The organism is Arthrobacter sp. ATA002, assembly GCF_026898095.1.
In the GTDB taxonomy this organism is placed as follows: domain Bacteria; phylum Actinomycetota; class Actinomycetes; order Actinomycetales; family Micrococcaceae; genus Arthrobacter_B.
In genome coordinates, this window is record NZ_CP114015.1 from 453,454 (window position 1) to 506,880 (window position 53,427).

The 53,427-nt window shown below is 65.4% G+C and carries 63 protein-coding genes, 1 other RNA gene, 2 pseudogenes and 1 riboswitch (2 of these 67 cut by a window edge); of the genes and pseudogenes, 34 read left to right on the top strand and 32 right to left on the bottom strand.

The features are described from left to right. Positions 1-1,536: the 3' portion of an HNH endonuclease signature motif containing protein gene (locus OL239_RS02370; protein ID WP_268910573.1), read on the top strand. It extends 201 nt beyond the left edge of the window; 1,536 of the gene's 1,737 nt are visible here — the last part of the coding sequence; its start codon lies beyond the left edge, outside the window; its stop codon occupies positions 1,534-1,536. A 158-nt stretch (positions 1,537-1,694) separates the two neighbouring features. On the opposite strand, the gene OL239_RS02375 is transcribed toward OL239_RS02370, so the two are convergent. Next, positions 1,695-1,931, bottom strand: a complete 237-nt coding sequence (locus OL239_RS02375; protein ID WP_268910574.1) for a hypothetical protein — start codon at positions 1,929-1,931, stop codon at positions 1,695-1,697. Positions 1,932-2,211: 280 nt separating this feature from the next. On the opposite strand from OL239_RS02375, the gene OL239_RS02380 reads away from it, so the two are divergent. Next, positions 2,212-2,703, top strand: coding sequence for a hypothetical protein (locus OL239_RS02380; protein ID WP_268910575.1), 492 nt, complete (start codon positions 2,212-2,214; stop codon positions 2,701-2,703). Here OL239_RS02380 and OL239_RS02385 read toward each other — a convergent pair. From OL239_RS02385 to OL239_RS02420, 8 genes are all read right to left on the bottom strand, one after another. Then, the gene (locus OL239_RS02385; RefSeq protein ID WP_268910576.1) at positions 2,684-3,052 is read right to left on the bottom strand and encodes a DUF1622 domain-containing protein; all 369 of its coding nucleotides are present in this window, start codon (positions 3,050-3,052) and stop codon (positions 2,684-2,686) included. The genes OL239_RS02380 and OL239_RS02385 overlap by 20 nt on opposite strands. Before the next feature lie 106 nt (positions 3,053-3,158). After that, the gene (locus OL239_RS02390; RefSeq protein ID WP_268910577.1) at positions 3,159-3,587 is read right to left on the bottom strand and encodes a hypothetical protein; all 429 of its coding nucleotides are present in this window, start codon (positions 3,585-3,587) and stop codon (positions 3,159-3,161) included. A 102-nt stretch (positions 3,588-3,689) separates the two neighbouring features. Continuing rightward, entirely contained in the window at positions 3,690-4,049 is a 360-nt protein-coding gene (locus OL239_RS02395; RefSeq protein ID WP_268910578.1) for a hypothetical protein, read from the bottom strand. Positions 4,050-4,236: 187 nt separating this feature from the next. Beyond that, positions 4,237-5,082, bottom strand: a complete 846-nt coding sequence (locus OL239_RS02400) for a GAP family protein (protein ID WP_268910579.1) — start codon at positions 5,080-5,082, stop codon at positions 4,237-4,239. A gap of 167 nt (positions 5,083-5,249) precedes the next feature. Continuing rightward, positions 5,250-6,704: an amino acid permease gene (locus OL239_RS02405; protein WP_268911643.1), complete on the bottom strand. Its 1,455-nt coding sequence runs from the start codon at positions 6,702-6,704 to the stop codon at positions 5,250-5,252. Between the two features lie 210 nt (positions 6,705-6,914). Further along, positions 6,915-7,325, bottom strand: a complete 411-nt coding sequence (locus tag OL239_RS02410; RefSeq protein WP_268910580.1) for a DMT family transporter — start codon at positions 7,323-7,325, stop codon at positions 6,915-6,917. A 2-nt stretch (positions 7,326-7,327) separates the two neighbouring features. Further along, positions 7,328-7,642: a DMT family transporter gene (locus OL239_RS02415; protein ID WP_268910581.1), complete on the bottom strand. Its 315-nt coding sequence runs from the start codon at positions 7,640-7,642 to the stop codon at positions 7,328-7,330. 10 nt (positions 7,643-7,652) lie between these two features. Beyond that, positions 7,653-7,717, bottom strand: a riboswitch (guanidine-III (ykkC-III) riboswitch). A 3-nt stretch (positions 7,718-7,720) separates the two neighbouring features. Continuing rightward, positions 7,721-9,115 carry an MFS transporter gene (locus OL239_RS02420; RefSeq protein ID WP_442864195.1) on the bottom strand — a complete coding sequence of 465 codons (1,395 nt, stop codon included), beginning with the start codon at positions 9,113-9,115 and terminating at the stop codon, positions 7,721-7,723. A 206-nt stretch (positions 9,116-9,321) separates the two neighbouring features. Here OL239_RS02420 and OL239_RS02425 point away from each other — a divergent pair, with 206 nt between their 5' ends. Next, on the top strand, positions 9,322-10,206 hold the full coding sequence (locus OL239_RS02425) for a LysR family transcriptional regulator (RefSeq protein ID WP_268910582.1): 885 nt from the start codon (positions 9,322-9,324) through the stop codon (positions 10,204-10,206). On the opposite strand, the gene OL239_RS02430 is transcribed toward OL239_RS02425, so the two are convergent. Continuing rightward, complete coding sequence (locus OL239_RS02430) at positions 10,203-11,291, bottom strand: LacI family DNA-binding transcriptional regulator (protein ID WP_268910583.1); 1,089 nt, start codon at positions 11,289-11,291, stop codon at positions 10,203-10,205. The two genes, OL239_RS02425 and OL239_RS02430, sit on opposite strands and share 4 nt — an antisense overlap. A gap of 136 nt (positions 11,292-11,427) precedes the next feature. On the opposite strand from OL239_RS02430, the gene OL239_RS02435 reads away from it, so the two are divergent. Genes OL239_RS02435 through OL239_RS02445 form a run of 3 tightly spaced genes read left to right on the top strand, consistent with a single transcriptional unit; the run spans position 11,428 to position 14,656 of the window. After that, on the top strand, positions 11,428-12,606 hold the full coding sequence (locus OL239_RS02435; protein ID WP_268910584.1) for a Gfo/Idh/MocA family protein: 1,179 nt from the start codon (positions 11,428-11,430) through the stop codon (positions 12,604-12,606). Further along, positions 12,606-13,820, top strand: coding sequence for a dihydrodipicolinate synthase family protein (locus tag OL239_RS02440; protein WP_268910585.1), 1,215 nt, complete (start codon positions 12,606-12,608; stop codon positions 13,818-13,820). The genes OL239_RS02435 and OL239_RS02440 overlap by 1 nt, the downstream gene beginning before the upstream one ends. Continuing rightward, the gene (locus OL239_RS02445) at positions 13,817-14,656 is read left to right on the top strand and encodes a sugar phosphate isomerase/epimerase family protein (RefSeq protein WP_268910586.1); all 840 of its coding nucleotides are present in this window, start codon (positions 13,817-13,819) and stop codon (positions 14,654-14,656) included. The genes OL239_RS02440 and OL239_RS02445 overlap by 4 nt, the downstream gene beginning before the upstream one ends. Here the strand turns inward: OL239_RS02445 and OL239_RS02450 are convergent. Beyond that, positions 14,626-15,591: an SMP-30/gluconolactonase/LRE family protein gene (locus OL239_RS02450; protein WP_268910587.1), complete on the bottom strand. Its 966-nt coding sequence runs from the start codon at positions 15,589-15,591 to the stop codon at positions 14,626-14,628. The genes OL239_RS02445 and OL239_RS02450 overlap by 31 nt on opposite strands. 99 nt (positions 15,592-15,690) lie before the next feature. Between OL239_RS02450 and OL239_RS02455 the strand changes: the two genes are divergently transcribed. After that, positions 15,691-15,990: a hypothetical protein gene (locus OL239_RS02455; RefSeq protein WP_268910588.1), complete on the top strand. Its 300-nt coding sequence runs from the start codon at positions 15,691-15,693 to the stop codon at positions 15,988-15,990. Here OL239_RS02455 and OL239_RS02460 read toward each other — a convergent pair. Then, positions 15,968-16,657 (bottom strand): nucleoside/nucleotide kinase family protein, encoded by a 690-nt coding sequence (locus OL239_RS02460; RefSeq protein ID WP_268910589.1) that lies wholly within the window; start codon positions 16,655-16,657, stop codon positions 15,968-15,970. The genes OL239_RS02455 and OL239_RS02460 overlap by 23 nt on opposite strands. A 120-nt stretch (positions 16,658-16,777) precedes the next feature. Here OL239_RS02460 and ssrA point away from each other — a divergent pair. Further along, positions 16,778-17,147, top strand: a transfer-messenger RNA (tmRNA) gene (gene ssrA, locus OL239_RS02465). 86 nt (positions 17,148-17,233) lie between these two features. Here the strand turns inward: ssrA and OL239_RS02470 are convergent. Continuing rightward, a complete protein-coding gene (locus OL239_RS02470) occupies positions 17,234-17,590 on the bottom strand; it encodes a nuclear transport factor 2 family protein (protein ID WP_268910590.1) in 357 nt (118 codons plus the stop codon). An 84-nt stretch (positions 17,591-17,674) separates the two neighbouring features. Here OL239_RS02470 and OL239_RS02475 point away from each other — a divergent pair, with 84 nt between their 5' ends. After that, entirely contained in the window at positions 17,675-18,166 is a 492-nt protein-coding gene (locus tag OL239_RS02475) for a hypothetical protein (RefSeq protein WP_268910591.1), read from the top strand. A gap of 72 nt (positions 18,167-18,238) precedes the next feature. On the opposite strand, the gene galK is transcribed toward OL239_RS02475, so the two are convergent. From galK to OL239_RS02490, 3 genes are all read right to left on the bottom strand, one after another. Next, the gene (gene galK / locus OL239_RS02480) at positions 18,239-19,393 is read right to left on the bottom strand and encodes a galactokinase (RefSeq protein WP_268910592.1); all 1,155 of its coding nucleotides are present in this window, start codon (positions 19,391-19,393) and stop codon (positions 18,239-18,241) included. After that, the gene (gene galT, locus OL239_RS02485) at positions 19,390-20,529 is read right to left on the bottom strand and encodes a galactose-1-phosphate uridylyltransferase (protein WP_268910593.1); all 1,140 of its coding nucleotides are present in this window, start codon (positions 20,527-20,529) and stop codon (positions 19,390-19,392) included. The genes galK and galT overlap by 4 nt, the downstream gene beginning before the upstream one ends. Before the next feature lie 104 nt (positions 20,530-20,633). Beyond that, positions 20,634-21,473 (bottom strand): SDR family oxidoreductase, encoded by an 840-nt coding sequence (locus tag OL239_RS02490; protein WP_268910594.1) that lies wholly within the window; start codon positions 21,471-21,473, stop codon positions 20,634-20,636. 163 nt (positions 21,474-21,636) lie between these two features. Between OL239_RS02490 and OL239_RS02495 the strand changes: the two genes are divergently transcribed. Next, positions 21,637-21,870: a hypothetical protein gene (locus OL239_RS02495; RefSeq protein WP_268910595.1), complete on the top strand. Its 234-nt coding sequence runs from the start codon at positions 21,637-21,639 to the stop codon at positions 21,868-21,870. A gap of 126 nt (positions 21,871-21,996) precedes the next feature. Here OL239_RS02495 and OL239_RS02500 read toward each other — a convergent pair whose 3' ends face one another. After that, complete coding sequence (locus OL239_RS02500; RefSeq protein ID WP_268910596.1) at positions 21,997-22,752, bottom strand: helix-turn-helix domain-containing protein; 756 nt, start codon at positions 22,750-22,752, stop codon at positions 21,997-21,999. Between the two features lie 276 nt (positions 22,753-23,028). On the opposite strand from OL239_RS02500, the gene OL239_RS02505 reads away from it, so the two are divergent. Beyond that, a complete protein-coding gene (locus OL239_RS02505; protein WP_268910597.1) occupies positions 23,029-23,406 on the top strand; it encodes a hypothetical protein in 378 nt (125 codons plus the stop codon). After that, entirely contained in the window at positions 23,406-24,587 is a 1,182-nt protein-coding gene (locus tag OL239_RS02510) for an alpha/beta fold hydrolase (RefSeq protein ID WP_268910598.1), read from the top strand. Before OL239_RS02505 ends, OL239_RS02510 begins: the two co-directional genes overlap by 1 nt. A gap of 204 nt (positions 24,588-24,791) precedes the next feature. Here the strand turns inward: OL239_RS02510 and OL239_RS02515 are convergent, their stop codons facing one another. Next, positions 24,792-25,205 carry a VOC family protein gene (locus tag OL239_RS02515; protein WP_268910599.1) on the bottom strand — a complete coding sequence of 138 codons (414 nt, stop codon included), beginning with the start codon at positions 25,203-25,205 and terminating at the stop codon, positions 24,792-24,794. Positions 25,206-25,337: 132 nt separating this feature from the next. Continuing rightward, the gene (locus OL239_RS02520) at positions 25,338-26,498 is read right to left on the bottom strand and encodes an epoxide hydrolase family protein (RefSeq protein WP_268910600.1); all 1,161 of its coding nucleotides are present in this window, start codon (positions 26,496-26,498) and stop codon (positions 25,338-25,340) included. 491 nt (positions 26,499-26,989) lie between these two features. On the opposite strand from OL239_RS02520, the gene OL239_RS19940 reads away from it, so the two are divergent. From OL239_RS19940 to OL239_RS02555, 8 genes and pseudogenes are all read left to right on the top strand, one after another. Continuing rightward, a complete protein-coding gene (locus OL239_RS19940) occupies positions 26,990-27,094 on the top strand; it encodes an Atu4866 domain-containing protein (protein WP_442864196.1) in 105 nt (34 codons plus the stop codon). A gap of 327 nt (positions 27,095-27,421) precedes the next feature. Continuing rightward, on the top strand, positions 27,422-28,615 hold the full coding sequence (locus tag OL239_RS02525) for a serine hydrolase domain-containing protein (RefSeq protein WP_268910601.1): 1,194 nt from the start codon (positions 27,422-27,424) through the stop codon (positions 28,613-28,615). A 613-nt stretch (positions 28,616-29,228) separates the two neighbouring features. Beyond that, a complete protein-coding gene (locus OL239_RS02530) occupies positions 29,229-29,630 on the top strand; it encodes a RidA family protein (RefSeq protein WP_268910602.1) in 402 nt (133 codons plus the stop codon). A gap of 205 nt (positions 29,631-29,835) precedes the next feature. Then, positions 29,836-31,065, top strand: a complete 1,230-nt coding sequence (locus OL239_RS02535; RefSeq protein WP_268910603.1) for a CPBP family intramembrane glutamic endopeptidase — start codon at positions 29,836-29,838, stop codon at positions 31,063-31,065. Positions 31,066-31,108: 43 nt separating this feature from the next. Continuing rightward, the gene (locus OL239_RS02540) at positions 31,109-31,846 is read left to right on the top strand and encodes a zinc-binding dehydrogenase (protein WP_268910604.1); all 738 of its coding nucleotides are present in this window, start codon (positions 31,109-31,111) and stop codon (positions 31,844-31,846) included. A gap of 475 nt (positions 31,847-32,321) precedes the next feature. Beyond that, a pseudogene (locus tag OL239_RS19945) lies at positions 32,322-32,747 on the top strand (ATP-binding protein); the annotation flags it as partial. Between the two features lie 311 nt (positions 32,748-33,058). Further along, complete coding sequence (locus OL239_RS02550; protein WP_268910606.1) at positions 33,059-33,697, top strand: hypothetical protein; 639 nt, start codon at positions 33,059-33,061, stop codon at positions 33,695-33,697. A 23-nt stretch (positions 33,698-33,720) separates the two neighbouring features. Next, a complete protein-coding gene (locus OL239_RS02555; protein ID WP_268910607.1) occupies positions 33,721-35,082 on the top strand; it encodes a helix-turn-helix transcriptional regulator in 1,362 nt (453 codons plus the stop codon). Positions 35,083-35,230: 148 nt separating this feature from the next. Here OL239_RS02555 and OL239_RS19950 read toward each other — a convergent pair whose 3' ends face one another. From OL239_RS19950 to OL239_RS02575, 5 genes and pseudogenes are all read right to left on the bottom strand, one after another. Continuing rightward, complete coding sequence (locus OL239_RS19950) at positions 35,231-35,683, bottom strand: zinc-binding dehydrogenase (protein WP_442864273.1); 453 nt, start codon at positions 35,681-35,683, stop codon at positions 35,231-35,233. After that, positions 35,608-36,255, bottom strand: a pseudogene (locus tag OL239_RS02560) (alcohol dehydrogenase catalytic domain-containing protein); the annotation flags it as partial. The pseudogene OL239_RS02560 and the gene OL239_RS19950, both read right to left, overlap by 76 nt. A 46-nt stretch (positions 36,256-36,301) precedes the next feature. After that, positions 36,302-36,946: a hypothetical protein gene (locus OL239_RS02565; RefSeq protein WP_268910609.1), complete on the bottom strand. Its 645-nt coding sequence runs from the start codon at positions 36,944-36,946 to the stop codon at positions 36,302-36,304. Next, positions 36,853-37,680, bottom strand: a complete 828-nt coding sequence (locus tag OL239_RS19955) for an SDR family NAD(P)-dependent oxidoreductase (RefSeq protein ID WP_442864197.1) — start codon at positions 37,678-37,680, stop codon at positions 36,853-36,855. The genes OL239_RS02565 and OL239_RS19955 overlap by 94 nt, the downstream gene beginning before the upstream one ends. A gap of 48 nt (positions 37,681-37,728) precedes the next feature. Then, complete coding sequence (locus OL239_RS02575; protein ID WP_268910611.1) at positions 37,729-38,121, bottom strand: MerR family transcriptional regulator; 393 nt, start codon at positions 38,119-38,121, stop codon at positions 37,729-37,731. Positions 38,122-38,186: 65 nt separating this feature from the next. On the opposite strand from OL239_RS02575, the gene OL239_RS02580 reads away from it, so the two are divergent. Together OL239_RS02580 and OL239_RS02585 are read left to right on the top strand one after the other, a co-directional pair. Further along, a complete protein-coding gene (locus OL239_RS02580) occupies positions 38,187-38,900 on the top strand; it encodes an SDR family oxidoreductase (RefSeq protein ID WP_268910612.1) in 714 nt (237 codons plus the stop codon). Positions 38,901-39,423: 523 nt separating this feature from the next. Next, positions 39,424-39,729, top strand: a complete 306-nt coding sequence (locus OL239_RS02585; protein WP_268910613.1) for a hypothetical protein — start codon at positions 39,424-39,426, stop codon at positions 39,727-39,729. A gap of 530 nt (positions 39,730-40,259) precedes the next feature. Here OL239_RS02585 and OL239_RS02590 read toward each other — a convergent pair. Together OL239_RS02590 and OL239_RS02595 are read right to left on the bottom strand one after the other, a co-directional pair. Then, positions 40,260-41,120 (bottom strand): alpha/beta fold hydrolase, encoded by an 861-nt coding sequence (locus OL239_RS02590; RefSeq protein ID WP_268910614.1) that lies wholly within the window; start codon positions 41,118-41,120, stop codon positions 40,260-40,262. A gap of 219 nt (positions 41,121-41,339) precedes the next feature. Further along, positions 41,340-42,014 carry a small multidrug efflux protein gene (locus OL239_RS02595; protein ID WP_268910615.1) on the bottom strand — a complete coding sequence of 225 codons (675 nt, stop codon included), beginning with the start codon at positions 42,012-42,014 and terminating at the stop codon, positions 41,340-41,342. A gap of 303 nt (positions 42,015-42,317) precedes the next feature. Here OL239_RS02595 and OL239_RS02600 point away from each other — a divergent pair, with 303 nt between their 5' ends. The 3 genes from OL239_RS02600 to OL239_RS02610 all read left to right on the top strand — a co-directional run bounded on the left by OL239_RS02600 (position 42,318) and on the right by OL239_RS02610 (position 43,803). Beyond that, on the top strand, positions 42,318-42,563 hold the full coding sequence (locus OL239_RS02600) for a helix-turn-helix domain-containing protein (RefSeq protein ID WP_268910616.1): 246 nt from the start codon (positions 42,318-42,320) through the stop codon (positions 42,561-42,563). A gap of 143 nt (positions 42,564-42,706) precedes the next feature. Beyond that, positions 42,707-43,084, top strand: a complete 378-nt coding sequence (locus OL239_RS02605) for a hypothetical protein (protein ID WP_268910617.1) — start codon at positions 42,707-42,709, stop codon at positions 43,082-43,084. Beyond that, positions 43,084-43,803: a GOLPH3/VPS74 family protein gene (locus OL239_RS02610; RefSeq protein ID WP_268910618.1), complete on the top strand. Its 720-nt coding sequence runs from the start codon at positions 43,084-43,086 to the stop codon at positions 43,801-43,803. Before OL239_RS02605 ends, OL239_RS02610 begins: the two co-directional genes overlap by 1 nt. 84 nt (positions 43,804-43,887) lie before the next feature. Here the strand turns inward: OL239_RS02610 and OL239_RS02615 are convergent, their stop codons facing one another. Genes OL239_RS02615 through OL239_RS02625 form a run of 3 tightly spaced genes read right to left on the bottom strand, consistent with a single transcriptional unit; the run spans position 43,888 to position 46,137 of the window. Further along, positions 43,888-44,742, bottom strand: coding sequence for a hypothetical protein (locus tag OL239_RS02615; protein WP_268910619.1), 855 nt, complete (start codon positions 44,740-44,742; stop codon positions 43,888-43,890). Positions 44,743-44,789: 47 nt separating this feature from the next. Next, the gene (locus OL239_RS02620; protein ID WP_442864199.1) at positions 44,790-45,509 is read right to left on the bottom strand and encodes an alpha/beta hydrolase family protein; all 720 of its coding nucleotides are present in this window, start codon (positions 45,507-45,509) and stop codon (positions 44,790-44,792) included. 10 nt (positions 45,510-45,519) lie between these two features. Further along, positions 45,520-46,137 (bottom strand): TMEM175 family protein, encoded by a 618-nt coding sequence (locus OL239_RS02625; protein WP_268910620.1) that lies wholly within the window; start codon positions 46,135-46,137, stop codon positions 45,520-45,522. A 230-nt stretch (positions 46,138-46,367) separates the two neighbouring features. Between OL239_RS02625 and OL239_RS02630 the strand changes: the two genes are divergently transcribed. The 6 genes from OL239_RS02630 (at position 46,368) to OL239_RS02655 (ending at position 49,743) form a co-directional block, all read left to right on the top strand. Beyond that, on the top strand, positions 46,368-46,949 hold the full coding sequence (locus OL239_RS02630) for a TIGR03086 family metal-binding protein (protein WP_268910621.1): 582 nt from the start codon (positions 46,368-46,370) through the stop codon (positions 46,947-46,949). A gap of 80 nt (positions 46,950-47,029) precedes the next feature. After that, complete coding sequence (locus OL239_RS02635; protein ID WP_268910622.1) at positions 47,030-47,752, top strand: ABC transporter ATP-binding protein; 723 nt, start codon at positions 47,030-47,032, stop codon at positions 47,750-47,752. Beyond that, on the top strand, positions 47,749-48,093 hold the full coding sequence (locus OL239_RS02640; RefSeq protein WP_268910623.1) for an ABC transporter permease: 345 nt from the start codon (positions 47,749-47,751) through the stop codon (positions 48,091-48,093). Before OL239_RS02635 ends, OL239_RS02640 begins: the two co-directional genes overlap by 4 nt. Next, the gene (locus tag OL239_RS02645; protein WP_268910624.1) at positions 48,042-49,019 is read left to right on the top strand and encodes an ABC transporter permease; all 978 of its coding nucleotides are present in this window, start codon (positions 48,042-48,044) and stop codon (positions 49,017-49,019) included. The genes OL239_RS02640 and OL239_RS02645 overlap by 52 nt, the downstream gene beginning before the upstream one ends. 41 nt (positions 49,020-49,060) lie before the next feature. Continuing rightward, positions 49,061-49,438: a TetR/AcrR family transcriptional regulator gene (locus OL239_RS02650; protein WP_268910625.1), complete on the top strand. Its 378-nt coding sequence runs from the start codon at positions 49,061-49,063 to the stop codon at positions 49,436-49,438. After that, the gene (locus OL239_RS02655; RefSeq protein ID WP_268910626.1) at positions 49,357-49,743 is read left to right on the top strand and encodes an acyl-CoA-like ligand-binding transcription factor; all 387 of its coding nucleotides are present in this window, start codon (positions 49,357-49,359) and stop codon (positions 49,741-49,743) included. Before OL239_RS02650 ends, OL239_RS02655 begins: the two co-directional genes overlap by 82 nt. Before the next feature lie 75 nt (positions 49,744-49,818). Here the strand turns inward: OL239_RS02655 and OL239_RS02660 are convergent, their stop codons facing one another. Beyond that, a complete protein-coding gene (locus tag OL239_RS02660; protein ID WP_268910627.1) occupies positions 49,819-50,139 on the bottom strand; it encodes a hypothetical protein in 321 nt (106 codons plus the stop codon). 247 nt (positions 50,140-50,386) lie between these two features. On the opposite strand from OL239_RS02660, the gene OL239_RS02665 reads away from it, so the two are divergent. Next, the gene (locus OL239_RS02665) at positions 50,387-50,992 is read left to right on the top strand and encodes a dihydrofolate reductase family protein (RefSeq protein ID WP_268911645.1); all 606 of its coding nucleotides are present in this window, start codon (positions 50,387-50,389) and stop codon (positions 50,990-50,992) included. Here OL239_RS02665 and yczE read toward each other — a convergent pair. Then, positions 50,889-51,542, bottom strand: a complete 654-nt coding sequence (gene yczE / locus OL239_RS02670; protein ID WP_268910628.1) for a membrane protein YczE — start codon at positions 51,540-51,542, stop codon at positions 50,889-50,891. The two genes, OL239_RS02665 and yczE, sit on opposite strands and share 104 nt — an antisense overlap. 146 nt (positions 51,543-51,688) lie before the next feature. Here yczE and OL239_RS02675 point away from each other — a divergent pair, with 146 nt between their 5' ends. Further along, positions 51,689-52,159, top strand: coding sequence for a TetR family transcriptional regulator (locus OL239_RS02675; protein ID WP_268910629.1), 471 nt, complete (start codon positions 51,689-51,691; stop codon positions 52,157-52,159). 12 nt (positions 52,160-52,171) lie between these two features. Here the strand turns inward: OL239_RS02675 and OL239_RS02680 are convergent, their stop codons facing one another. After that, the gene (locus tag OL239_RS02680) at positions 52,172-52,810 is read right to left on the bottom strand and encodes a GyrI-like domain-containing protein (RefSeq protein ID WP_268910630.1); all 639 of its coding nucleotides are present in this window, start codon (positions 52,808-52,810) and stop codon (positions 52,172-52,174) included. A gap of 133 nt (positions 52,811-52,943) precedes the next feature. Between OL239_RS02680 and OL239_RS02685 the strand changes: the two genes are divergently transcribed. Beyond that, positions 52,944-53,427, top strand: partial view of an NUDIX hydrolase gene (locus tag OL239_RS02685; protein WP_268910631.1) — the 5' portion only. The gene runs 239 nt beyond the window's last position; 484 of the gene's 723 nt are visible here — the first part of the coding sequence; it begins with the start codon at positions 52,944-52,946; its stop codon lies off the right edge, out of view.

Consider the following 53,427-nt stretch of genomic DNA (forward strand, 5'->3'; position numbering starts at 1 on the left):
GCCTCCAGTGCCGGAACCGCCACCGGCTCCCGGGGCAGGCTTGCCGGGGTCCTGACCCTGGAGAGCGTCGAAACCCTGAACCAGGACGAGGCCGGTATTGTCCTGGCCAAGCTGGATCATTTGGTCCGCTGGGCTCAGGCACAACAGGCGAAGGTGCTTGACCGAATGGAACGAATCTTTCGAGAGGAATTTCTCGAGGTGTCGGCGCAGGGAAATCCGGGGCTGGCATTCAGCCTCGCTGCCGAGGAAGCTGCCGCGATCCTGAGCCTGCCTGCGGGGACCGCGAAAATGCTCATGAGCCGGGCAGGGGACCTCTGCAACACCCATGCCGCTACCCTGCAGGCCCTGGAATCGGGAACGATCGGGTATGGGCATGTGCAGGCCGTGCTGGATCAATCCCAGAACATTCCAGCCGCTGAGGTAGCCCGATTTGAGGGCGAGTTGCTCACTGTGGCCGGAGAACAGACACAGGCCCAACTCCGGGTGAAGGCACGCCGCCTGCGGGAGAAACGGTATCCGGAGACTGTGGTTGTCCGGCATAAGTCAGCTTTTGAATCCCGCCGGGTTTGTCTGCAGCCGGATGAGGACGGGATGTCCTGGCTGTCGGCGTTCCTGCCCGCTCCGAAAGCGCAGGCGATTTTTACCCAGCTCAGCACGGCCGCGCGGGGTGAGCAGCAGGCCGGCGATCCGCGCCTGGTGGACCAACTGCGGGCGGACATTCTCACGGATTTGCTCGGCGGCCCGGATCCGGACGGAGAGGGGGTATGGGTTCAGGGGACCGAAGCCCGCGCTGACACCGGCACAGGGGTCAACCGGGTCGGCGGGAATGAGGATGGAAGGCACTCCACCGGTTCCGGTGGTGACATCGACGGTGCAGGGTCGTCTGGTGATCTCAGCAGCGCCGGGTCCGATCGTTTTTCCGGTCCGATCAAGAAGGATGTGAAGGCACGCAAGGCCCGTACAGAGATTCTGGTGCTGATCAGCGCTGAAACCCTGTGCGGGGCCGATGAACAACCTGCTGAACTGCACGGTTATGGCCCGATTAGCCCTGAAACGGCGCGCAAACTGGCCCGGCAGGCGGCGCGGTGGACGCCGGTGGAACGCGATCCCGATACCGAAGAGATCCTACGGGTGGGGCGTAGGCGAAAAGTTCCGGAAGGACTTCAACGCTGGCTGCGGTTCCGGGACGCCACCTGCCGGTTTCCCGGATGCCGGACCAATGCGCTGATGTCCGAGATCGACCACACCACCCCCTGGGCCCGCGGCGGCGCCACGGACCATGACAATCTGGAGCACTTGTGCCGCCGGCATCACATGTTCAAAACCAAAGGATTCTGGAAAGCGCGGCAAACCAGGGCCGGGATTATCGAGTGGACCTCGCCGGGCGGGCGCACCTACCGCACGGAACCCCAGCTCAGCCTGGTATCGGGCGGGGCAGGATCCGGTTCTGTCCGCAGCGCCTCAACCGGAACCGGACCCGGTGCTGAACCGGAACCGGACCCGGTGCTCCGGCCGGAAGGGGACCCGGTGCATTAACCGGAACCGGACCCGGTGCATTAACCGGAACCGGACCGTACACATCAACCCGAAAACCGTGGCCACCATTTTGGCTTGCGGCTTCGGACCCGGCATCCACCGACTATGGCGATAATCCGCCACCGTTCTAAACCGTCTGGGACTGGATGTTCATTTCCTTATGCTGGACGGTCGTCGTCGGCCGGGATGGCAGCGGTCCGCCGATGGGATGCCGCCAGCCAGAGGACGGCACCGGCTACCGGGAGCAGGACGACAGCCAGCATCCACAACCTGCGCGCCGGCATGGCGACCCAGGCCGAACCGGCAAGGCTATAGAGCGCAGCAACAGCCAGTGTGATGTAGAGGACCACCGACAGTGCGATCAAAGGAGCCCACATCAGGTATTCGACAGGCATAACGAAAACCCTGCTCTTTCATCATGAACGGAGCGGAAACAGACAATGAATGGGGGGACACCATCAGCCGGTAAGGGGAAGGGCGCAAGTCCAGAATAGGGTTCCCGGCAGGAACTGCACCTCATCCCCTGTGATGACATTTTCAGGTGTCGTGTCCAACCCGCGTAGTGCCTCACATCTGGGGCCATCGTCGTCGTAAGCCCATAGCGCCAGACCAAACGGCTCAGCCAAAAACACCCGGCCATACGGTCCCAACCTCTAACTGCCCTAGCCTTAATCCATGAGCACGACATCTCCTCCACAGTCCGCGGTCCGCCCCGCGGCACTCTTCGGTGCCGCTGCGGCAGCGCTCAGTATTCCGATGGCGCTGCTGGTGCCCCTGTGGATCACAGCGGGACGCGTACTTTTTGGCATCAACGGAAATCTCGTTGCAATTTTCGCGGCCACTCTGGGTCCCCTGCTGGTGGGACTGATGCTGCTGGCAGCTGTTCGGATTACCGTCGCTGCCCGGCGGCGAACGCCGTTCGGGGCTCCGACAGGTACATCGTTCCTGCTGCTGGCCACGTGGGTGGCGGGCGCGGCCTTCGGGTTCCTGGTGCCCGACGTCGGTGGCGGGCACGGAAAGGACGGTTCAGTGATGTCGGTGCTGCTGGGAACCGGGGCGGGCGGCTTTTCGGCGGCGCTGGCCAACCCGGTGGGGATGATCATGCTGGGTTTGACGGTGTCCCTGGTTGTTGTGTCGCGGCCGCGTACTAATCCCGCGGAGGTATAACTTCCGCACCGCGGGTCTGCTGCCAGGGCAGCCGCCCGGTAACCTCCAGCTGCAGCGTGTAGCTGAGGAACGTCCTAATCAGCACGATGAGGGCCAGCACGCCCAGCGACTCGAACGTGGGGGTCACCGCCACAGTCCGAATAATGTCTGCCGCGACCAACAGTTCCAGACCCAACAGGATGCATCGGCCGAGCTGCTGCCGATAAGCCTCATACACGGGACGGCCGGTGCGGCGCAGCAGGGTTCGCACCGCCGACAGCGTTGCCAGGATGGCTCCAACAATGATGACGGCAACTCCGGCCAGATCAACCGCTTCGCCGGCAGCCTCGATGATGCCCTTGAATTCCATCTGAGTGCTCCGCTCCGGGCTGCTGTGACCAATCCAGCCGGGCGAACTGCCCGTACCTCCATAAGCGGGCCAGCCCCGTGCGGTGTCAAGCGAATGAGCGCAGAACTCAGGCCGCTGCGGCGAGCCGGGCCGGAGAGGAGTCCGGGTAGTAGAAGGACCAGTCGTCATACGGGTCCTGCCAGGTCGAATCATCCCGTGCGATACGGTGTACGGCTCCGGCCGGAACCCAGCGGTTGTGGGCGCGTCCGGCGTCGTCTATCCAGTGCAGGAGCACGGAAGTGCGCGTCCAGGCAGCCGCCTTCCCGTCAATGATTGACGACGACGGCGTCCGGCACCGGACGTACGGCTCGCGGCGGTACGGGGCGTGAGTGACGGCGGCTTCGGGACTGCCAGGGCCGCCGGGACTGCCGGGGCCGGGGCCGCCGGGACTGCCGGGCACCGGGCCCGGGGTACGGGAATCCCCGAAGGCATGTGGCGGAGCGGAGGATGCGGGAGAACCTGGCATGGACCGGGAGGACGACGCATTGGAAGGCATGGGACCACCATGCCGTGCGGCACTGACATTCCGGTGTGGGAAGGGCCCCAAGGGCCGGCGGGACCCCGCGCCGGGCAGCGGACCTGCCGGAAGAAGCGGCTGCTAGGAAGCCAGATCCCGCCATTTTGCTGCGGCTTTATTGGTTAGCGCGGCACCGTGATCGGCAACCCGGCGGGGAACCAGACGGATAACAGGTGCCAGATCGGAAAAGCCGGGCCGGACGGAGTCACGTGTGGGAACGGCAGCCTTCATAGTTTTGGGGCGGTTGGCAACGAGATAGAAAACGGCCGCCGCGGCTACTGCCAGGGATATGAGGGTTACGACTCCGAGGCCGTACAGTGCCAGCAGGGCGTAGAAAGGCGATTCGAAGAGGCCGGCAATGAAATCGGCGCTGCCCAGCAACAGCCACAACCAGAACACCGCGACGAGCACCAGCATGGTGCGCCCGCGGCGAAAGAGCATAGCGGATTTTTTCCGCGCAAAAGGCACTTCTTGAGACTCCCCACCCATTTCTACTCCCCAGCTAACGGACCAGCCCAGCAGGTCCTCAAGCAGATGATAGCCCGTTAATCACCGAACAATGATTAACGGTGCGCCGAAACACGCTGTGTCGCCGCGGAGGGGACGTCGGCGGAAGAATTGTGCGTGATTATCCGCCAAGGGCGGGCCCGGCGGTATTGACGATCAGGATAACGCCCAGAATGCCCGTCACCCAGGACAGGGTGTTGGTGGATGTGCGGGTCAGGAACGCGTCCAGCCGCTTCAGGAGGGGCTCCATCCGACCGGCAGCGGTAATGCGTGCGGCCAGGAGTATGAGGGCCGGGGCCACCATGAGCGTGCAGTAGACGGCGAGGACAACTCCTGGCAGCGGCCACGTCATAGCAGAGGCACTGATCAGACCTATGGCACCCAGATACGGAAGCATGGTCGCGAGTTCGAGGGTGGCGGCTGCCAGAGCCAAACCGACCAGGGCTGCGGTACCGCCGCGCCCGGGACCGGTTCCCACGGCTTTGAGCCGCCACCGCGACAAGCGGCCGGGGCCGGCAGGGCCGGTGGTACTGGTGGAGCTGGAAGCAGCGGACGCGCTGGACGCAGCAGGCCCGGGTGCCCCCGGCCGGCCGGAACCAGCCGCATCCGGCCGGTCAGGCGCGGCAGGCACCTGGACCTGGGCCCGGGCGGCCTTTTCCTGTTTCGCTTTGGCTTCCAGCTGGAAACTCCAGGCCACCAGTGCGGCGCCGGCAATCAGTAGGAACACCGAGAATCCGCGGGATTCAAAAACCCCGCCGAAATTTTCAACAACCAGTTCCGCGCCGAACAGGATGGCCAGTCCGGCAGCAAAATAGAAGACTGCCACCGTCGCCAGGAACAGCAATATCCGTCCGGGCCGCAGCCTGCCGGGTGCCAGCAGGAGCCAAACCGGAATGAGCAGCGTTCCGAAACTCGTCGAGTCCACCAGCGCGAGCACGGCCAAAGCACCAAAATGAGCGGGATCCATGATGCCAACGGTAGAAGGCGGGGCCACCGTCGTCGTCACCCAAAAGGAGGACCTGCCCGCAAACCCCGGTCCTCCCATCGGACGGTTCGGACGGCTCGGATGACGGGTCGGATGACGGGTCGGACGGCCGGGATGACGGCTCGGACGGCCGGGACGACCCCTGGCGGCTAGGCAGTTTCCGGTGACGGAGGTGCCAGCCGGGGGCTGCCGGGATTCAGCAGCGAGTGCTTCCGCCCGTAGAACCAGTAGATGAGGAGGCCGATCACGAGCCAGATACCGAAGCGCAGCCAGGTTTCCCAGTGCAGCTGCAGCATGAGGAATCCGGAGGCGAGGACACCAAATGCCGGAACCCACGGCATCAGCGGCAGGCGGAACTCCCGCGGGGCGTCCGGCTGGCTGCGGCGCAGCACAATGACTGCCAGGCAGACCACCACAAACGCCGCGAGGATGCCGATGTTGGTCAGATCGGCCACCGCACGGATCGGGAAGACTCCGGCCAGAAGCGCCGAGGCGATCCCGGCGATCCAGGTTACGCGCTGCGGAGTGCCGTGCCGGTCAGTTCCGGAGAACCAGCCCGGCAGCAGTCCGTCGCGGCTCATCGAGAACCAGACCCTGGTGACCCCGAGCAGGAAGGTGAGCATGACGGTCAGGATCGAGAGCACGGCGAAAGCGGAGATTACGGTGGCGATAACCGGCAGCCCGGCGGACTGGAAGGCTGAGGCGAATCCGGCGGTGGGACTGATTTCCGTGTAGTTCTGCATGCCGGTCAGTACCAGCGTTGCCAGGATATAGAGCACCATGGCCACGCCCAGGGAGAGCAGGATGGCCTTAGGCATATGCTTTTTGCCGTCAGTGGCTTCTTCCGCAGCAGTGCTCATGGCGTCATAACCGAACACCGCGAAAAATACCGTGGCGGCACCCGTAAAGACAGCACCGAAACCGTTGGGCAGGAATGGTGTGTAGTTCTCCATGTTCACGAAGAAGAAGCCCAGCCCCACGATGAAGAGAATGAGCAGCACCTTTAAACCCACGGCCACGAGTTCGAACCGGCCGAAGGTTTTGGTGCCGCGGCTCAGGATCCAGGTGATGAACAGGCAGACCACCAGGGCTGGCAGGTTGACGACCCCGCCCTCGATGGTGTCTCCCGTCCCTTGCATCCAGGCCGGCACATCGATGCCGATACCGGACATGAACTCGGTGAAGTAACCTGAAATGCCGATTGCCACCACCGCGACAATGGCCGTGTATTCCAACAGCAAATCCCAGCCGATGAACCAGCCGATAATCTCGCCCAGCGCGACATATCCGTAGGTGTAGGCGGAGCCGGCGCGGGGAATCATGCCGGCGAACTCGGCGTAGGACAGTGCCGCCGCAGCGCTGGCCAGGCCCGCAATGAGGAAAGAGATCAGCACGCCGGGCCCGACGCCGGGGGCATCGGCACCGCCGTTGGCCACCAGACCCGCGAGGGTGAAGATGCCGATGCCGATAATGCCGCCGACGCCGATGGCCGTCAGCTGCCACAGGCCGAGGCTTTTAAAGAGCTTGTTACCGGTTTTTTCGTCTTCCACGTTTTCGATGGGCTTGCGCCGGAAGAGGGATGTGGAGGACGGGGTTTCTGCCATGGCCATGGAAGACTCCGATCATCGCTGCCGGTTACCGGGGAGCCGGGAGTACCTGGACGGACTGTACGGACTTCGGCTCCCAGAGCAGTATCGTCCCGCCGGAAGCCCTTGAAAAGGCTCCGGGCCAAAAGATCGGACACAACAGCCCGGGCTCAACAGGACCCGCCCGCGAACGGCCCGCGGGAAGATACCCCGCCTCCGGAGGCGGCGCTACTTTCTGTTGTCCGGGGCAGCAGCAGATGCTTCGCCCCCGGAACTTTCCCGTCCCTGCCCCGGCCTCTGTTGCTGTTTCAGTTCGCGGGGCGGGGAGTCCACGAACTTCAAACCGACCACGCAGCCGATGATTCCGGCCAGGAAGAGGATCTTCAGCAGCCCGGGCTGCTCATCGCCGAAAAGCATGGCATAGGCCACGGTCAGCACCGCGCCCAAACCAGTCCACACCGCATAAGCGGTGGAAATGGGGATGAAGTTCATCGCATAGGAGAGTCCCACCATGGATAGAGCGCAGGCGGCAAAGAAAATGAGGGACGGCAGGAGAATGGTAAAGCCTGCCGAAGCGTCAAGGGCGGTGGCCCAGACAGCCTCCAGAACGGCGCTGAGGAGCAGAATGATCCACGGCATGGTCAGCCCACCAGCTTCAGGCCGATAACGCAGCCCACGACACCGAGCAGCAGCAGGACCTTGATAACCGTGGCCCGTTCTCCACCGAACAGCATCGCGTATGCCGCGGTCAGGACCGCTCCGATACCGACCCACACGGCATAAGCGGTGCCCACCGGGATGGACTGCATAGCGACGGCGAGGCCGGCCATGCTGAGGGTGAGACCGCCCGCGAACGTGACCGTCGGCCAGAGGCGGCGGAAGTTCTCCGATTTGCCGAGCGCTGTGGCCCAGACAGCTTCCAGCGTGCCGGAGAGGACAAGAATGACCCATGCCATGACAGATTCCTTTGGCCAGTCTTGTCGCTGTCCGGGTACTGAACCGTCGTCCGGAGACCGGGATCCGGTCTTGACCCCCTACGGTAGCAAATTGGCAGCGGGATTGCCGTGACGGCCGTCGCTCACCCGGAGCCGTCCCCGCAGCCGCCCCCGTCCCCGCAGCCGCAAGCGGGCCTGCCGTGCCAGGACCAAGCCGATGCAGCCGGCGGCTACCGCCGGAACGGCACCGGCGGTAAAGATAGCTGCCTGCGGTCCGAGGGCTTCGGCCAGCCAGCCGGTCAGCGGTCCGCCCACTGCCTGTCCGCCAATAAGCACCATGATGTACAGGCTCATGACCCGGCCCCGGATCGGCACTGCCGTGGTGGACTGCACGAGCTGGTTCGCGCTGGTGATGAACTGCATGGAGCAGAAGCCGGCCACGATCATGACTGCTCCGAAGACCGGAAGGGACGGCGAAAAGGCCGAGACAGCCAGCGCACAGCCGTACGCGGCAGCACTGACGATGACTGTCCGGAGCCGCAGCATCCGACGCCGGGTGGAAGCCACCGCACCGGCCAGCGCTCCGGTGGCAACCAGGGTGTTCAGGAGTCCGAATCCGTCGGCTCCGCTGCGGAACACCTGGTCGGCAAAGGCTGCCATTAGGACCGGTGTGCTGAGGGCAAACACCGACACGAAGGCACACATGGCCATAGGCCAGAACACGGTGGCAGTGGTGCGCGCGTACCGTGCTCCTTCGCGCAGCATTCCTTTGCTGCGGGGTGCGGGCTCTGTGTGGAAAAGCTGGTCGGTGCGCAGCCGGCCCAACATGAATACCGTCAACGTGCAGGCAGCCGCATTGATGGCGAAAGCCCAGCCTCCGCCGACGGCACCGATCAGCATCCCGGCAACCGCGGGGCCCACCATGGCGCCGAGCTGGAAGACTGACGAACTCACGCTCAGGGCATTGCGCAGCTGGTCCGGGCCCACCATTTCGTGAACGAAAACCTGCCGTGCGGGCTGGTCGATGACGGTCACCATGCCCAGCGCCAGTGCCACGAGGTAGACATGCCACACCTGCACTGCGCCGGTCAGGGCCAGAAGCGCAAGGGCCACGGCCAGCACTGCGGCGGCGGATTGGCTTGCCATGAGCAGGATCCGCTTGGAGTACCGGTCGGCGATTATTCCGCCCAGCGGCCCGAGCAGCAGGGTTGGCAGGAACTGGAAAGCGGTGGTGATACCGACGGCGGTGACGCTTCCGGACAGCTCCAGGACCAGCCAGTCCTGGGCGATGCGCTGCATCCAGACCGCTACTACGGCTACGACGTGCGCGGCAGTGAAGAGCCGAAAGTTCAGGATCCGCAGGGAGGAAAAAGTGTCGCGCCACGGCACCCGCTCCGAGCGGGTTGGGCGAAGGGCGGCGTCCGTCTGAGGCGGAGTGGCAGGGTCGGCGGAAGTGGGCCCGGGGGAAGGTATCTGCGGTGACGGGTGTACCAAGGAACATCCTGTGTGCGAAGCGGCGGGTGCAGCGCCTGGCTGTGGAGCCGGGGATGCGGTGCCTGGTGCGGTGATGGCGGCTTCAGCCTAATTCGGGACAGCGGGAAAATGAGGGGGTAGGCTCCCTATCAACCCCATTGCAGTTCGTTATAAGAGCGGGCGTTTTAGCTGCGGCGGGATATAAACCACCTGTTTACGGAGGAACGATGTACGAGCCTGCCCAACTGCTGAGCTTTCTGACTGTGGCGGAAACGCTGAGTTTTACCCGCGCGGCAGCGCGGCTGAACCTGGCCCAGCCCACCGTAAGCCAGCACGTGCGCAAGCTGGAGGCCGCGTGCGGCCGGATCCTGCTGGAACGTGACACCCAGTCGGTCCGCCTGACCGACAACGGTGATGCCATGGCCGGGTTTGCCCGGAGCATCCTGGCAGCACACCAGAGTGCTGAATCGTATTTCTCCGGTTCCGCAATGCGGGGCCGGATCCGCTTCGGCAGCGCCGACGATCTGTCGCTGACCCGTTTGCCGGACATCCTGCGCCGCTTCCGTCGGTTGTATCCGCAGATCAACCTCGAATTGACGGTAAGCCAGAGCGACCGTCTCCACCGCCGGCTGCAGGCCGGACAGCTGGATCTGGTGTTCATCAAGACGGCCGCGGATACCGAACAGGGAACGGACGTCCGGCGTGACCGGTTTGTCTGGGTGGGACTGAAGGAGACGGTCCTGGAGCAGGGCGCTCCGGTTCCGCTCGTCGCCTATCCGCATCCAAGTTTGAGCCGCCGTTTTGCGATTCGGGCGCTGGAAGCCGCCGGCCGAACCTGGCGGGTCACCTGCAATACCCGGGAGGTTAACGGAATCCTGGCGGCGACCCGTGCCGGGATCGGCCTGTCGGTGCTGCCTTCCTCCCTGGTCCCTGCGGACCTGGAGAAAGTGGGCAGGCGCCTGGGGCTGCCCACGCTGGGCGAAGTGGATTTCACCCTGATGAGCAATCCGCTGGCGAACCGCGACGTCGTGGACGTGCTTGCTGCGGCCATCGCCGACAACGTGGTGGCTGCCGGGCAGGAAGCACCCTCCCCGGGGCGGGCGGGCTTTTAGGAAAGCTCCGTGCTGCGCCGCAGAATGACATGCCCCGCCGCTGCGCAGGCCTCAGCCGCCCCATCCTCGGCGAGTACCTGGGCTACGGCCTCGCTGCCCAGCCCGGACAGCGGCAGCTGCGCCGTCGTTAACGCCGGAGTGAAATCACGGAGCGTTTCAATGTCATCGAAGCCGGCCACTGCAACATCCTCGGGAATCCGCAGCGAGTGCTCACGCAGGCCGGCGATGGCTCCAATGGCCATGACATCGCTCGCGGCGAATATACAGACGGCGGGGCCGTCCCCCCGGGGGCCGCTTCCGTTAGGCCGGGCTTCCCCGGCCGGCTTTCCGCTAAGCTCGGCGGCCAGTGCGGCGGCAGCATCATATCCGCCGTCGCGGTTGAAGCCGGTCCGGCGCACCTCCGCCGGTTCACAGCCGGCCTGCCGCAGACCCTCTTGGAAGCCGGCCAGCCGGTCGTCGGAGGTGGCCAGGCCCTCGGGTCCGGCCAGGATCAGGAACCGGCGGTGCCCGGCGCGGGCCAAGTCCGCGGCAAGGTGAACGCTGAGTTCGCGGTTCGGTACCGGAATGGTGCGGAAGCCGTCGCCGGGCACTGATCCCACCAGAGGCTGGCCGATCACCGCTACTCTGCCGCCGTTCGCCTGATAGCGCCGCAGCTCCGAGAGCAGAAGCTCATTCTCCCCGGCGGCCGCAGCAGTATCCGTGCGGGTGCCGGCAAGAACGATTGCGTCGGCCCGCCGTGCGGCAAAGGCTGCAACGGCGCGGTGCTCACCGGCGGGACCGCCGCCCGTGCTCGCCAGCAGGACCACCTTTTGCCGGCCCTGGGCGCACTCCTGCACGCCGCGGGCGATGGTGGAAAAGTACGGGTCGGCAATGTCGTGGAGGATCAGTCCCAGCATCCCGCTGTTTTTCTTCGCCAGGGACTGGGCCTGTGCGTTGGCGATGTAGCCGAGCGCAGCTGCCGACGCCTTCACCCGTTCGGAAATCTCATCGCCGGGGCGGCGGCTGGAGCCGTTCAGTACCCGTGAAGCGGTGGCCAGGGAAACCCCCGCATGACGGGCTACTTCATACAAAGTGCTGGCGGGCACGGTTCCTCCACTGTAGTCAGGGGGCAATTATGGCATCCCGGAAAGTGCTTGCCAGAAGCGCGGTGCCGGGGCAGGATGATCCTGATCCGGAATGCGCTTTCCTGCATTTCCCCACCAGTCAACGGAGACCGACCCAATGGACAACACCCCCGCCCCGCCCCGCACCCTTCGAATTGCCATGAACGGCATCACGGGACGGATGGGGTACCGCCAGCACCTGCTGCGGTCCATCCTGCCCATCGTCGAAGCGGGAGGCGTCCTGCTGGACGACGGCACCCGCGTCCAGGTGGAGCCAATCCTGGTGGGCCGCAACGAAGCCAAGCTCCGCGAACTGGCGGAAAAGCACAAGGTTGCCGAGTGGACCACGGACCTGGACGCCGTCATCGCGGACCCCACCGTCGACATCGTTTTCGATGCCTCCATGACCAACCTCCGTGCGGCCACCCTGAAGAAGGCCATGCGGGCGGGCAAGCACATCTTCACCGAAAAACCCACGGCCGAAACTCTCGAAGAGGCCATTGAACTGGCCCGGATCGGGCGGGAAACCGGCGTCACGGCCGGCGTGGTCCACGACAAGCTGTACCTGCCGGGCCTGGTCAAACTCCGCCGCCTGGTCGATGAGGGGTTCTTCGGGCGGATCCTGTCCATCCGCGGAGAGTTCGGCTACTGGGTCTTCGAAGGCGACCACCAGGCGGCCCAGCGCCCGTCCTGGAACTACCGCCAGGAAGACGGCGGCGGCATGACCACTGACATGTTCTGCCACTGGAGCTACGTGCTCGAGGGCATCATCGGCAAGGTCCGCACCGTCAACGCCAAGACCGTCACCCACATCCCCACCCGCTGGGACGAGGACAGCAGGGAATATCGGGCCACGGCCGATGACGCCGCCTACGGCATCTTCGAACTGGAAACTCCGGCCGGGGAGCCGGTCATCGGCCAAATCAACTCCTCCTGGGCGGTCCGCGTCTACCGTGACGAGCTGGTCGAATTCCAGGTGGACGGCACCCACGGCTCCGCCGTCGCCGGGCTGACCAAGTGCGTGTCCCAGCACCGGGTGAATACGCCCAAGCCGGTGTGGAACCCGGACCTCCCCGTGACCGAATCGTTCCGCAGCCAGTGGCAGGACGTACCCGCCAACGCGGACCTGGACAACGGCTTCAAGCTGCAGTGGGAAGAGTTCCTGCGCGACGTCGTCGCCGGCCGTGAACACCGCTTTGGCCTGCTCTCGGCGGCCCGCGGTGTGCAGCTGGCCGAGCTTGGCCTGAAGTCCTCGGCGGAGCGGCGCACGCTGGACATCGAAGAGATCAACCTCTGATGGCCGAGCTGATGCTTCCCGCCGGTGACGGCGGCACCCGCACCTACACCACTGCACCGGCAGCAGTGTGGCACCGGCCCGCGGCCCCGCTGCGCGCCCGCCGCGCCTACGCCGCGGCCCACGTCATTCCGCGCTCCGCGGGCAACAATGTCCCCGGCGCTCCCGCGGACCTGGACTGGGATTCCACGCTGGGGTACCGGCATGAGCTGTGGTCCTACGGGCTCGGTGTCGCCGATGCCATGGACACGGCCCAGCGCGGCATGGGCCTGGACTGGGCCGCCACGCAGGAACTGATCAAGCGCTCGGCAGCGGAGGCCGCCGCCGTCGCGGCCTCCGGGGCGCCGGCCGCCGCGGGTAAGACCGTCCGCGACCTGATTGCCGCCGGGGCCGGCACGGACCACCTCGACCCGGCCGCCCTGCCGTCCGGCCGGGCCGGCGTGGACGCGGTCCTGGACGCCTACCGCGAGCAGATTTCCGTGGTGGAGGGGTCAGGGGCGAAGGTCATCCTGATGGCCTCGCGCGCCCTGGCGCGGGCGGCGTCCGGCCCGGAGGACTACCTGCGGGTGTACTCAACCCTGCTGGCGGAAGTCAGCGAGCCGGTCATCCTGCACTGGCTCGGGGACATGTTCGACCCGGCGCTCACCGGATACTGGGGCGGCGCCGACGTCGAAGCCGCGACCGCCACCTTCCGCGAACTGATTGGCGGTGCCGCCGCCAAAGTCGACGGCGTGAAGGTGTCGCTGCTCGATGCGGACCACGAAAAGGCCCTCCGCGCGGCCCTGCTGGAGGGGGTCCGCCTGTATACCGGGGACGATTTCAACTATCCGGAACTGATCGACGGCGACGGAGCGCACCATTCCGACGCGCTGCTGGGCATTTTTGCGGCCATTTATCCCGCGGCTTCCGCAGCACTGCAAAACTACGACGCCGGTGAACCGGACAAGGCGCGGGCCATCCTGGATTCCACCCGGGACCTGGGCCTGCACATTTTCAGTGCCCCCACGTTCTACTACAAAACGGGCATTGCATTCCTGTCCTGGCTGAACGGCCGGCAGCCGGCGTTCTCCATGGTGGGCGGCCTGCAGAACGGCCGCGACGTGCCGCATCTGGTGCGCACCTTCGAGCTGGCGGACCGGGCCGGACTGCTCGCGGATCCGGATTTCAGCGCCGCGCGGATGAGGGCGTGGCTTACCGTGAACGGAGTGGCCCAGTGATCGACTTTTCCAGGCTCTCCCTGAACAGCGCCACCACCAAGTACTGGACGTTGGAGCAGGTCATCGAGGGCTGCGTCCGCACGGGCATTCCCTCGATCGGCCCGTGGCGGGACCGCGTCGCGGAGGTGGGTACCGAGCGGGCGGCCAAGCTCATCAGCAACGCCGGGCTGCGGGTGTCCTCCCTGTGCCGCGGCGGGTTCCTGACCGCTTCCGGCCCGGCAGGCCGCGGGGCTGCGGTCCGGGACAACCGGGCAGCCATCCTGGAGGCCGAAACGCTGGGGGCCGGCGAACTGTTCCTCGTGGTCGGCGGACTGCCGGACGGGGACCGCGACATCATTGCCGCGCGCCGTCGCGTGGCCGAGCGGCTCGAGGAACTGGTCCCCTTTGCCGCGGACCACGGGGTGCGGCTGGTGCTGGAACCGCTGCATCCCATGTATGCCGCGGACCGGGCGCTGCTTTCGACGCTGGGGCAGGCACTGGACCTGGCCGCCCCCTATCCGCCCGCCGTCGTCGGCGTGGCCGTGGACACCTTCCACGTGTGGTGGGATCCGCAGCTGCGGGAGCAAATCGTCCGGGCCGGCCGCGAGAACCGGATCGCGTCCTACCAGATCTGCGATTTCAACCTGCCCATCGCGTCCGATGCCCTGCTCTCGCGCGGAATAATGGGCGACGGCGTCATCGACTTCGCGACCATCACCGGCTGGGTGGCGGCGGCCGGCTACACCGGTGACATCGAGGTGGAAATCTTCAACCAGGAGATCTGGAACAACCCCGGCGACGAGCTTCTGGAGACCATCAAGGACCGTTACGCCTCGCTGGTGCTTCCCTTCTCCTGAGCACCGGTCCGGAGCGCGGCTGCTGCATCAGTAACCGCGGTCCGAATCCGGTACAGGCTGGTGGACGCGGTCATGTACAGAGTGGCACCGTCGTCGCCCCCGAAACAGACGTTGCTGACGGTCTCCGGCACCGGGATCCGCAGCACGTGCTCACCGGCCGGCGAATAGACCTGCACTGCCTCCTGTGAGGAGGACCAGACGTTTCCGTACACATCCACGCGGAAGCCGTCCGGAACGCCCGGGGCCACCTCGGCAAAAACCCGGCCGTTCCGGGCGTACCGGCCGCCAACGACGTCGTAGGCATGAATCGCATGGCCGTGCAGGCGCTCGCCGCCGTCCATGGCGGGGGTGCCCCGCGAGGTATCCGAGACGTAGAGGATGGATTCATCCGGGGAGAACGCCAGCCCGTTGGGCACCTCCACGTCAATGACCGCCGGAGTCAGCTCCCCGCTGGCCGGATCGAAGCGAAAGACCCAGCGGTCGCCGTATTCCTCCCGGCCGGGGTGGCCTTCCGTGTCCTTCTGGATTCCGTAGGAGGGGTCGGAAAACCAGATCGTTCCGTCGGACTTCACCACCACGTCGTTCGGCGAATTCAGCCGGCGCCCGTTGTAGGAGTCCACCAGCGTCGTGACGGAGGGGGCGGCGTCGTCCGCGGTGCCGGTGTCCCGCTCAATGGCCCGCCGGCCGTGCGAGCACTGGATTACCGCTCCGGCTTGGTCCAGCGCTCGGCCGTTAGTGAACTCAGCCTCTGCCGCGTAAACCTCCAGATCGCCGGTGGCCTCGCGGTATTCCAGGATTCGGTTGCCCGGAATGTCGCTGAAGCGCACGGCGGAGCGTGCCGGTATCCAAAGCGGACCTTCGGCCCATTCGGCGCCGGTGGCCACCTTTTCCAGTACGGCGTCGTCAGCTAGCAGATTTCCGGGCGTCGTGGTCATGCGCAGTCCTTCAACGGGAGGGGACGGGGGTCCGCCCCAGCTTAGACGCTGCGGCCGCGCTAGGCTGGAACCTGTTCCCAGCCTTTAGGAGAAATTGCAGTGAGCGCACTTCTGACGTCCCTCGTTTCCAGCGCCGGCCTGATCGGCGGCTACAAGACTGCCCGGGATACCGGCAACCGGCAGCTCGGCGGAGCGGTCCTTGCAGCCGCCGGTGCGGCCGCCTTTACTCTGTGGAAGCGCGACGCCGGCACCGGCAGGGCCGCGGCCCTGACAGCCGGCTACGTTGCAGCTTTCGGCCTGTCCCATCCGCTGGCGAAGAAACTGGGTGCGTGGCCGTCCGTCTTCACGGTCACCGCCGCAACGGCTGCGGCGTCGCTCATTTTCGGCCGCCGCCGCTAAGCCGGAAAACGGCGTCCGCCCGCCCGGCGTGCGCCGCGATGAGCCGTGCATTGGCCTCGTCGCTGCCCAGGGTCCACTCGCGGGCCTCTTCCGCGGTCTTGCCAAACTGTGCGTGGCGGCGGATGAGCCGCTGGCGGCGGACGTCGTCGTCGGCCTCGAGGTACCACACCTCGTCCATGGCAGCGCGGGCCCGCGGCCACTGGCCCCGGGGGAGGAGCAGGTAATTGCCCTCGGTGACAACGAGCGGAACAGAGAGCCGGACCGGCAGCGCCGATCCAACCGGCTCCTCCAGCTCCCGCCGGAAGTCCGGGGCGTAGATCACCGGCTCCTGCGCCGTCTGGCTGCGGAGGCGCTCCAGCAGCGCAGCGTAGCCGCCGTCGTCGAACGTGTCCGGAGCACCCTTGCGCCTGCGCCGGTCCAGCGACTCCAGGACAGTGTTCGCCAGATGAAAACCGTCCATCGGCACCAGCACGGCGGTCTTCGGACCCAGCGCCTCCACGAGCCGGGCGGCAACTGTGGACTTGCCGGCTCCCGGAGCTCCGGTGATGCCCAGGATCCGGCGCGTGCCTCCGGACGCCAGCAACCGGGCCCGGCCGGCGAGTTCGGCGGCGGTGGCGGGTTGCTGCGGGGCACGGCCGGTGCGGTCTCCGGGAGGGAAGATGTCCATCCCACCATTCTCGGGCACATTTTCGCCGCGCACGGGGAATCATCCCGGAGAGGGACGCGTTATTATTTGTGGACGCCGGGAACGGGCCGGCGGGAGTGCAGCAGCTTGATAACTGAACATGGGGATGATCGGTTTCGACGGTGTTTGCCGCGAAAGGGGAAGCGGGCCGAGGATGCAGAGTTATCTCGCTAACGCTCTCTGCAAAAAATAAGTGCCAAACCTATGCGCACTGACTTCGCCCTTGCTGCCTAAGCAGTAAGGCACAGTCCGTCAGCCCGGAGTTGCTCTCGCTCCGGCAGCTGGCGTCGTTTAGAGGGCCACTGCTGAACACCTCCGCCGTTGGGGTGTTCAGGACACTTTAACGGCTGGGCCCGGATCAGCCGCACGTCTGCAGGACGGCTGGGGCCAAGAAAATCCGACGCAGACTGCGCCCGGAGAAGCCCTTTCAACTCAACATCGGACGGGGGTTCGATTCCCCCCATCTCCACACCACCCGGCACCTGCCGGAGTTCGAAGGCCTGCCCGGCACCCGGGCAGGCCTTCCGTGTTTCCGGGTCGACTGGACTGCTTCCGGGCCTACTGGAATTGCGGCGGTATGACCGTTCCCTGGTGATACCGCAGGCGTGCTGCCGCTGCCGAGGTGTCCCACACCGAGGCGTGCCGGCTCCGGCGGACGCCTGAGCGGATCCGGTAGGTCACGAGAACGAGGTGCTCAGCCAGTTCCACGAAATCCCATTCGTCCGCTTCCGGGGCCGCACGCATGGGTTCGACGGCCAGGGCTTCAATGACTTCGGCGCGTGTCCAGTGCCGTCCGGAACGGCCGATCTCGACGAATGCCGGGTGCAGCAGTTCCTCCATCCGTGCCGGCTTACTCCGGGTGGAGGACTCGAGAAGTTCCAATTCAGCGGCTTGCACCACGGCATGTTTACTCATGGGATCAGTGTGCCTGATCCGGCCCGGTCTCCTAGGCTGGGTTCCACAGGAAATCCAGTACTGACCCAGGCATGGAGGCCAAACATGACAGGACGCGGACGCACACTCCTTAAGGCGGCAGGTACGGGAGCGGTGGCGGGGCTGGTGGGCGTGGCAGCGATGACCGCCGGGGAGAAGGTCGAGCAGCTCCTCACCTCCCGGCCCAATTCCTACGTGCCGGCGCGAACGCTGCTGTCGCTGCTGGGTCAGAAGCCCGACGACGGCGCCCGCCCGCCGGTCTGGAACCATGCGATGCACTGGGGGACCGGTGCCGTGCTCGGTGCGCTGCGCGGAGTCTGGGCGGTTACCGGTATCCGGGGTCCGGTAGCCAACGGCACCCATACCGTGGTGCGGCTGGCCACGGACCAGACGCTGGAGAACGCCACCGGCGTTGGAGCTCCTCCGACCTCCTGGCCGGCCGGTGAAACAGTGGTCGATGTGTGGCATAAGACGGTGTATTCGTGGGCGACCGGAGTGGTCTGCGATGCCTGGATAGCACCGGTGCTGGAGTCCAGGCGCGGGACCACCAGCCACTGAGCGGTCCTGGTCGTTCATTCGGCCGGCTCCGTACGGCAATCCTTCGGGCGGGGCCGGCCCGGTCCTGGTGCCTTAGCCTTCCGTCCGGCCGGCCCCGGCGGCGGGCAGCACCGTGAAAACGGCGGGAGAGGTGTAGCCCGCCGCGGCGAAGGCGCGGGTTACTGCATCGGTGACAGCCCCGGCGTCGTCGTTGTTCACCAGCGCAATCGCCGAACCGCCGAATCCACCGCCGGTCATCCGGGCGCCAAGCGCACCGGCGCCAAGAGCAGTCTCCACCGCCAGATCCAGCTCGGGGCAGGAGATTTCAAAGTCGTCGCGCATGGAAGCGTGGCTTTCCACGAGGAGGGAACCGAGCTTGGCCGGACCCTCTTTGCGCAGGACGTCGACGGCGGCCAGCACCCGGGCGTTCTCCGTGACGACGTGCCGCACGCGGCGGAAGGTTTCCTCGTCCAGGATGCCGGCGGCCTCGGCCAGGTCATCCGTTCCGAGGTCGCGGAGGGCGGCGACGCCCATGGCTTTGGCGCCCTGCTCGCAGGAGGCCCGCCGGGAGGCATAACCGCCGGTGGAATGTTCGTGGCTGACCCGGGTGTCGATCACCAGCAGGGTGAGGCCGCTGCCGGCGAGATCCAGCGGCACCAGCTGCGCTTCCTGCTGCGGCAGTCCAAAGACGGCATGGCCCTCTTCGCCGAGCAGGGACGCGGACTGGTCCATGATTCCGGTGGGTGCACCCACCATGAGGTTCTCGGCGCGCTGCCCCAGGGCCGCCAGTTCGGGGCCGGCCAGTCCGGCCCCGGAGAGGTCGTTGGCCATGACAGCCACGGCGCACTCGAGGGCAGCCGAGGAAGAGAGTCCGGCGCCCACTGGCACGTCCGAATCCAGATACACGTCGACGCCGGGAACTCTGATGCCATGGTCTTCGAAGGCCCACAGCACACCCAGCGGATAGGCCGACCAGCCATCGATGCTGCCGGGCCGCAAGTCGTCCAGATGGGTGCTGGCCGTGCTTCCTCCGCCGAAGGCTGAATGGATGTTCGCGGCGCGGTCGTTGCGCGGTGCCGCGGCCACCGACGTCGAGCGGTTGATGGCAAAGGGGAGGACAAAACCGTCGTTGTAGTCGGTGTGCTCGCCGATCAGGTTGACCCTGCCGGGAGCGGACCAAACTCCTGCCGGTTCCCGGCCGAAACGGTCGGTGAAGGCGGCTGCCAATTCGGGGGCGGAGAGAGTCATGACCGGGCCTTTCCTGCGGGCTGCACTTTAACGGCGGAGGAGGAGGCGGCCCGCAGGTTTGCTGCCACCTGTTCGGGGAGGGTGTCGTTGATGAAGGCTCCCATCGCTGCTTCGGAGCCGGCCAGGAATTTCAGCTTGTCTTCCGCCCGGCGCGGGGAGGTCAGCTGTAGGTGCAGGCGGCTCGCCCGGCGGAACCGGTCATCCAGCGGCGCCTGGTGCCAGGCCGCAATGTAGGGAGTGGGAGTGGAGTACAGGCCGTCAACGCGGGCCAGCAGATCAAGGTAAACGGCTGTCAGGTCATCGCGTTCGGCGTCGCTGAGTTCGGCGAGGTCCGCCACCTGGCGGTGCGGCACCAGATGGACTTCCAGGGGCCACCGGGCCGCGAAGGGCACATAGGCGCTGAAGTGCCGGCCTTCGAGGATCATCCGTTCCCCGGAGGTTCGTTCCGCCTCCAGGGCTGATCCCACCAGGGTTTGCCGTCCGCCGGAGGCCTCATGGAAGGCTGCCGCCTGCTGCGCCATGACGGCCGAGCGGGGAGGAATGAACGGGTAGGCATAAATCTGGCCGTGCGGGTGCAGCAGGGTTACACCAATATCCGCCCCGCGGTTCTCGAAACAGAACACCTGCGCGATGCCTTCCATGGCGGAGAGCGCCTCCGTGCGCTGTGCCCAGGCATCGACGACGGTGCGGGCGCGCTCCGGGGAGAGCGAGCCGAAGGACCCCTCATGAGCGGAGTCGAAGGCCACCACTTCGCAGCGGCCGTAGGCCGGAGCCGTCGTGCCCCAGGACGGGTTCTCCGGGAGAGCGCCAAGGCCGGGGCCGAAGGAGGGGAAACGGTTTTCGAACACCACCACTTCGTAGTCTTCGGCGGGGATCTCGGAGCTGCGCGACGGCGAGGACGGACACAGCGGGCACTGGTCGGCGGGCGGCAGGTGCGTGCGGGACTGGCGGTGGGCGGCGACGGCGATCCACTCGCCGGTCAGGGCGTCGTACCGGGTGGTGCCGTTCCCGGGGCGGGCCGGCAGTCCCCGGCGGTCAGCCGGGGCTGCCGCCCGCCGACGCGCAGTCTCCACAGAGGCATCAAAATAAATGAGTTCCCGGCCGTCGGAAAGGCGCGTGCTGGTGGAGACTGTCATGAAATCCTTTGTCGGCCGGTCGCTGGAAGTCACAGACTATCCCACGCGTTGACACCCCCGGCGGGGTGTGACGCCGCCCCGCCGGGCCGCTGCCGCCGAGAGTATTACAGGATCGGCCGGCCTCCCGTTACGGCCACGCGCGCACCCGAGATGTAGCTGCCGTCGTCGGAGGCCAGGAGGACGTATACCGGCGCCAGCTCGGCGGGCTGGCCCGGCCGGCCCAGCGGCACGTCGGAGCCGAAAGAGGCCACCTTTTCCGGCGGCATGGTGGCTGGAATCAGCGGCGTCCAGATGGGCCCCGGGGCGACGCTGTTGACCCGGATGCCCTTCTCGCCCAGCAGCTGTGCCAGGCTGGCGGAGAAGTTGGCGATGGCCGACTTCGTGGCCGCGTACGGAGCCAGCGTGGGGCTGGGCATGTCCGAGTTCACCGAGGAGCTGCCGATAATCGCGGAGCCCGGCGCCATGTGCGGAAGCGCGGCCTTGACCAGGTAAAACATGGCGTTGATGTTGACCTTGAAGGTGTACTCCCACTCCTCGTCGGAAATCTCCTCCAGAGTCTCGTGGTTCATTTGGTACGCGGCGTTGTTCACGAGGATGTCAACCTTGCCGAATTCGCGCACCGCCGTGTCGATGACTTTGCGGCACTGCTCGGCCGTGTCCAGGTCTCCGGGAACCAGGACGGCACGCCGTCCGGCTTCCTCCACCCAGCGCGCGGTCTCCTTCGCGTCGTCGTCCTCGTTCAGGTAGGAGATGACGACGTCGGCACCTTCGCGGGCGTAGGCGATGGCCACTGCCCGTCCGATACCGCTGTCGCCGCCGGTGATCACTGCGGTCTTGCCCGTGAGCTTGCCCATTCCCCGGTAGGTTTTCTCGCCGCAGTCGGGTGTGGGGGTCATCTGATCCTGCGTGCCTGGGGTGTCCTGCTGCTGTTCCGGCTGGTTCATGATGGTCCTTTCGCTGGCAAAGTGGTAAGCAGGCTTATAATCTAATGGTGCCGGCGCAACTTGGGAAGCCCTGTTATAGGGCGGCCTCGACCGCAGCCGGCGTAACCCCGACAGTTGCCGGCTGCCGGTTTCCGGCACCGGCCAGGAGCAAAGGAGGAGGACGATGTCCACCACGGATGAGGGTTCCACCATGCCAACCCAGAATGAAGCCGATGCCCTGGAACAGCAGGCGCCGGCGATTCCGGAAGCCCGGGAGGACAGCGGAAGCCGGGACCCGGTGCAGGCGCACGGGGACCCACTGCGCCCGGACGGTTCGGAAGCGGACCGGCTTGAGCAGGACGCCGATGAGGGGCTGCCTGCCGATGAGGACGATTACCCGCGCGGCAGCGCCGGTTAGAGCCGGCGGAGCCCCGATCATCCATCCCGTCGGCGTTCCCGCGCGCATGACCACGTCGCCCGTGGAGTTGTTCCTCATCATGTCAACCAGCAGGGTCTAATCCGCTGATCCCGTGTCTGCACGGCCTTAGGAGGGGGTGAGCGCCCCAAGCCGGGCCGGCTTCAGCGCGGCGTAGCGAAAACCTGACGCTCGCGTGAGGACATCTTGCTGGGCGTCGCTGTAAAACTCGAGAAAAACCTCACGAATGATGTGCCGTGCCTCATGGGGGTTGCGTGCCGAGCGGCGTCCACTGATGAGTGCGGTGAGGCCGTCGACCGATCGCCAGCCGTCGGATTCACCGGTGAGTCGCGCAGCCATTCGCTCACGCGTCGGCTGGCTCGCGTCGGGTTGGAGCGCCGCGAACTCCGCGGAGAGAAGAACTGAACTACTCGCGATCCGCTCCCGAAGGTTGCTCATCGCCTCGTCGGCGACCAGACGCGAGACGATGAGCAGCACGGCACGGTCCGCGAAGGACAGTCGTGAAGCGATCGGTTCGAACCCCGGCGGGGTGTCTGCCGGTGCGTTGTAGCGGAGGAGCGCCGCGATGTCGGCCCGGGACCGGGCCAGCCGGGCGAGTTCGGCCTCAATCTTCGTGTCGATGTCGAGCAGTTCTTCGTGCGCCTCCGGACCGGAGGTCCCAACCCTGTCGATGCTCGACAGGGGAACACCCAACTCCGTAAGCCGCCGAATCCTGACGAGGCACAGAAGATGTTTGGCCGTGTACCGCTTGTACCCGTTCAGGTCACGGTTGGGTAGATCGAGCAAGCCGATCGCGTGGTAGTGACGCACAGTATTGACGGTCACGTTAGCCATGTAGGCGATCTCGCTCGTACTCCAAGGCATCGTCTTCCTTCGGGTGGTGGTCTGGATCCTAGCCTCGCTGGATTAGTCGGTCCTTCGCGTCGGTGTCTTTCACCTAAACGGTGCAGTCGAGCGGGCGAGATCACCGTCCTTTTTGCCCCTCTGGTGGGAAAGCATGCCGAGATACCATCTCGGCATGCTTTTTGTGTTGACCTTGTTGGGGGAACATGGTGTCCCGTTCAGCCTATGAATCGATCGAAGAAAAAATTTCCATCAGGGGTCCGCAAGTGGAGGTCCCGCTCACGTTGGCAGTGGCGGGTGACGAGGACCACCGCGGTCGCTGTGACCTTCGCGGCCGTGCTGGCAGGATGTACGGCGCCCGACGGCGTACCGGCGGACGACCCGCGCAGCACCCCGATCCTCGCGCTCGACGAGTTCGAGACCCAGGAGCTCAAGTGGGGAGCATGCGACGACTACGCCATCACCGATCAGGAAAAGGAGAACTTCCCCCTCGCCCCGGAAGCGGAATGCGCACGGATGTTGGTCCCGGCGTCCTACGCCGACCCCGCGGGTGACACGGCGTCCGTCGCCGTGGTGCGTGTTCCCGCGCGCGGCGAGTCGACGGGCTCGCTGTTCTTCAACCCCGGGGTCCGGGCGGTGCTGGTCTGCTCGGAACGATCGGTGCGTCCGTCCTGATGTCAAAGAGCGCGATCACGGAGCAGTTCGACCTGGTGGGCTTCGACCCCCGTGGCGTTGGGGCGACCGAACCGGCCGTCGACTGCAACCTGACCGACGGTTCCGCCGCCGGCACGGCTCTGCTCGCGAAGATCGGTACTCCGTTCCCCACGCTGACCGAGAACGACACCCAGGAACTGGCCGATCGATGCGCCAACGGTTCGGGCGGTATGGAGGTCCTCGAGCACATGGGCACCCGCACCACCGCGAAGGACATGGACGTCCTGCGAGAGGTCCTCGGCGAAGAGAAGCTGAACTTCCTCGGGCAGAGCTACGGCTCCCGCCTCGGCACGGTCTACGCCGAGGAGTTCCCGGAGAACGTGCGGGCGATGGTGCTCGACGGCGCCTTCGACCCGAACCTCGGACCGCAGGAACGGCTGCTCGCCTCGTACGGCGGCTTCCAGCAACAGTTCGACACTCTGGCCGCCTTCTGCGCCGAGCAGGCGGATTGCCCCCTCGGGACGGATCCGGCTGCCGCGACCACAGCGTTGCAAGACATCATCCGTCCCCTTGCGGACAACCCCGTACCGGCGGGTGACTCGGAATTGAACTTCGATGGGGCGCTCGGAGGCGTGATGGGCGGCCTCTACAGCCCGGACAACTGGCCCCTGGTGATCGAGGGTCTCCGCGAGGTGCAGCAGGGTCGCGGCGATCAGCTGTTCCAGATGGCGAACGCCATCGGCGGGGTGTCGGCCGAGGGAGAGAGCTCGAACCTGCTCGACTCGTCGATCGTCATCAACTGTGTCGACGAGGATCAACTCGTCGGCGAGGATCGCGCGCAGTTACAAGCCGACACCTACGAGGTGGCACCGATGATGGATCCGGGGGGAGCCATGGGAGAAGGTGCTCGGGACAAGTGCGCGGATTTCCCGACCACGGGCGAGCTGAACATCCCATATGCGCAGGACATCCCCGGCCTCCCGTCCACGCTCGTCGTCTCGCTCACGGGAGACGCGACCACCCCGCACACGGGTGCCGTCGCGCTTGCTGAGACGCTCGGCAGCACCCTCCTGACGGTGGAGGACGACGGGCACACAGTGATCGCGAACGGCGTGAACGCGTGCGCCGACGCGATCGCCGCGGCCTATCTCATCGACCTCGAGATCCCGGAGGAGGATCAGACCTGCGCAGCAGATACATAATCCTCTCGCAGCCGGGCTGCGGTTCCTGCTGCGCCGCGGCGAGCACGCGGACAGCGAGAAAAGCCGGTAGCGAAAAAAGGCAAGCTTGCATCATTCGTTCGTGTGGTTGGGCCCCTGCTAGCAGCCCAGCGTCTCTACGGTAGCTAAGAGGCTGAACTCCTACACGGGGACCCAACCACATCAGCCGTCCCTCAAAGAAATCGTCTACCGATCTGGAGCGCAATCAGCCGCTTCCGGGTCCATCCAGACAAAATCCCAGTGGTGGCCGTCGAGGTCGTCAAAGCTCTTGGAATACATAAATCCGTGATCCTGCGTGCCGGCAGGCGTCGCGCCGGCTTGCAGAGCTTTCTCGGAGACGGTGTCGACTTCTGCTTTGCTTTCTGCGCTGAGCGCGAGTTGGTCCCCGGTCGAGGTCATGACATCGATGATCGACTTACTGATGAACTCGGCGAAAAAGTCCCGCGTCAGCAACATGGCTGTGATCGGGTCGCTGATCACCACGCTGACGGCGTTCTGATCGCCGAAACCCTCATTGATCGAATATTCGAGAGACTCGAAGAATGCCCGCGACCGGGCCGAATCATCAACGGCGAGATCGATGAAAATGGTTGTGGGCATTGTGGTGTTTCTAAATTGTGTTGTTTCTAATGGGTCAGTGGGCGAGGTGCTGCGTAAAATGGGGGGCTGCGAGGTGGGGCCCGACGTGGTTCTATGCGTGCAGCGGTAAGGCGTACGTAGCACGCAAATCTTTCATTCACCTCTTAGGTGACGGGATGCATTCCGGAGTTCCACAACGAGCACCGTAGGTTGTTCCCAGCCTGGGTAGTGCCCGCCGTATTCCATCTCGTTCCAGGAAACGATGTCCAAGTAACGTCGTTCGGCCCATCGGTGGGCGTTGGGATACGGTTCGCCTGGGAAGAGGGTGAAAGAGGTTGGCACGGTGACGGGCCGGGCGTTTTCTTCTTCTGGTCCTCGCGCGACCGTACGAATAGTTTCCCAGTACCAGCGAGCTGTGGAGGCACCGGTAGCAGTTAGCCAGTAGAGAGCGATGTTGTCGATTCGGTCGTTCAGACTGACGCCACCACCGGCTTCGGGTCTTGTATCCGAAAATGCGACGAGAGCCTGATCAAGCCAGGCGGCTAGGCCAACGGGCGAATCGATGAATGAGTAGCCGAGCGTTTGAGGAAGTGCGCCCTGGGCCATCACGTGCGTGGGGCCAGTTGCCATGAAGTTGTCCCGTTGAGCCAGCTTGCGGGTTTCGGCTTCGTCGGCGGTGGCGCGGTCCGAGGGTAGCGGTGAGGCGATTGGCATGGTCAGATGCAGGTGTGAGACTCGTTCAGGCTCGATAACCGCAAGTTCCGTGCTGATGAATGCGCCCCAATCCCCTCCATGAGCCATGAACTGGTCGTAGCCAAGTCTGGTCATCAGCTCTGCCCACGCTCGTGCAGTCCGCGCAACGTCCCAGCCGAGCTCGCGGGGGCGTTCGCTGAAGCCGAATCCCGGCAATGCCGGCACGATGATATCGAAAGCATCTTCGGCTGACCCGCCGTGCGAAACAGGATCGGTGAGCGGCACGATGATCTTCTGAAATTCCAGGACCGACCCCGGCCAGCCATGGGTCATGAGGAGAGGTACCGCGTGAGGCTCAGCAGAGCGGACATGCCAGAACGCGATATCCAAACCGTCAATGCGAGTGCGGAAATGTGGAATCGCGTTCCAGCGACTTTCCAGCGATCTCCAGTCATGCGTCCTCCAGGCGCCCAGGAGCTCGTGCATACGTTCTAGGCTCACGCCTTGCGAGTCGTCAAGGACCGTCTCCGGTTCTGGTAGACGAGAATCCTCGATCCGTCTCTTCAGGTTGGCGAGTTCATTGTCAGTGATGTAAATAGTAAACGGTTTAATTTCAGACATTTTCATAATCCTTCGCGTCTTTTTCGGAGCGTGTTTTGTCGAATAAGCCGTATTGACTACTTATTAGCAAGGGCGAGACCGCGGTGTAGTGGTCGACCGTAGGGTTGGCGCTGCCTTAGCCGCGATGGCGGCGGTACGCGGCATGTCACCCTGCTCGGCTGCCTCGTTCAGCACACAGTCGATCCCGCTCCATCGATGATCCTGGCCGCACGCTTCTCTTCTCAACGCATCGACCATTCGCAGTACTCATGTACCCGGTGCCGGGATGCCGGGTACACACAGCAGTAGAGACCGTGTCCTCAGCACTGGGTCAAACCCGGCGGGCGTAGTGCCATGCAGCTTCGTCTAAAGCGAGCCCAACGACCGACGTCATCCACTCCCGTGACGACATCAACGCCCGGGTCGCCGCACTGTGAAAGGCTGCACCGGACCCCACCCTTTCGTCGGACTGTGGGTGACCGAGGACGGCGCCACCACACTACAGATAAGTGATGATCTATTACCGCGACGACACCGGGTTTACCGCCTTCGGAAAGTTCCGCGCCGACATGCTGCCTCATGCGGGAATGGTGATGTGCCGCACGACCGAGCTATAACGCAGAAGGTGCAAGCCAGCTGGGAGTGGGCAGCGTGGATGTCGTCCACAAACTGCAACAGACGGAACTACTATTCGTGCCCGGAATCGGGTGGCTCTTGACCTTGTGGTAGGAACACGGGGTCTGATCAATCAGGTGATATGCGATGCGACTATGGGGTCGGTTTGCCTCTCTTGGTCTCTCCGCTAAGGGTATGACCGAAAAACCCATGAGAGGGATGCAACTGAGACAGGATCTCGGGTCGCAGCGGCCGCCAGCGATCATCTGACGCCATGGTCGTGCCGATTGCTCAGGTGCGCCGCCTTATTCAACGTGGAAGGATACTTAATGAGTAAGATCTCAGATCTCGGAAGGGCGAACCTCACCCAAATTCTGAGTGAAAGCGTCGAAGGGCAATCCCGGGTACCTGGCGTCGTAGCCGGCATCACAGACCGCGACGGCGTACACTTCCTCGAGGCAGCAGGAGAGCGCAGCCTCGGCAGCGGCGTTGACATGACCACCGACTCCGTTCTCGCGATCTTTTCTTCCACTAAGGCAATCACGGGTACGACCGCGCTGCAGCTCGTCGAGTCGGGCGAACTCGACCTCGACGCGCCTGCCAAGCAGTACGCCCCTGCCCTTGGGCGCGCGCTGGTGCTTGAGGGTTTTGGTGTCGACGGAACCCCGCGTCTGCGTGCGCCGAAGCGGGACATCACCGCGCGCCACCTGCTGCTACATACGGCCGGGTTTGGGTATGACTTCTTCAACGAGAGCTACAACCGGCTCTCCACCAATCTGGGCCAGCCGGGCGTGATGACCTCAACGCGCGCCTCAATCGAGACGCCGATCCTTTTCGACCCGGGGGAGCAGTGGGAGTACGGGTCAAGCATCGATTGGGTCGGGCAGGTGGTCGAAGGTATCACCCGCAAGCGACTCGGCGACATCATGCAGGAGCGAGTATTCGCACCGCTCGGGATGCGTGATACCGCATTCATTCTGAACGACGACACCGCAGCCCGCCGCGCGTCAATCCACCAGCGTGCCGCTGACGGGACGCTCACCCCGATCGATGAGCTGATCCTCCCGCAGGACCCAGAAGTCCAAATGGGCGGTCACGCCCTGTACTCAACAGTGGAGGACTACCTTGCCTTCCAGCGCATGTGGCTGAATGACGGACGCTCCGACTCTGGCGAGAAGGTACTCCGAACCGACACCGTGGAATGGGCGGTCAAAAACGACCTCGGCGACCTCACAGTGAAGATGCTTCCTGGGGTTACCCCATCGGTATCCCATGATGCTGAATTCTTCCCCCACCAATCGAAGTCGTGGGCGTACACGTTCATGGTCAACGACCAGCAGGCACCCACCGGCAGGCCAGCGGGGTCGATCGGATGGGCGGGCCTTGCCAACCTCTACTACTGGATCGATCGGCGAAATGGTATCGCCGGCTACTGGGGGACGCAGGTTCTTCCCTTCTTTGACGCTGTGTCACTTCCCAGCTACCTCGACTTTGAGACCGCCACTTACCGTTCCCTGATTTAGCCGCCCAACGGAATGATCAGATCGGTCATACAGGTCGATACCCTGTTGCCGACAGCTGCGCCTACACAGTGAGCTCTACGACTTCGGATCCCGGGGCCTGTACCACCGTTGATGTGCAACTGCTCTCGCACCAGTCAGTGCTGCGAAACCGATATCGGCTCTAGGCCATGTTGTTACTCATCAATGCGTCTAGTGGCGCGCTGCCGGCGGGCTGGTGCCGGACGTGCGGCCCGTCGACGCGGAAAGTTGCGAACGAACGGTAGAACCTCATTTTCCTTGCACCTAGCAGACGCAACTGCCGCCCAGGTGCTACCGAAAACTTTTTTGTATTGGCAAATGGGGCGGCAGATGCTGCTCTATCGCGATCTGATGGATGGGCTTCTTGCCGCCCAAGCGGCCGGGGAGAGGGTTCCGCGATTACCCGTCCCATCATCAGAGGGTCTGTATCAATAGCAGCAACTGACAGTAGACCGGACCGGTAGGCCACGGCTCGGACGTTGGCAGGTGTGTTCCCGCTCGAGCGAAGCCACGCCTCGATCGACCTTGAGTATGTTGCAGGAACAGGGTCTTTACTGCAGCTACAGGTACCTAATGAAAGGACGCTCTAATGACCGTGAAACTCAGTCACCCCGAGGGTTTGCTGGACCAGCAGGATTACGCTCCCGTCGCTCTGACAACTGGATCACGACTCGTGCTGCTTGCCGGGCAAGCATCGGTCCGAGCATCCGGCGAGGTGACCGCCCCCGACCTTGCTGGGCAAGTACACACCTCGTTGGGAAATATTGTCACTGGCGTCGAGGGCGCAGGCGGAACCGTCGATGACATCGCGCGGCTCACGATCTACGTCGTGGGCTGGACACAGGAGATGGCAGGGGACCTCTTCGACGGACTCGCACGCGCCCAGGCATCCGACGGGTACGCGTCTCCGTTGCCGCCGATCACCGTGATCGGTGTGCAGGCACTGTGGACGCCGGAACTACTCGTCGAAATCGAGGCCACGGCCGTTCTGGTCTGACCACATACCGGCGCGCCCGCGCGGCTGGCTGAGGACCCGGCGTTCGTGCGGAACCTCAAAGCCAGCCGCGCAAGCGTGCCGCGGCATCCTGATGCGCTACCTTTTTCGTCAGATACGAGTACTGCCGCTGATCGTGCGCGGCAAGTGAGGTGAGCATCAAGCCTTCGGGCAGGCGTCGGCTTGACAGTGTTCGGACAACATCAAGTTGACTGGCTCAACCCGCATCGGTGCGATCTTCCGCAACGCCGCGAGCGGTATCGACATGGCACTCGGGCCGATATGCGTCGTACAGCTCGGTCTGGTGTCTGGGAGCCTCGTGTCGCATGTTTGGTTGCAGAATCTTGCGGCTTTGCTTCTTTTTGGTTTGAACCGGGCCCTCGTCACTCATGAGGTCATAACTCTTCAACGCCTACCGCCGATTAACCCTTTTTCGAACAAGGAGCACCCTTCGATGAATACTTTCACCGGCGATCATGATGATCCGTCCCCTTTGACCGATCCGCGCAGTGCCAGAGGGGCAAAAGTCAGTCCCGCTATGTCTTCCCTTGACGGGAGTCGTCCGTTCGGTGTGCACATGCGAATGGCGTGGTGGAAGGGCATTGTTGTCATCCTCGCCTTGCCGCTGGTACTCGCAGTGTCGCAACTCGGCCTATACCTGGTGGCCGGGTTAATCGAGGGTAATCCGTTCGCGTCAGAGCTCACCCCGCTCAAACTCCTAGCCGCCAATTTGAGCACCGGCATCACGGCGTTGCTGGCTTTACTCCTGATCGGGCGGTTCGCAAAGGTGCCGTGGCGCACCGTGCTCAGCGCACCGCGCCGGTTCGACCGGCGCCGTCTGGTGATCTACTTCCTCGGCTCACTCGTCATCGTAGGGGTCGTCATGGCGATCGTCGGAGTCACGGCCTCCCAGGCCATCGGATGGACGAACTTCGCGGTTACTGGCACCACGGTCGGCATCCTCCTCGTGGTCGTTCTCACCACACCGATCCAGGCGACCGGGGAAGAGATCATCCTCCGTGGAGCGATTTTCCCCGCTGCGGGCACGTGGTTCCGGGCGGTCCGCCCCGCATTCATCACCGGCCTGGTGGTTTCAAGCTTGATCTTTGCATTACTACACGGCTCGACCGATCCGGTCCTTTTCGGCTACTACCTCTTCTTCTCGGTATGCGTCGCCGTGATGGGATTGATCACGCGCGGACTCGAGGCTGCCATCGCCTTCCACACGGCCAACAACCTGGTGGTGACGACCCTCAACAGCCTGTTCGCCGAGGGTGGCGCTGTCGCGGTCGAACGGTCAGCGGGCGAGGCGGGGGTGTCGCACTGCTGCTTCCCGCCGCGGCGAGCCTCGGTGCTCTCGTCATGGTTTGGCTGCGTGAGAGCTCGAGCCGTGCGGCAGAGCGGGCCAAAGTTCACGCATGAGATCACTTGTCGTTGATCGGGACGCTCCAGGTGGTATCCGTCTCGCCACGACTACGCCTGTGACCCTGGCCTCCGAGGCGCTCGTCCGGATAGTAGCTGCGCCAGTGAATCCGACGGACCTGCATTTTGCGGCTCAGGCCCCCGATGGAGCCGTTATCGGCTACGAATTAGCTGGCATCATCGAGGTGCCCGCGTCTGACGGTTCCGGCCCAGCAGCCGGCACGCGGGTGACCGGAATAACCATGAGCGGTTCGTGGGCAGAGTATGCCGCCGTTCCCAGTACCCAGCTTGCCGCCGTACCCGATCATGTGGACATCAACGGTGCCGCAACGCTCCCGCTCGCCGGGACATCAGCATTACGGGCGCTTCGGGCGCTCGGCCCGACGCTCGGACGTCGGATCCTGATTACCGGCGCAACAGGCGCGGTGGGAATGATCGCTGTGCAGTTGGCGGCGATCTCAGGCGCTGCGGTAATCACAGCAGCTGCCCGTGACGTACAGGCCTTCTCGCGCCTTCGTGGACTCGGCGCCACATCAACCTGCGCAACGATCGATTCCGGTCTGGGCATATTTGATGGCGTCATCGACAACGTGGGCGGATCGGCCCTCAAGGAAGCCTTCGCCCTCCTGGCCTCCAACGGAACCCTCGTCTCGGTCGGACGGGCCAGCGGCGAGGACACCATTCTGAGCTCTGTGGATCTCCAAGCTGACTGGGGAGGATCCGGTCGAACCATCCGCACCTTCTTCATGCCGGAAGAGGGGAGCCGAGCTCCGTTCGGATGTTCAGTTCCTGGTTGACCTCGCCGAAGCAGGCCGTTTGCACACGGACATCGGAGAATCTGTCTCCTTCAGCCGTGGTCTCGATATTCTTCGCACCGCGGCATGGAAGGGCAAACTTGTCCTGCAGCCCCAGATCTAGCCCGACGGCCGGGGAGCCACAGCCGGCCTGACCTACTCGCAGGCGTCATCGCGGGTCAGGTGGTCGCACTACTACTACGTCTGGTCCGTCTCATTTATGTCGACTTCCTTTCGAATCGGCGATCGACAGGTCACACACGAGAGGGATCCAGGGGAAGTCAGGTGAAGATCACGAACAGGCGGCCAGGAGCAGGCGTTTGTCGCCGCCGATGTTTGTCGCCGCCAATGTAGCGCAGCGGGTTGACTCGAACATCCACCGGGTCGGCCGGTGGAATCGTCGCTGACCGGGCAACGTCAAGCGGGTTAGGGAGTAGCCTGTGGTGCGGAAAGGGTTCACCCACAATAGGTCGGAGCGATGTTGACGAACCTCCTGGGGCGTAACAAGGAAATCGCTGTCATCGAAGACCTCCTCACCGGGGCGAAGGCCGGGCGAAGCGGAATGCTCGTTGTGCGCGGGCAAGCCGGCATCGGTAAGAGTGCACTGCTTGACCATGCTCGTGAATTTGCGAAGAACGCAGGTTTTCGCGTGGAGCTGCAGTGTGGTGCCGAATCCGAGTCGCAGTTGGCGTTTGCGGGCCTGCACCAGTTATGTGCGTCGCTGCTCGACCGGGCCGTCGTGCTCCCCGAGCCCCAGCAGGCTGCGCTCGGGGTGGCGCTGGGGCTCCGCGGAGGGGCGGCACCGGATCGTTTTCTCGTCGGGCTGGCGACGCTCAATCTGCTGGCCAATGTCGCAGAGGAAGGGCCGCTGCTGTGCGTACTCGATGATGCTCACTGGCTCGACCAAGCATCCGCGGAGGTGATGGCCTTCGTCGCCCGACGCATCACGGTTGATCGGGTCGTCCTGATGTTCGGGACGCGTGACGCGGGCGAGGGCTTCGTTGACGTGTTCGCGGACCTCAAACCGGAGGTCCGGTTGAGTGGTCTCTGCGAAAGTGACGCGCGGACCCTTCTCGCCGAGGGGTTTCATGCGCCTCTCGATAAAGACGTGCGAGACCGTATCCTCGCCGAGTCGTCGGGGAACCCACTCGCGCTGCTGGAGCTCCTCGGAGCGTCCGGCCGACCGAGATGGCTGGTGGATTCGAGCTGCCCGACGTGGTCAACATCCCCCGCCGGATCGAAGAAACCTTCCAACTCCGCTCGGCCGGTCTGTCCGAAGACGCTCAGATGCTACTCCTCGTGGCCGCAGCCGACGCCACCGGCGACGCGGCGCTCCTGTGGCGGGTGCTCCAGCAGGTGGGCACCGATCCCGCTGCTGCCACGTCAGCCGAGGCGTCCGGGCTTCTCGAGATCGGTGCCGTCGTGCGCTTTCGACACCCGCTCGTCCGTTCGGCGATCTATCAGGCGGCGACCCCGTCGATGAGGCGCCGTGCGCACGAGGCTCTCGCCGGGGCGACGGATTCGTCCGTCGCCCCGGACCGCCGCGCATGGCACCGCGCGCAGGCGGTGGTGGGCACCGATGAGGGAGCCGCGATGGAGTTGGAGCGCTCCGCGGTGCGGACGCGAGCCCGCGGGGGTGTCGCGGCCGCGGCCGCGTTCTTACAGCAGGCCGCAGAGATCAGTCCCGAGCCTCGAGCGCGCGCTCGGCGTGCGCTCGAGGCCGCGCACGCCAAGCACGACGCGGGCGCACACGTGGCGGCTCTGCAGCTGACAGAGGTCGCCTCAGGGGGCCCTTGGATGCCCTCCAGCGCGCCCGGCTCGACCTTCTCCGGGCGCGGCTCGCCTTCCATCTGACCCAAGGGCGAAAGGCACCAGGGATGCTTCTGGAAGCTGCGAAGGCGCTTGCACCACTGGACCCGCCACTCGCCCGGGAGACATACCTGCACGCGTTGGACGCGGCGATGATCATCGGGGTGTTCGGCGAGCAGGGGAGCATCGCGGACGTAGCCGAGGTGGCACGTGCGGCGCCGCCGCCGCCTGAGCCACCCCGGCCGGCGGATCAACTGCTCGATGGTCTGGTGACTGCGTTCACGTCCGGATATGAGACGGCATTACCCGCTTTGCGCCAGGCCATTGATGCGTTCCGAGATCGAGGTTTCGACGGCGAGGCAATCGGCCAGATGGGGAGCCGTCGTTGGCTGTGGCTTGCGACGCGCACCGCGGCGGGGATTTTCGATGACGAAGGCACGCGTGTGTTGGCGCTTCGCAACGTCCGACTCGCGCGGGAAGCGGGTGCGTTGACGACCCTCCCCGGAGCACTCGCCGCCCTGTCCGGCATGCTTGTGCTCTACGGAGACCTCTCGCAAGCCGCCGAACTGGCTGCGGAGGGTGCCGCCATCACGCAGGCAACGGGCGCAGTTCCACAGCTCTACGCTCAGCTCAGCCTCGCGGCGTGGTGCGGTCAGACCGAAGAGGCGCTGCGACTGTACTCGCTCACTGCAGAGCACGCGGGAGTGCCGGGGGCGGGCACCGAGTATGCCATGGCCCAGTACGCGCTCGCCGTTCTGCACAACGGACAGGGGAACTATCCGGCCGCAGTAACCGCCGGCATTCAGGCATGTCAGACAGGTGAGCTGTTGAACAGCAGCATCGCTCTTCCCGAGGTCGTTGAAGCGGCCGTCCGCGCGGACCAGCTGGCGATCGCCGCGTCGGCCCTTGAAGAGCTCTGCTCGCGGGCCGATGCGAGCGGCACCGCGTGGGCTCTCGGATTGGCTGAGCGCTCTCAAGCCCTCGTCAGTACCGATGCGGCCGCGGCGGGCCATTATCGTCAGTCGATCGAGTGGTTGACAGCATCGGGAGTGAATGGCCATCTCGCACGGACGCACCTCGTTTACGGGGAGTGGTTGCGTCGGCAGGGGCACCGTCAGGAAGCGCGCGAACAGCTTCAGATCGCGTTCGACGCGCTCTCGACCATGGGCGCTCGGGCCTTCGCCGACCGTGCCGCGCGCGAGCTGCGAGCCACTGGGGAGCATCCTCGCAGGAGGTCGGGCCGGCCCGCCACGACCCTCACGGCACACGAGCTGCAGATCGCACGTCTTGTGGCCTCCGGGGCGACGTCCCGCGAGGTCGGCGCCCACCTCTTCCTCAGCCCGCGCACCATCGAGGCGCACCTGCGCAGCATCTTCCGCAAGTTGGAGATCACCTCCCGCCGACAGCTCAAGAACCTCGAGTTGCCCTGACGACGTTATTGGTGTCGATTACCTTTTCGAACGGGACGTACTCGTCGAAGTTGAGGCGGCAGCCGTTCTCGACTGACGCCTGCCGGACGACTATCCCGCGGAAACTAGTGCGTCTTCCGACCGATGCCCGTGCCCGAAGGACGATCAGCTACGAGATGCGTTGAGGAAGCATGACGGTATCGCCCGCCACATCTATGGCGACCTTGCCGTGCAGCGCATAGGACCGCCTATTCTCTAAGAGCTCGTGAGCCTCGCCCATCCGGGCCAAAGGAAGCACCGCGCCGATGACCGGCTTCACAAGGCCGCGCTCGACCAGGCCGGTGAGAGCGTCCAGTTTGCCGCGGTTCTGACGTGTGAAGACGAAATGGTAGGCAGCGTTCTTGCCCCACGCCTCGATAAGGTTCTGCGGCTGCGCAATGTCGACGATGCTGACGACGCGTCCGGAATCGGCGAGTACCAGCGGACTTTTCGCGAGGGTGTCACCGCCGATTGTGTCGAAGACGACGTCGACTCCTTTCCCTGCGCGATCTTGGCCACGGCGTCCACGTAGTCCGTCGACGTGTAATCGATGACTGCGTCCGCTCCAAGAGAGCGCAGGAATGCATGGTCGCTTGCTTTGGCGGTGGTGATCACCCGTGCGCCAATTGCTTTGGCGACCTGGATCGCGATCGTACCGACACCGCCTGTGCCGCCGTGGATGAGGATTACCTCGCCCACAGTCAGTTGAGCCCGCGTCACGAGGGCCTCCCACACCGTCCCGCCGACGAGTGTCAGGCTGGCCGCTTCCAGATGGTTCAGGTTCTCCGGCTTCCGGCCGACAAGCTCGACGTCGGCGACGTGCTGCTCGGCGTAGGATCCGTGGCTGCCAAAGATTTGGGGCGTGTAGTAGACCTCGTCGCCGACACGGAACTCGGTCACGTGGGAGCCGGCTTCCTCGATCACGCCGGATATATCGTGTCCGGTGATTGCCGGGAGAGGGACGTAATCGGCGTAGTCTCCGCGTCGCACCTGGTAATCGAGGGGATTGAGAGCGGTCGCATGGACTCGCACACGCACTTGACGTGGTTCAACTTTCGGAACGGGGACCTCGCGCAACTCGAAGGCATCGGGGCCTCCGAATCGGGCGAGCACAACGGCCTTCATCCGATCAGTCATATGGGTATTCCTCATCATGGTTCTGGGTTTGTAATGCGCCGGGATGGGCGGCTCTCTTCCAATCTCACGCGCGCAGTCCGCGCCCTGGGCTGCGCTTGTTCTGTTCGAGGCTCCCCTCCAGGACGCGTCGTGTGAGTGATTGGGCCGCCGCCGCGACCTCGGGTGTCAGGAACGTCAGGAGGTCCTGCGAGGGCTCGCCGTCGGGGCCGAGGACCAACCCCGACCGCCCGGCGAACGAGGGATTGACGGCCGCGGCAACGATGGCCTCCACGGCGTCGGCTGGGTGGCGCATCCCGTTCTGGATCGGCTCCCACAGATGGCGGAGCGCGGGCGGGAGGATCTCCGGCGTCATCTCCATCGCGTTCGGCGTCGAGGCCGCCGCCGGCCCGAGGGGGTCGACCGCGAGCACGGTGATCTCCGTCGAGTCCAGCGTACGAGCGAGCTGTTGATTGTGGGCCAGATGCGCCAGTTTCGCGCGGCCCGTCACGGCCATGCCGGCATAGACGCCGTCCTGGTCGATGGCGTCGTAGGTCGGTGCGCCGTCGATCACCGCGGTGGTGATGGCGGATGAGGAGACGTCGACGATGCGGCTGGGGGCGCCTGATCGGAGTGCGCTCAGCAGGCGCGCGGTGAGCACGGCGGGGGATAAGTGGTTGAGCGCGAAGCTCGCCTCGAAACCATCGGTCGTCTCCCGCCGGGTCGACCACATTCCCCGACGTTGTTGATCAGCAGGTGCAGCGGGCCGTCGTTCGCAATGCGCTCGCCGACCTTTTGAACCTCGCGGAGCGAGGTGAGATCGGCCTGCATGAACCGGGCTCGTTCACCGATCGCGCCGGCCGCCTGAACGCCGCGCCCGGCATCGCGGCCGACGACGATCACGTCGAACCCCTCGTCGTGCAGGCGACGGGCGACGTGGAATCCGATGCCGCCGGTCCCTCCTGTGACAACTGCTGTGCGCATGTTCCTGCTCTCTTTTGCGTGGGTTGATGTCATCGGTTTCACTCCGTGTGGTCGAGGGTGGTGGTCCAGAACAGCTCCGGCTCCTTGCGTTCCTCGGTGAGCGCCCAGTACTGATCGGCGAATTGGTCGGGGTTTGAGTCCGGGCCGCCTCTCCCAATCCAAACCGCCAGGGCGATGTGTGCAACGTAGACGCCGTCCGGGCGCAGGGCATGATGAAGATTGAGGATCCAGCGGCGGAGCGACGGACGCGATGGTCAGCTCGGCCGCGGCCACGGGGGCCAGCGCCTCCGAACCGGCACCCGTCGGAGCGGGCGAGTACTCGAGGATGTCGACGAGGCCGAGGTTGTTCTCGACCGCGCCGACGGCGTCGGTGAGCGCGTCCGGATCGGTGACGTCAGCGACGTAGCCGCGTGCGGCGATCCCGTCACGCGCGAGGGAGAGCCCGAGGCCCGGTCCGGCTCCGACGATAGCAATGAGTGGCATGGCCACTATTCGATGCCATGTGGCAGGAACCGGGTCAAGTCCGACGGATCAGGGGGCCTCGGATGCGGAGGACGCGGCGCGGGACCCGTCGCGTCGCGCCGCGTCGTCGATGACCTCGAGTAGGCGGGTACGCACGGTTGTAAGCTCGGCGATCTGCTCGTCGATCCGGCGCCGCTCACCGTCGAGCATGGCGCGCTGCTCTGGTGTCGTCGTGCCGGACCGCATGCAGGGCATCATTTCCAAGATTTTTCGGGTGGGGAGCCCCGAGGCGAGGAACAGGCGGATGAGGTGGACATAGTCGACGGCGTCGTCGCTGTACGTTCGCTGTCCACTGGGAGTGCGCTCTGATCGAAGGAGCCCCTGCACCTCGTAGTAGCGCAGCGACCGCACACTCGCCCCCGTCCGTTCCGACAACTCACCGATGCGCATTCTTCTCCCCACTTGACCCTGACACTGATGTCAGCTCTTACGGTACTGGAGTCAGTCTTCGAAAGGACAACAACCTCATGGACATCTCTACCTCCGTCGCCCTCGTCACGGGAGCCAACCGCGGAATCGGCCGCGAGTTCGCGCGCATCCTCGTCGAGCGCGGTGCAACGGTCTACGCGACAGCCCGTCACCCCGAATCAATCGACCTCGAAGGCGTTCGCGCCCTGCAACTCGACATCACCGACCCTGAGAGCGTCGCGGCCGTGGCTGCCGCAGCACCCAACGTCTCGCTTCTCATCAACAACGCCGGCATCACAACGGGAGCCGACCTGGTCTCGGGAAACCTCGAAAAAATCCGCCTCGAGCTTGACACGCATTTCTGGGGCACGCTCTCGATGACCCGCGCGTTCGCTCCCGTCCTGGCTGCGAACGGAGGTGGGGCAATCGTGAACGTGCTGTCGGCCCTCTCCTGGTTCACGATCCCGGGTACCGGGTCCTACCACGTAGCGAAGGCCGCCGAGTGGGCGCTCACGAACAGCGCGCGCAGTGAGCTCGCCGCGCAAGGCACGACCGTCACGGGGGTCCACCTCGGCGCAGCAAACACCGACATGATGCGCGGTTATGACGGACCGAAGGTGTCGCCGACCGCGGTCGTGGAAGCGGCGCTCGCAGGAGTGGAAGCGAAAGCCGCTGAGGTGCTCGTCGACGACTGGTCGCGCTTCATCAAGGCCGGTGTGGCGGGAGAGCCGGAGCCGTTTTACGAGGGCGTCCGAGCCGCGCTCGCTGGCTGACGTGTAGCCAGGCGGCCTCATTCGGGTGTCCTTTCCGCACGAGGCCGTTCCGATCGGGGCACCGACGGTCGCCGCCCCTGGCCCCGACGGAGGGATTCCCGATGCACATCGGCTAGTCCCATATGCAATCGACATCAGACGTGAATATGTTGGACGGAAATGCAGCCCGCTTCTACCCACGAACGGCGGGCTTCACGGGATCGGTCTTGCTTGGGGCGTCGTCGCGGAGGAGGGAACTCAGTGGACAGCCTTGCCGCAGCTCCTGCTGATCGTCGTCCAACCACCTCGGACATCCGTGTTCCAACCACTCGGTCAAACACCGCCGATGACTTGACCCTGTGGTCGGAACACGGAGTGAGCTTGACTTGGCTTCATCGGGCCACCGTACGGAAAACGGCCTTTCGGCCGCCATTGTCGTGACGCACAACGCGACGACGGGGGAGGGGAGGCACGCCTCCGCGCCTTCCTCGACACGGCAATCTGCTCGCAGTGAGCCCTCGAACCACAGAAAGAATGTATCCCAATGATCCTTTACGAGACGACGGCGCAGATTGTGCCGGTTCTCATGATCGCCCTCTTCCTCGACACCCGCACAGCCACGGCGACGACGGGTCGGTCGCCGCGGTCGAAGCGACTGCAAAACCGAGTTTTCATCGTCCTGTGTGTGGGCGCCTTCTCGGCCTCGCTGCTCATCATCGCTGGTGTTCTGCTAGACGGTGTGATCACACAGGCCCTCGTGATCGCCGCCCTCATCGGCTGTATCGCGCTGATGGCCGAGCCGGCCTGGCGGCGCTCCCGCAGCTCGCAGGAGCGCCCGGACGCAATCTGACCGCGACCCGATCGCGGCGCGGCACCGCAGCCCGAGGTCGGTGCGGTGTCAGCGGCGGACCGGTACACGCGGGATTGTCCAGCCATCCGCTGCCGATCCGACTTGCGGAGAGGCGCGACGGGCGAAGCGCCCGCCGATGATCCCATGGGTCGGGCCGTCGGGGTGCAAGCCGTCGGGGAGCGGATGGTCCGCCCCGTCGGCCTCGGCGTAAAGCCCTCGACCATCGAGATAGCGCAGGTTCGGGTCCCGCTCGCGGCGCTCCTTGAGAATGCGCGAGAGTTCCGCGCGGATCGTGTCGAGGAAGCCGTGGACGGCCGGCCGAACGCTTGCATGCGCATCACATCGGCGTTGACGAGGTTGATGCCAAATGCGACGCTGATGGCGTCCGCCGCTGGAGCGCCGATCGCACGCGCGATGAAGGGATCAAGGAGGGCTGCCGCTGAAGCCTGGATTAATCAGCTCGGTGTCTGTCGATGGTCATACAGGTCTCCGATGGTGGGAAGGTGCGAAGCGTGGGATGTGCGTCGTGATCAGAACCCTGCACGCCAGTCGCGGATGATGTCGACGACGTCGTCGAGGTTCGACTCGAGGAGGAAATGGCCGGCGTCGAGGAGCTCGATGCGTGCGAGGGGGACGTCGCGCGAGAACGCTTCGGCTCCGGCGGCCGCGAATATCTCGTCGTTCCGGCCCCACACGGCGAGCACAGGCACTTGCGACGCTCGCAACCACTGGTGGAGCCGGGGGTAGAGGCCTCGGTTCGTGACGTAGTCACCGAAGAGGTTGAGCTGCGCGCGATCGACGCCGGGCCGTGCGAGGAGTGCAAGGTCGTGTTCCCACGCGTCCGGGTCGATTGTCGTGGGGTCGGGCACCCCGTGTGTGTACTGCCATTCCACGGCTTCGCGGTCGAGCGCTGGGCGTAGCGCCCCTTCGTTCGCCGCGGACTTCTCCGCGCCGTAGGCCCAGATGGGAGCCCAGAAGCTCTCGACGAAGCCGTCCTCGTAGGCGTTGCCGTTCTGCGAGATGACGCCCTCGACCGCCTCCGGGTCGCGGAGTGCGAGCCGCCAGGCGATTGGCGCGCCGTAGTCCTGTACGTACACCGTGTAGCGCGAGATACCCATCTCGTTGAGGAAGCGGGCGGTCACGTCCGTGAGTGCATCGAAGGTGTAAGGGAATTCGTCGACGGACGGGGCCGAGGAACGTCCAAAACCGATGTGGTCCGGGGCGATAACCCGGTAGCGGTCCGCGAGGGCGGGGATCAGGTGCCGGAACATGTGCGAGCTCGTGGGATAGCCGTGCAGGAGGAGTAGCACGGGTGCGTCGAGTGGTCCCGCCTCGCGGTAGAACACGTTGAGGCCGTCGAGCACGACGGTGCGGTGGTGGACGCTGGGCATGTGATTCTCCAATGATTGATTGTGCGGAAATCAGGGTGAGTCGGTCCGGCTTACCCGTTGAGGTTATTGCCGATCGGCCATCTGCGCCCATACCGGTCGAGCGGTTTCCTCGACCGGAGTGGCGCCGGGGATGACGGCGGTGCCAGCACCCGACGGGGCCCCCGAGACGTGCACGCGCGACGCGTCGGCCCCATAGGTCGCCACGACTTCTCGCGGCCATCACCAGCCGAGGACCGCGAGGGCACCCGTCGCGGCGACGGCAAAGAGGCTCGTCCACACAATGATCGCAATGACCTGCCAGAGGATGACCCATTCCTTGCGCACACCGGAACTGACGAAGAACGCCGCGGTCAGCATCGTCGGCAAGGCGAGCGGCGCGATAAGGCTCGCACCGGGGACACCGAACTTCACAAGCCAGCGCCGGAGCTTTTCGCGCCCCTTCGAGCCTCGGGTCGGCTTGCCGTCGGCCCGCGTGTCCGTCTCGGTCGCCGGTTCTTCGAGCGTGTTCTCCCGCGTGCCGCGCGCGGCCGGGACGGCGGTCATGGTTGTCGAGACGACACCAAATTCGGTGAGCGGCGACGCAACGACGGGGCGTGCCTCAGACATCGCGGTCGACCTGATTGCGGACGCCTTCCGCGCCTTCTCGGCGCGGCGGGAGACGGCGCCCGCCCGAACGCGCGAGCCGAGCAGCACGACGAGTACCACGCATAGGATATTACCCGCCATCGCCGCGATCGCTGCGACGACCGGATTGATACCCGCGAGAATGCCGATGCCCGCGGCGCCTTCACCCTCGATGTAAGGAATGGCGGCCGCGAGGGCGACAATCAGCGGCTGGAGCAGCTCCGGCATCTGGTTGACGGCGTCCTGCAGCCAGGGGTAAGGGTTGTCCATGTTCTTCTCCTCCGAATAGAATGCGCCGAGCCGTCGACAGCGGTCCACGCAAGTGAGTAAAAGCAGTAAAAACCGTATTCCCGGAACCAGGTCAAGCGGTGGTCGGAGATCACCGGCGCGCTCCTCGCGCACCGCCCCGTCAGCGCCTCGGAGCGGTGCCGAGGTGCGAAGACGAGGACCCCGGGGAGGGAGATAGGCGGGGCGACAATTGCCCCCGCGGTTGACCTGGTCCTAGGAACACGGTCTTGAATGGTCCGTAGCGCGCGTTGCATGTCCTCACGAGTCGCGCGGATTGGAGTAACGATGCCCTGGAGCACAAGTGAGCTAGCGGAGCTGGCCGGAACGACCGTGAACACAGTGCGCCACTACCACCGCTCGGGACTGCTTGAAGAACCGGATCGGATGTCGAACGGTTATAAGCAGTACGGAGCGCGGCACCTGGCGAGGCTGCTGCAAATCCGGCGGCTCCGAGACCTCGGCGTTCCACTGGCGCAGATCGAGGCGGTGGGTTTCAGCGGAAACTCCCTGCCGGACCGCTGCTGTCCATAGACGCAGACCTCGCCGCGAACATCAAGCGGTTGCAGCAAGCTCGTGCCGAGATCCGCGCGATCCTCGAGGGGTCCACGGCGACGGACGTCCCGCCGGGCTTCGAGAACATCGCTGGTCGATTGTCGACGTCTGAGCGCTCCCTCATGCTCATCTACGAGAAGCTTTACGGCGAGGAGGCCATGTCGGATCTCCGGACAATGGTGGAGGGAGGATCCGACGATGGCGGCGCCGAATTCGAAGCACTCCCCGCCGATGCGGATGAGTCGACACGGCAGCGCCTCGCGGAGACGTTCGCGCCGGAAATGGCCCGGCACATCACCGACTACCCCTGGTTAACCAACCCGAACGCACACCTAGCGAAGGGACCGCATGTTACGTCGGAGACCTTCGTCGAAACGTTCACCGAGCTGTACAACCGCGCACAGCTCGATGTCCTCGCCCGGGCTGGCGCACTCGCCCAGAAGCAGGCGGCACCGATCGAGTCGCCTCCAAAAGACGATCACGAAGACGGAGAGCAATAATGATGAACCCACCCGACCACACCTCCTCGGACGGCCCGATCGTTTCGGCGTTCGGCGAGCCTCTCCTCGTCGAAGACGTCCTGCTCCTGCTTTTCCAGCCCGACTCGGGCTCCATCGCAGGAGAAAACACCCTGTTCTACGTGCTGGGCGGTGCGGTGCTCGGCGACCTCGCGCTCGCAGAACGCGTGGAGGTCAGGCGGGCGGGACCGCTCACACGCCATGTTCACGCGCTGAGCGGTGAACCCGTCGCGGACGATCTGCTCGCCTCGGCGTGGGCGTACATCTTAGAGAAACCGCGCGGAATACAGACGGTACTCGCCGCGATCGGTCCGGCTCTCCGCAACCCGGTAATCGATCGGCTCGTCGAGCGCGGTGATCTCACGAGGGAAAAGGGAAAGGCCTTCGGTCTCTTTCCGACCGAGAAACTCGCGCTCGGAAGCGATCGCCGCGCCTCTCTGGTGGCGCAGATACGATCGGCGCTTATCGACGGCGACACGCCCGCTCCGCGCATTGCCGCGGCCATCGCTCTCATCTCTGCGAGCAAAACGCTTCCACAGTTCCACGGCGAGATTCCCTGGAGCAGCGATGTGTATACGCGCAGCAAGGCGATCGAGCGCGGCGACTGGGGTGCGGCCGCGGCGGCGGACGCGGTGACCCGCACAATGATCGCGGTCACAGGGAATGCCGCAATCGCAGCAACGGTGCTCCCGCGGGTCTAAGGCCGCCCGAAGTGACCCGGAACCAGCAGGGGTCAGAGGTTTCCCCGGCAACCACCGGGGGAGGCTGGCCGGGCGCTGCCGCGCTCAGGCCGCCCGGTCTGCCGCGGCCGGCCGGCGCTGGTGGGCGCCGTGCGGATGCACGCCCAGGCTTTGCCGGGTATGTTCTTCCAGGCCAGCGACTGCCTGGTCGGGCAGGTCGATGATTCCGCGCAGGGATCCCCGCAGGCTGCGGTAGGCGGCATCGACTTCGGAGGGTGTGGCCGCGCCGTCCAGGATGATGTTCAAGGCCTGCCGGGCGGTGGCAAGCTTGCTGCGCTCGGCATCGCTGAGTTTTGACTGTCCGCAGCGCCGAGCATATTTTTCCGCGGTGACGAAGGCGACTTCGAAGCGGTCCACGGCGCGGCCGAGCCTGGAAGCCTCCGCGTGGCCCCGGCCAAGGTCCAGCGCTTCCGCTTCGGCGGCGCGGATGCCCTGCATCGCCACGATAACGTCGCGGATGACCGGGTCGGAGTAATCGGTCATGACCGGATAGTCGATCATCAGGGATACGTCGGTTTCGTAGCGGGACCATTTGACGAGCAGGTCATCGCGGCGGGCGTAGAGCCGGCGCCAGGACTCAGCCTGTGCCGCGGCGTCTCCGCGGCGGGCCTGCGCCCGGCGGGCCCGGCGCCTGACGCTGCGGATTCCCAGGCCCAGCAGCACCGCCGCTCCAATGAACAGCGACGGCGTGATGAAGACCCCGAAGAACGACAGCAGGGAGGGCCCGTCGTCGTCGAACCCGGAAAACCCGTCGGAGCCGTCCATCATGTCCGAGGATTCGGACATGATCCATCCAAGCATTTGGAAGGCGCCGTATCCCAGGACGGCCACGAGGCCCGCGGCGAAGGCCGTGAAGATCAATGCCGCAACCGCCGCTTTTTTCGCCAGTCTCTTCAGCATGGCGCCAGCTTACCCAGTGCCGGGGCTGCCGGCACAGGGGGCGGGAGTTATCTCACATGCGTCCGATACGCGTTTCCGGCCTGGGGACGCTCAAGGGGAGCACTAATTCTCCTGCTGAAGAAAACCCGCGGCATATCCTGCGATTTCGGCGCCAACAATCTCCGGAGTCCGCTTCTTGCCGCGGACTTCAAGGAGTGGTTGCCGCCGTCGATCCATTGAATCCTCGCATTGGGCCCAATGCGTTCGGCGACCGGCTCCAGTTCCCCGGGCAGCGCGAACGGGTCCCGGGTTCCCTGCAGGAACAGCATCGGCAGCGTCTGCCCGTACAGGTGCCCGTCGCGCATCTTCTCCGGCTTGCCCGGCGGATGCAGCGGATACCCCAGGAAGAGGAGCCCCGCCGCCGTCATGCCTTCGGCAGTGGCCATCGAGGCCATCCGTCCGCCGAAGGACTTACCGCATGCCCAGAGCGGGAGGCCCGGGGCCCGGACAGCAGCCGCAGCCATCGCCGCGCGCCACGTTTCCACGGCAGCGGGAGGCCGGTCCGGGAACTTCCTGCCAGCCTCGCGGTAGGGAAAATTGAAGCGCAGGGTGGCCAGGCCGGCATCGTTGAGCGCCGCGGTGAAACCGGTGAGGAACGGATGGTCCATGCCCGCTCCGGCCCCGTGCGCGACGACGACGGCAGCGGCTGCGTCCGGAGGTGCGGCGAAGGCTGCCGGGACGGAACCTGTGCCCGCCGGAAAATGGAACTGTTCGTGCTGGATGGACATGTCCTTCAATTTACGCCGCCCGGAGGATCCGCGCCGCCAGCCGTTCCACGGAAGGCTGGAGGAACAGCAGCAGCAGTGCCCAGAGCCCGACGCGCGGAAACACGAGGGCGGCTGCCAGGGCGGCAGCCATCACCGCCGTCATGGTTGCAGCCGGAAGCACCGGCGCCGGACCCGTGCCCGGGGCCCTGAGGGCGGGAGTGCGGCTAATAATCAGCTGCTGAACCAGGGCGGAGGTGCTGGTGAGGAGCATGGTTCCGATGTAGAGGCCGGTGGTCAGTGCGCCGCCGCTCTCGAGCAGCTGGGTGGGGAAAGGCAGGAACACCAGGCTCAGCAGCCAGGCCAGGACAGCCCACGCCAGCGCGGGAGTGTAGCCGGTGACCTTTTCATACATGCGGTGATGGGCCAGCCAAAACCGGAAGACCACGACGAAGCTCAGGACAAAGGCAAAGAGGCTGAAGGTGTTCGCCCGCAGGAACGCGCCGGGGGACTGGCCGCCGATACCGGCGGCGTCCGTGACCAGCGGCAGGATCAGCAGGGTCATGGCGATGGCCACAACCGCATCGGCGAAACTGATGAGGCGGCCCGCGCCGGCGTGGACAGCCCCGGACTCTGCAGGCTGCTCAGCCATGGCCCACCGTCTTCCGCGCTGCCCGGGCAGGGATGCGGTCATCGTAGCCGCGGCTGCACGCGTGCCGAAAGGTGGCGTCTCCGCGGCGGATCCGGGCGTGGGCAAAAGACGCGACCGGACGGCAAGTCCCGGCCGGCGCCCTTACCCCGCGGGAACCTCCATTGCTACCGTCGGAAGAACAGCACAGTGGCGGACAGGACAGGCAGCTACATTCCCGCGAGGAGAACACCATGCGCGCTCCAGTCGATTTTCACCGGGCAGCCCGCGACACCGGGGCGGTCATTGCCGCCGTTCGGGACGAGCAGCTGGACTGGCCGACGCCGTCGCCGGAGTACACGGTGGGCGACCTGTTGGATCATATGGACGGATTCTCGCTGGAGTTCCAGCTCTCGGCGCTCAAGAACGCGCCGCCTCCGGGTGCCGAGGAAGCCCCGCCCGCCGACGCCGAAAATTTGGCCCCGGGCTGGCGCGAACGAATCCCCAATCAGCTCACTGCCCTGGCCGGTGCCTGGGCTGATCCGGCGGCATGGGACGGTGAAACCGTGGCTGGCCGCGTGCCGCTCGCCGCTCCTGAGGCCGGGCTCTTTGCGCTGGACGAAATCGTGGTGCACGGGTGGGATCTGGCCCGCTCCACCGGCCAGCAGTACCGTCCCGATCAGCGTGCGGTGCAGGCCTGCGCCGAGTTCCTTCTTGAACAGCCGCGCAATCCGGAGATTTTCGGACCGGCGGTGCCGGTGGATGACGCTGCCTCTCCGTTGGACCGCCTGATTGGGCTGTCCGGCCGCGACCCGGGCTGGATCCCCGCCGTCTGAGAAGCCTGCCCGGGCCTCCCGCCGCCGGACGGAAGATGCACTCCCTGCAAACTTGCAGGTCCTGCACATACGGTTGGTACATGACAGCACACGTACTCAGCGCCCAAAACCTGACCAAGTCGTACGGTCAGGGGGAGAACCGGTTCGATGCCCTCAAGGGAGTCAGCCTCGCGGTGGAAGCCGGTGATTCCCTGGCTATCGTCGGCAAGAGCGGCTCCGGAAAGTCCACGCTCATGCATTTGCTGGCTTTGCTGGATACGCCGGACGGCGGCACCATCACGGTCAAGGGACAGGACGCAAAGTCGCTGGGCAAGAACGAGTTAAACGAACTGCGCAACAGGGATTTCGGGTTCGTGTTCCAGCAGTTCTTCCTCACCCCGAACTCCTCGGTGCTGGACAACGTGGTGCTGCCGCTGATGATCGCCGGAGTGAAACCGGCCGAACGCAAAAAGCGCGGCATGGAGGCACTGGAACGGCTGGAAATGGCGGACAAGGCCAGGAACAAAGCCACCGACCTCTCCGGCGGACAGAAGCAGCGCGTCGTGATCGCCCGCGCCCTGGTGAACAACCCGTCGGTGATCTTTGCCGATGAGCCCACCGGCAACCTCGACACCGCCACCGGCGCCGTCGTCGAAGACATTCTTTTCGATCTGAACCGGGAACAGGGAATCACCCTGATTGCCGTCACGCACGACACCGACCTCGCGGCCCGCTGCGGCCGCCAGCTCTACATCAAGGACGGCCGCGAAGTTTCGGCGGCTGAACTTTCCGCCACCACCATCACCACAGGGGCCTCCGCATGACCGCCGGCGACATTCTCCGCTCAGCCGTATCAAACACCTTCCGCAGCAAGGTCCGCACCGCACTGACCGTCGTCGCGATTTTCATTGGTGCCTTCACCCTGACCCTGACCAGCGCCATCGGTGCCGGCGTCTCGGACTACATCGACAAGCAGGTCGGAGCCATCGGCGGGGATGACCTGATGACCGTCGCTCCGGCCGCCGAGGCTGCCGCCGCCGACGACGGCCCCAAGGAATACGATCCGGACGGCGCCGCCACGCAGGAAACTTCACGCTCCTCTCCGACGCTGATGTGGAAGCCATCCGGGCCACCGACGGCATCGAGCGGGTGGAGCCCGCCGTGATGCTGGCTCCCGACTTCATCCAGTACGACGGCGGCGCCAAGTTTGAGCTCTCGGTGAACCCGATGGCCGGGCTGGCCGACGCCGACCTCGCCGCCGGCCGCCAGCTCTCCGACGACAGCGGAACCCCGGAGGTGCTTCTTCCGTCCAGCTACGCCGAGGCAATGGGCTTCGCCGACGCCGGGGCGGCCGTGGACCAGACCGTGACCATCGCGGTCACTGACTATGCCGGAACCCAGCACACCATCGACGCCGTCATTGCCGGCGTGCAGAACGATTCGCTCTTCGGTGAAGGTGCCGGTTTCAATGCCGATCTGCGCACGGAAATGGACGGACTGCAGCGCACCGGGGTGCCGGAAGGCGTCAGCACCGGTTACATCACTTCCATCGCATACCTCGACGCGGACGCCGACGAAGACCAGCTGGCTGCCATCAAGACCGATCTGGAGGACCAGGGGTTCACAGGCCTCACCGTTGCCGACCAGATCGGTGCCATCCAGACCGTCATCAACGGCATCATCGGTGTCCTGAACGCCTTCGCCGTGATCGCCCTGATCGCGGCCGGCTTCGGCATCGTCAATACCCTGCTGATGAGCGTCCAGGAACGCACCCGGGAGATCGGCCTGATGAAGGCCATGGGCATGGGCGGGGGCAAGATCTTTGCCCTGTTCAGCGTGGAGGCCATCTTCATTGGCCTGCTCGGCTCAGCGCTCGGCGCCGGCGTTGCCGTGGGCCTGGGCTCCGTGGTCAGCTCCGTGCTCTCCAACACGGTCCTGGCGTCACTGCCAGGACTGCACATCATGCTGTTCACGCCGGCGTCCGTTGCCACTATCATCGGCGTCGTCATGCTGATCGCCTTCCTGGCCGGCACCCTGCCGGCCCGGCGCGCGGCAAAACAGAATCCGATTGACGCCCTGCGGTACGAATAGCGGCTGAAGCCGGGGGCGGCAATTCCTCCAAGGGAGCGACCATGGGCGGTATCGAGGAAGCGGACGACGGCGGGACCGGCGGACACCGGCCGGGCGGGGGACTGCGCGCCCGCAAGCGTGCGGCGGCCCGTTCCACGATCGAGCGTGCCGCGGTCACCCTTGTGCTGGAACGCGGCTACGAACGGGTGACCGTGGACATGATCTGCGCCTCCGGCATGGTCTCGCCCCGGACCTTCTTCAACTACTTCGGGTCGAAGGAAGGCGTTTTTCTCGGACCGGCCCTGCCGAGGCCGGCGAAGCGGTTGCCCGTGCCTTCCGCGGGCAGGCCGGTGCCCCGGTGGTCCTGGGGCTGGCCAAAGCCGTATTCTCCGCCTTCTTCGCAGACCAGGCCGATCCCGGGCTGGCCCGCGACCGGATGAAGGCGGTCATGCGGTCACCGGAGCTGCTCGCCAAGCAGGACGAGTTGATGGCGGCACACGAAAACCAGTTGGCGGATCTGGTCCTCGCAAGGTATCAGGAGCAGCACCGGACCGAACCTGCCGCGGAGCTCGCCGCCGAGGCGCGGATGGTGGTGGGCCTGGCCCTGGGTGTCGTCCGGGTGGTGCTGCAGGAGAAACAACCGGAGGACGACGGCGGATGGCCCGGCGCCGCCGCCATGGACCGCTCCGGACAGCTGCTGGAAAAGAATCTTCGCAGGCTGACGGGGCGCTGGCGGTGGTGCTGACGCGGCGCTGGTGAGGGCGCGCACCAGAGGGCGGATCGGTACAGAGGGCGGATCGACCCCCGCGGTACTGCCCGTTCAGCGCGGACCGGGGCGGCCGGAGCCGCGGGGTTCACCGCCGTCGTCCCCGTCCCCGTCTCCGTCCCCGTCCCCGCCGTCGTCGTCATCCGTTGCACCGGGACGCGAACCGAAACTGCGCCTGATCCCGGTGCCCCTGCCCAGATAGTCGGGGTTGGGGCGCGCCGTGATAATCAGGAGCAGGAACATGAGCAGCGTGACGATGAAGGTAACGCACGCTGCCGCCAGGCCCAGCTCCCACCGGAACTCGCGCTCGGTTCCTCCGGTTGTGAAGAGCGCCACGGATACTCCGGCCACGGCTGCCAGTACGGCGGAGAACACCACGGGAACGTTGCCGTAGTCCTGCCGGCCGGGGAGCCCTGCTGTCCGGACGGAGACGGGTTGCTGTGGGGCATGGCCATTCCTCCTGGAGCGGGCGAAGAGGCTCGCACCATCGTAAGGCTCCTGTGTGCCGGCCGGAACCCCCGCGGCATTCCCCTCCCGCCGCACGCCGGGTATCCTCGCGGAAGCGGTCCGGCCGCGGCAGGAGCCGGAAGCAGCGGACATCAGCGGCGGCAGGAGGACTCTCATGCGCAAGGTGACGGCGGCGCTGTTCAGCTCCATCGACGGCGTGGTGGAAAACCCCGGGGAGTGGCAGTTTGACCACTTTGATGAGGATATGGGGCCCTTGATGGAATCGGTGCTGGCAGACCAGGACACGGTGCTGCTGGGCCGGAGCACCTATCAGCAGTGGGCAGACTACTGGCCGGGAAACACGGAAGACGGCTTCGGGAACTTCATCAATCCGGTGGAGAAGTTCGTCGCCTCCCGGACGCTCGGTGAGGAAGACCTGCAGTGGAACAACTCCCACCTCATGGACGACGAGCTGGAGGCTTTTGTCCGGCGGCTCAAGGAACGCGGCGGCGGGGACATCGCCGTGAACGGGAGCATTTCCCTGGTGCGCCAGCTGCTCTTTGCCGGGTTGCTGGATTCCCTGACGCTCATGGTGCATCCGGTAGTGGTGGGGACTGGACAGCGGCTGTTCCAGCCAGGGGATCCGCTCACCCGGCTAAAGCTGCTGGACTCCCGGATCACCGCCTCAGGCAATGCCATCCTGACCTACGGGGCCGCGGACGTGACGCTTCCGGCAGCGGACCGAGCGCCCGGATATCGAAGAACGGCATCGTCCGGCTGACCAGCGGTCCCACCAGCAGGGCAAAGGCCACCGTCCCCAGTCCCACGGTGCCGCCCAGCGCCCATCCGGCGCTGAGCACGGCCACCTCGATGCCGGTGCGCGCTGCCCAAACGGGCCACCCGAAGCGGCGGTGCATCCCGGTCATCAGCCCGTCCCGCGGCCCCGGGCCCAACCGTGCGCCAAGGTAGACGCCGGTGGCGGCAGCCAGCAGCACCAGGCCACCGGCAAACAGCAGGACCTTCGCCCACAGCTGCTCCGGTGCCGGCACCAGGGCCAGGCAAACTTCGGCGCTGGGGCCAATCAGCAGCACATTCAGGACGGTGCCGATGCCCGGTTTCTGGCGGAGCGGAATCCACAGCAGCAGCACCAGTGCACCAATCAGGACGGTCACCACGCCGAACGGGATGCCCGACTGCCGTGCTGCACCCTGTCCCAGCACATCCCACGGGGAAACGCCCAGCTGGGCCTGGATCATCATGCCAATGGCAAAGCCATAGCAAAAAAGCCCGGCCAGCAGCTGGACGGAACGGCGCGCGGTGATCCAAGTCATGGACTAAGACAAGCCGGTTGTCCGCCCTACTTCAAACCGGCGCCCCGGCGCGGAGGCTGGGAGCGTTCCGGAGCTGAAAATGAACCGGAACCGGGCTAAGCTGGCCGGTCAACCGAACGGCGGTTGACTGTTGAGCTGGAGGAAGAATGTTTCGGCCAGGCGCACCTGTCGAGGAAATCGAGCAGGACGTTGAAGCAATGATTATCGAGCTGGTCCACAAGCTGGGCCGGCTCGCCGACTCGGATCCGGACCGGGTGGGAGCATCGGACCGGGCCTACATCAAGGCGTTTTCCGATGCCGAGTCCAACAGCGATACCGACCAGGGGGCCCTGCTGGCCACCGCCGTCGGGCGCCCCAACCTGGCGGAGTCGCTGATCTACCTGAACCGCAGGCTGGACCAGGACAACTTGGACCCCGGGCAGCCCACCGGCGTCATCGGAGTCATTGTCCGTCTGGCCATGGATGGACTGTGGGTCAGCGACATCCTTGACGCCACCCGCTTTGATTCCCGGGAGCGGGCCCGCATCGTAAACCTGCTCACCGCCCTGACCAGGATCAGTGACAACCAGCTGCAAGCGGTGCTCGAAGCGCCGTCCGGCGAGCTGGCCAGTCGGTAAGGCCCAGCCGGTTCAAGGGCCCAGCGGCCGGACCGGCTGCCGCAGCACCGTCCGGAGCTTGTGCACGGCAGTCCGCCGCGGATCACTGAGGTAGATCTCATGGTGGTCGCCGTTGAAGGTGAGCGCGTGCGCCGGCATCCAGTGCCGGTGCAGGCGCTCAAGGACCGGGCCCTCGGCGTCGTAGGCTCCGATGTACAGGATCTGCGCCGAGGTGCCTTCCTCAAGCGTCATCAGGCGCACCCGGTCCAACCCGGGCGGGTTCTTCTTGTGGGAAACCGCAGCGACGGCGTCGGAAACCAGGCCGGGAGTGATCCACGGCGGCTGGGCCACCAGCATTGTCCAGTCCCAGGAGCCCTTGTCGCCCCGGCTGAAAGCGTCCATGTCGGCGGCGCGCCACTGTCCTTCGAGCGGGCCGACGGTGAAATCGCGTCCAAGCTCTTTTCGGGAAGCAAATTTCACCGCATACGCCGTGGGGTAGAGGCATTCCAGGGCGCCCTGGTATTCCGACGACGTGTTGGGATCTCCGTGGCCGTCGTAGGCGAGGTACTGCAGCACCGGAACCTCCACCAGCACAAAGTCGCCGGGTTTCGGTGCGTAAAGCCCGGGGTAGCTCTTCTTGAAGTCGAACTTTTCCGTTCCCGGCTTGTCCATAGCAGGCGCCGCCTTTCCACAGGTTTTCAGGATAGGGCGGGTCCTGTGCCTGCGGCCACTGCCCGCGCATGGCGGCTACCATCCTTCTGGGGCCTTAACCGGCCCAGCCCGCCCCCGACGAACGGAATCCACGATGCTTCACGGCACGGCCGCCACAGTAGTCCTGCTGCGCGATGCGCCCGGCGGTTTGCAGGTCCTGTTGCTGGAGCGTCCGCGCGGCCGGGGATCGTTTGCAGGTGCCTGGGTGTTCCCCGGCGGGCGGGTCGATCCCGGGGACTACGGACTGCCGGCAGATTCGGCGCAGCCTACCGCGCATGACGACGGCGAACTCGCGGCCGCGCTCCGGGCCGGCGTGCGTGAAACCGCAGAGGAAACCGGGCTCCATCTGGCGGAGCCGGGCCTGGTGCGGCTTTCCTGCTGGGAGCCGCCGCCCGAAGCACCGCGCCGCTACAGGACGTGGTTCTTCCTGGCCGAAGCACCCGAGGGGGAAATCCTGCTCAGCCCCGAAGAACACGTGGACGCGGTTTGGCTGACTCCCGCCGAGGCCTTCGGCCGGCAGCGGGAGGGGAGTATGGAGCTTTACCCGCCCACCTGGGTGACCCTGTACGGGCTGCTGG

What these genes read in the sequence shown, in the direction of transcription:
- OL239_RS19955 (WP_442864197.1), bottom strand. Translation starts at nt 37,680, where the DNA reads ATGCCACTCATTGCTATCGTCGGAGCCGGACCGGGCCTCGGGCTCTCC.
- OL239_RS02610 (WP_268910618.1), top strand. Translation starts at nt 43,084, where the DNA reads ATGATGAACCCACCCGACCACACCTCCTCGGACGGCCCGATCGTTTCG.
- OL239_RS02650 (WP_268910625.1), top strand. Translation starts at nt 49,061, where the DNA reads ATGGGCGGTATCGAGGAAGCGGACGACGGCGGGACCGGCGGACACCGG.
- OL239_RS02440 (WP_268910585.1), top strand. Translation starts at nt 12,606, where the DNA reads ATGGCCGAGCTGATGCTTCCCGCCGGTGACGGCGGCACCCGCACCTAC.
- OL239_RS02380 (WP_268910575.1), top strand. Translation starts at nt 2,212, where the DNA reads ATGAGCACGACATCTCCTCCACAGTCCGCGGTCCGCCCCGCGGCACTC.
- galT (WP_268910593.1), bottom strand. Translation starts at nt 20,529, where the DNA reads ATGACAGTCTCCACCAGCACGCGCCTTTCCGACGGCCGGGAACTCATT.
- OL239_RS02640 (WP_268910623.1), top strand. Translation starts at nt 47,749, where the DNA reads ATGACCGCCGGCGACATTCTCCGCTCAGCCGTATCAAACACCTTCCGC.
- OL239_RS02565 (WP_268910609.1), bottom strand. Translation starts at nt 36,946, where the DNA reads ATGTGGTCGACCCGGCGGGAGACGACCGATGGTTTCGAGGCGAGCTTC.
- OL239_RS02510 (WP_268910598.1), top strand. Translation starts at nt 23,406, where the DNA reads ATGTCAAAGAGCGCGATCACGGAGCAGTTCGACCTGGTGGGCTTCGAC.
- OL239_RS02405 (WP_268911643.1), bottom strand. Translation starts at nt 6,704, where the DNA reads ATGGCAGAAACCCCGTCCTCCACATCCCTCTTCCGGCGCAAGCCCATC.
- OL239_RS02525 (WP_268910601.1), top strand. Translation starts at nt 27,422, where the DNA reads ATGAGTAAGATCTCAGATCTCGGAAGGGCGAACCTCACCCAAATTCTG.
- OL239_RS02395 (WP_268910578.1), bottom strand. Translation starts at nt 4,049, where the DNA reads ATGCTCTTTCGCCGCGGGCGCACCATGCTGGTGCTCGTCGCGGTGTTC.
- OL239_RS02385 (WP_268910576.1), bottom strand. Translation starts at nt 3,052, where the DNA reads ATGGAATTCAAGGGCATCATCGAGGCTGCCGGCGAAGCGGTTGATCTG.
- OL239_RS02605 (WP_268910617.1), top strand. Translation starts at nt 42,707, where the DNA reads ATGCTCATCTACGAGAAGCTTTACGGCGAGGAGGCCATGTCGGATCTC.
- OL239_RS02470 (WP_268910590.1), bottom strand. Translation starts at nt 17,590, where the DNA reads ATGAGTAAACATGCCGTGGTGCAAGCCGCTGAATTGGAACTTCTCGAG.
- OL239_RS02390 (WP_268910577.1), bottom strand. Translation starts at nt 3,587, where the DNA reads ATGCCTTCCAATGCGTCGTCCTCCCGGTCCATGCCAGGTTCTCCCGCA.
- OL239_RS02400 (WP_268910579.1), bottom strand. Translation starts at nt 5,082, where the DNA reads ATGGATCCCGCTCATTTTGGTGCTTTGGCCGTGCTCGCGCTGGTGGAC.
- OL239_RS02620 (WP_442864199.1), bottom strand. Translation starts at nt 45,509, where the DNA reads ATGTCCATCCAGCACGAACAGTTCCATTTTCCGGCGGGCACAGGTTCC.
- OL239_RS02615 (WP_268910619.1), bottom strand. Translation starts at nt 44,742, where the DNA reads ATGCTGAAGAGACTGGCGAAAAAAGCGGCGGTTGCGGCATTGATCTTC.
- OL239_RS02500 (WP_268910596.1), bottom strand. Translation starts at nt 22,752, where the DNA reads ATGCCTTGGAGTACGAGCGAGATCGCCTACATGGCTAACGTGACCGTC.
- OL239_RS02495 (WP_268910595.1), top strand. Translation starts at nt 21,637, where the DNA reads ATGTCCACCACGGATGAGGGTTCCACCATGCCAACCCAGAATGAAGCC.
- OL239_RS02450 (WP_268910587.1), bottom strand. Translation starts at nt 15,591, where the DNA reads ATGACCACGACGCCCGGAAATCTGCTAGCTGACGACGCCGTACTGGAA.
- OL239_RS02590 (WP_268910614.1), bottom strand. Translation starts at nt 41,120, where the DNA reads ATGCCCAGCGTCCACCACCGCACCGTCGTGCTCGACGGCCTCAACGTG.
- yczE (WP_268910628.1), bottom strand. Translation starts at nt 51,542, where the DNA reads ATGACTTGGATCACCGCGCGCCGTTCCGTCCAGCTGCTGGCCGGGCTT.
- OL239_RS02410 (WP_268910580.1), bottom strand. Translation starts at nt 7,325, where the DNA reads ATGCCGTGGATCATTCTGCTCCTCAGCGCCGTTCTGGAGGCTGTCTGG.
- OL239_RS19940 (WP_442864196.1), top strand. Translation starts at nt 26,990, where the DNA reads ATGATCTATTACCGCGACGACACCGGGTTTACCGCCTTCGGAAAGTTC.
- OL239_RS02460 (WP_268910589.1), bottom strand. Translation starts at nt 16,657, where the DNA reads ATGGACATCTTCCCTCCCGGAGACCGCACCGGCCGTGCCCCGCAGCAA.
- OL239_RS02435 (WP_268910584.1), top strand. Translation starts at nt 11,428, where the DNA reads ATGGACAACACCCCCGCCCCGCCCCGCACCCTTCGAATTGCCATGAAC.
- OL239_RS02680 (WP_268910630.1), bottom strand. Translation starts at nt 52,810, where the DNA reads ATGGACAAGCCGGGAACGGAAAAGTTCGACTTCAAGAAGAGCTACCCC.
- OL239_RS02475 (WP_268910591.1), top strand. Translation starts at nt 17,675, where the DNA reads ATGACAGGACGCGGACGCACACTCCTTAAGGCGGCAGGTACGGGAGCG.
- OL239_RS02635 (WP_268910622.1), top strand. Translation starts at nt 47,030, where the DNA reads ATGACAGCACACGTACTCAGCGCCCAAAACCTGACCAAGTCGTACGGT.
- OL239_RS02415 (WP_268910581.1), bottom strand. Translation starts at nt 7,642, where the DNA reads ATGGCATGGGTCATTCTTGTCCTCTCCGGCACGCTGGAAGCTGTCTGG.
- galK (WP_268910592.1), bottom strand. Translation starts at nt 19,393, where the DNA reads ATGACTCTCTCCGCCCCCGAATTGGCAGCCGCCTTCACCGACCGTTTC.
- OL239_RS02600 (WP_268910616.1), top strand. Translation starts at nt 42,318, where the DNA reads ATGCCCTGGAGCACAAGTGAGCTAGCGGAGCTGGCCGGAACGACCGTG.
- OL239_RS02665 (WP_268911645.1), top strand. Translation starts at nt 50,387, where the DNA reads ATGCGCAAGGTGACGGCGGCGCTGTTCAGCTCCATCGACGGCGTGGTG.
- OL239_RS02675 (WP_268910629.1), top strand. Translation starts at nt 51,689, where the DNA reads ATGTTTCGGCCAGGCGCACCTGTCGAGGAAATCGAGCAGGACGTTGAA.
- OL239_RS02425 (WP_268910582.1), top strand. Translation starts at nt 9,322, where the DNA reads ATGTACGAGCCTGCCCAACTGCTGAGCTTTCTGACTGTGGCGGAAACG.
- OL239_RS02595 (WP_268910615.1), bottom strand. Translation starts at nt 42,014, where the DNA reads ATGGACAACCCTTACCCCTGGCTGCAGGACGCCGTCAACCAGATGCCG.
- OL239_RS02375 (WP_268910574.1), bottom strand. Translation starts at nt 1,931, where the DNA reads ATGCCTGTCGAATACCTGATGTGGGCTCCTTTGATCGCACTGTCGGTG.
- OL239_RS02515 (WP_268910599.1), bottom strand. Translation starts at nt 25,205, where the DNA reads ATGCCCACAACCATTTTCATCGATCTCGCCGTTGATGATTCGGCCCGG.
- OL239_RS02630 (WP_268910621.1), top strand. Translation starts at nt 46,368, where the DNA reads ATGCGCGCTCCAGTCGATTTTCACCGGGCAGCCCGCGACACCGGGGCG.
- OL239_RS02555 (WP_268910607.1), top strand. Translation starts at nt 33,721, where the DNA reads ATGCTTCTGGAAGCTGCGAAGGCGCTTGCACCACTGGACCCGCCACTC.
- OL239_RS02520 (WP_268910600.1), bottom strand. Translation starts at nt 26,498, where the DNA reads ATGTCTGAAATTAAACCGTTTACTATTTACATCACTGACAATGAACTC.
- OL239_RS02490 (WP_268910594.1), bottom strand. Translation starts at nt 21,473, where the DNA reads ATGAACCAGCCGGAACAGCAGCAGGACACCCCAGGCACGCAGGATCAG.
- OL239_RS02585 (WP_268910613.1), top strand. Translation starts at nt 39,424, where the DNA reads ATGATCCTTTACGAGACGACGGCGCAGATTGTGCCGGTTCTCATGATC.
- OL239_RS02580 (WP_268910612.1), top strand. Translation starts at nt 38,187, where the DNA reads ATGGACATCTCTACCTCCGTCGCCCTCGTCACGGGAGCCAACCGCGGA.
- OL239_RS02625 (WP_268910620.1), bottom strand. Translation starts at nt 46,137, where the DNA reads ATGGCTGAGCAGCCTGCAGAGTCCGGGGCTGTCCACGCCGGCGCGGGC.